The sequence below is a fragment of the Vannielia litorea genome (assembly GCF_018424695.1).
GTDB lineage: Bacteria > Pseudomonadota > Alphaproteobacteria > Rhodobacterales > Rhodobacteraceae > Vannielia > Vannielia litorea_A.
Map to the genome: position 1 here is coordinate 54,053 of NZ_QTNQ01000005.1, position 55,850 is coordinate 109,902.

55 protein-coding genes (1 of these 55 cut by a window edge) are annotated in these 55,850 nt (G+C 64.7%); 19 read left to right on the forward strand and 36 right to left on the reverse strand.

The annotated features are described in order from the left end of the window. From DYI42_RS03345 to DYI42_RS03370, 6 genes are all read left to right on the forward strand, one after another. Window positions 1-334: the 3' portion of a CHAP domain-containing protein gene (locus DYI42_RS03345; protein ID WP_213544504.1), read on the forward strand. Its footprint begins 239 nt before the window's first position; only the last 334 of its 573 coding nucleotides appear in the window; its start codon lies off the left edge, out of view; its stop codon occupies window positions 332-334. 157 nt (window positions 335-491) lie between these two features. Beyond that, window positions 492-1,868 carry a Trk system potassium transporter TrkA gene (gene trkA / locus DYI42_RS03350; protein ID WP_213544505.1) on the forward strand — a complete coding sequence of 459 codons (1,377 nt, stop codon included), beginning with the start codon at window positions 492-494 and terminating at the stop codon, window positions 1,866-1,868. Window positions 1,869-1,880: 12 nt separating this feature from the next. Beyond that, complete coding sequence (locus tag DYI42_RS03355) at window positions 1,881-3,413, forward strand: TrkH family potassium uptake protein (RefSeq protein ID WP_213544506.1); 1,533 nt, start codon at window positions 1,881-1,883, stop codon at window positions 3,411-3,413. A gap of 156 nt (window positions 3,414-3,569) precedes the next feature. Further along, the gene (hfq, locus tag DYI42_RS03360; RefSeq protein ID WP_140014201.1) at window positions 3,570-3,803 is read left to right on the forward strand and encodes an RNA chaperone Hfq; all 234 of its coding nucleotides are present in this window, start codon (window positions 3,570-3,572) and stop codon (window positions 3,801-3,803) included. A gap of 41 nt (window positions 3,804-3,844) precedes the next feature. Further along, a complete protein-coding gene (gene hflX / locus DYI42_RS03365) occupies window positions 3,845-5,083 on the forward strand; it encodes a GTPase HflX (protein WP_213544507.1) in 1,239 nt (412 codons plus the stop codon). A 13-nt stretch (window positions 5,084-5,096) separates the two neighbouring features. Continuing rightward, window positions 5,097-5,867: a hypothetical protein gene (locus DYI42_RS03370; RefSeq protein WP_213544508.1), complete on the forward strand. Its 771-nt coding sequence runs from the start codon at window positions 5,097-5,099 to the stop codon at window positions 5,865-5,867. Window positions 5,868-5,886: 19 nt separating this feature from the next. Here the strand turns inward: DYI42_RS03370 and DYI42_RS03375 are convergent, their stop codons facing one another. Beyond that, entirely contained in the window at window positions 5,887-8,349 is a 2,463-nt protein-coding gene (locus DYI42_RS03375; protein ID WP_213544509.1) for a penicillin acylase family protein, read from the reverse strand. Window positions 8,350-8,429: 80 nt separating this feature from the next. Here DYI42_RS03375 and DYI42_RS03380 point away from each other — a divergent pair, with 80 nt between their 5' ends. Next, window positions 8,430-9,302, forward strand: coding sequence for an NAD(P)-dependent oxidoreductase (locus tag DYI42_RS03380; protein WP_213544510.1), 873 nt, complete (start codon window positions 8,430-8,432; stop codon window positions 9,300-9,302). A gap of 6 nt (window positions 9,303-9,308) precedes the next feature. Here the strand turns inward: DYI42_RS03380 and DYI42_RS03385 are convergent, their stop codons facing one another. From DYI42_RS03385 to hemB, 4 genes are all read right to left on the reverse strand, one after another. After that, on the reverse strand, window positions 9,309-11,459 hold the full coding sequence (locus tag DYI42_RS03385; protein ID WP_213544511.1) for a DEAD/DEAH box helicase: 2,151 nt from the start codon (window positions 11,457-11,459) through the stop codon (window positions 9,309-9,311). Between the two features lie 112 nt (window positions 11,460-11,571). Continuing rightward, entirely contained in the window at window positions 11,572-13,191 is a 1,620-nt protein-coding gene (locus tag DYI42_RS03390) for a tannase/feruloyl esterase family alpha/beta hydrolase (protein ID WP_213544512.1), read from the reverse strand. Between the two features lie 104 nt (window positions 13,192-13,295). Then, window positions 13,296-13,856: a YSC84-related protein gene (locus tag DYI42_RS03395; RefSeq protein WP_213544555.1), complete on the reverse strand. Its 561-nt coding sequence runs from the start codon at window positions 13,854-13,856 to the stop codon at window positions 13,296-13,298. A gap of 190 nt (window positions 13,857-14,046) precedes the next feature. After that, the gene (gene hemB / locus DYI42_RS03400) at window positions 14,047-15,048 is read right to left on the reverse strand and encodes a porphobilinogen synthase (RefSeq protein ID WP_213544513.1); all 1,002 of its coding nucleotides are present in this window, start codon (window positions 15,046-15,048) and stop codon (window positions 14,047-14,049) included. A gap of 141 nt (window positions 15,049-15,189) precedes the next feature. On the opposite strand from hemB, the gene DYI42_RS03405 reads away from it, so the two are divergent. Further along, a complete protein-coding gene (locus DYI42_RS03405) occupies window positions 15,190-15,705 on the forward strand; it encodes a component of SufBCD complex (RefSeq protein WP_213544556.1) in 516 nt (171 codons plus the stop codon). 102 nt (window positions 15,706-15,807) lie between these two features. After that, window positions 15,808-19,251: a transcription-repair coupling factor gene (mfd, locus tag DYI42_RS03410; RefSeq protein ID WP_213544514.1), complete on the forward strand. Its 3,444-nt coding sequence runs from the start codon at window positions 15,808-15,810 to the stop codon at window positions 19,249-19,251. An 8-nt stretch (window positions 19,252-19,259) separates the two neighbouring features. Here the strand turns inward: mfd and DYI42_RS03415 are convergent, their stop codons facing one another. The 3 genes from DYI42_RS03415 to DYI42_RS03425 are packed head-to-tail and all read right to left on the reverse strand — an operon-like array spanning window position 19,260 to window position 22,648. Beyond that, window positions 19,260-20,489, reverse strand: coding sequence for a multidrug effflux MFS transporter (locus DYI42_RS03415; RefSeq protein ID WP_213544515.1), 1,230 nt, complete (start codon window positions 20,487-20,489; stop codon window positions 19,260-19,262). Then, a complete protein-coding gene (locus DYI42_RS03420) occupies window positions 20,486-21,130 on the reverse strand; it encodes a DsbA family oxidoreductase (protein WP_213544516.1) in 645 nt (214 codons plus the stop codon). Before DYI42_RS03420 ends, DYI42_RS03415 begins: the two co-directional genes overlap by 4 nt. Before the next feature lie 51 nt (window positions 21,131-21,181). Continuing rightward, window positions 21,182-22,648, reverse strand: coding sequence for a class I adenylate-forming enzyme family protein (locus DYI42_RS03425; protein ID WP_213544517.1), 1,467 nt, complete (start codon window positions 22,646-22,648; stop codon window positions 21,182-21,184). Window positions 22,649-22,709: 61 nt separating this feature from the next. Here DYI42_RS03425 and DYI42_RS03430 point away from each other — a divergent pair, with 61 nt between their 5' ends. Further along, window positions 22,710-23,330, forward strand: a complete 621-nt coding sequence (locus tag DYI42_RS03430; protein WP_213544518.1) for a helix-turn-helix domain-containing protein — start codon at window positions 22,710-22,712, stop codon at window positions 23,328-23,330. Between the two features lie 27 nt (window positions 23,331-23,357). Here DYI42_RS03430 and DYI42_RS03435 read toward each other — a convergent pair whose 3' ends face one another. From DYI42_RS03435 to DYI42_RS03445, 3 genes are all read right to left on the reverse strand, one after another. Next, window positions 23,358-23,588 (reverse strand): hypothetical protein, encoded by a 231-nt coding sequence (locus tag DYI42_RS03435; protein ID WP_213544519.1) that lies wholly within the window; start codon window positions 23,586-23,588, stop codon window positions 23,358-23,360. 104 nt (window positions 23,589-23,692) lie between these two features. Beyond that, a complete protein-coding gene (locus tag DYI42_RS03440; RefSeq protein WP_213544520.1) occupies window positions 23,693-24,649 on the reverse strand; it encodes an alpha/beta hydrolase in 957 nt (318 codons plus the stop codon). Then, entirely contained in the window at window positions 24,646-26,466 is a 1,821-nt protein-coding gene (locus DYI42_RS03445) for an extracellular solute-binding protein (protein ID WP_213544521.1), read from the reverse strand. Before DYI42_RS03445 ends, DYI42_RS03440 begins: the two co-directional genes overlap by 4 nt. A 598-nt stretch (window positions 26,467-27,064) precedes the next feature. Between DYI42_RS03445 and DYI42_RS03450 the strand changes: the two genes are divergently transcribed. Together DYI42_RS03450 and DYI42_RS03455 are read left to right on the forward strand one after the other, a co-directional pair. Beyond that, the gene (locus tag DYI42_RS03450; protein ID WP_213544522.1) at window positions 27,065-27,838 is read left to right on the forward strand and encodes a 3-hydroxybutyrate dehydrogenase; all 774 of its coding nucleotides are present in this window, start codon (window positions 27,065-27,067) and stop codon (window positions 27,836-27,838) included. After that, window positions 27,816-28,934 carry a patatin-like phospholipase family protein gene (locus DYI42_RS03455; protein ID WP_213544523.1) on the forward strand — a complete coding sequence of 373 codons (1,119 nt, stop codon included), beginning with the start codon at window positions 27,816-27,818 and terminating at the stop codon, window positions 28,932-28,934. Before DYI42_RS03450 ends, DYI42_RS03455 begins: the two co-directional genes overlap by 23 nt. Before the next feature lie 72 nt (window positions 28,935-29,006). Here DYI42_RS03455 and DYI42_RS03460 read toward each other — a convergent pair whose 3' ends face one another. The 5 genes from DYI42_RS03460 to DYI42_RS03480 form a co-directional block, all read right to left on the reverse strand. Further along, window positions 29,007-29,240, reverse strand: coding sequence for a hypothetical protein (locus DYI42_RS03460; RefSeq protein ID WP_213544524.1), 234 nt, complete (start codon window positions 29,238-29,240; stop codon window positions 29,007-29,009). A gap of 167 nt (window positions 29,241-29,407) precedes the next feature. Further along, window positions 29,408-30,187, reverse strand: a complete 780-nt coding sequence (locus DYI42_RS03465; protein WP_213544525.1) for a DUF502 domain-containing protein — start codon at window positions 30,185-30,187, stop codon at window positions 29,408-29,410. 75 nt (window positions 30,188-30,262) lie between these two features. Continuing rightward, window positions 30,263-31,186 (reverse strand): pseudouridine-5'-phosphate glycosidase, encoded by a 924-nt coding sequence (locus DYI42_RS03470; protein ID WP_213544526.1) that lies wholly within the window; start codon window positions 31,184-31,186, stop codon window positions 30,263-30,265. Then, window positions 31,183-32,070, reverse strand: coding sequence for a PfkB family carbohydrate kinase (locus DYI42_RS03475; protein ID WP_213544527.1), 888 nt, complete (start codon window positions 32,068-32,070; stop codon window positions 31,183-31,185). Before DYI42_RS03475 ends, DYI42_RS03470 begins: the two co-directional genes overlap by 4 nt. A gap of 18 nt (window positions 32,071-32,088) precedes the next feature. Further along, window positions 32,089-32,730, reverse strand: a complete 642-nt coding sequence (locus DYI42_RS03480; protein ID WP_213544528.1) for a DUF4760 domain-containing protein — start codon at window positions 32,728-32,730, stop codon at window positions 32,089-32,091. Between the two features lie 286 nt (window positions 32,731-33,016). Between DYI42_RS03480 and rpsB the strand changes: the two genes are divergently transcribed. Beyond that, window positions 33,017-33,829, forward strand: a complete 813-nt coding sequence (gene rpsB / locus DYI42_RS03485) for a 30S ribosomal protein S2 (protein ID WP_213544529.1) — start codon at window positions 33,017-33,019, stop codon at window positions 33,827-33,829. 127 nt (window positions 33,830-33,956) lie between these two features. Further along, a complete protein-coding gene (gene tsf / locus DYI42_RS03490) occupies window positions 33,957-34,838 on the forward strand; it encodes a translation elongation factor Ts (protein WP_213544530.1) in 882 nt (293 codons plus the stop codon). A gap of 405 nt (window positions 34,839-35,243) precedes the next feature. On the opposite strand, the gene DYI42_RS03495 is transcribed toward tsf, so the two are convergent. The 10 genes from DYI42_RS03495 to DYI42_RS03540 all read right to left on the reverse strand — a co-directional run bounded on the left by DYI42_RS03495 (window position 35,244) and on the right by DYI42_RS03540 (window position 43,086). Beyond that, window positions 35,244-35,999 carry a LuxR family transcriptional regulator gene (locus tag DYI42_RS03495; protein WP_213544531.1) on the reverse strand — a complete coding sequence of 252 codons (756 nt, stop codon included), beginning with the start codon at window positions 35,997-35,999 and terminating at the stop codon, window positions 35,244-35,246. A 281-nt stretch (window positions 36,000-36,280) separates the two neighbouring features. Continuing rightward, entirely contained in the window at window positions 36,281-37,075 is a 795-nt protein-coding gene (locus tag DYI42_RS03500; RefSeq protein WP_213544532.1) for an ABC transporter permease, read from the reverse strand. Further along, the gene (locus DYI42_RS03505; RefSeq protein ID WP_213544533.1) at window positions 37,072-37,797 is read right to left on the reverse strand and encodes an ABC transporter ATP-binding protein; all 726 of its coding nucleotides are present in this window, start codon (window positions 37,795-37,797) and stop codon (window positions 37,072-37,074) included. The genes DYI42_RS03500 and DYI42_RS03505 overlap by 4 nt, the downstream gene beginning before the upstream one ends. Window positions 37,798-37,816: 19 nt before the next feature. After that, entirely contained in the window at window positions 37,817-38,443 is a 627-nt protein-coding gene (locus DYI42_RS03510) for an ABC transporter ATP-binding protein (RefSeq protein ID WP_213544534.1), read from the reverse strand. Further along, entirely contained in the window at window positions 38,440-39,186 is a 747-nt protein-coding gene (locus tag DYI42_RS03515; protein WP_213544535.1) for an ABC transporter permease, read from the reverse strand. Before DYI42_RS03515 ends, DYI42_RS03510 begins: the two co-directional genes overlap by 4 nt. A 4-nt stretch (window positions 39,187-39,190) precedes the next feature. Continuing rightward, window positions 39,191-40,165 (reverse strand): ABC transporter substrate-binding protein, encoded by a 975-nt coding sequence (locus tag DYI42_RS03520; RefSeq protein ID WP_213544536.1) that lies wholly within the window; start codon window positions 40,163-40,165, stop codon window positions 39,191-39,193. A gap of 63 nt (window positions 40,166-40,228) precedes the next feature. After that, a complete protein-coding gene (locus DYI42_RS03525) occupies window positions 40,229-40,495 on the reverse strand; it encodes a PepSY domain-containing protein (RefSeq protein WP_213544537.1) in 267 nt (88 codons plus the stop codon). 13 nt (window positions 40,496-40,508) lie between these two features. Continuing rightward, a complete protein-coding gene (locus tag DYI42_RS03530; RefSeq protein WP_244867490.1) occupies window positions 40,509-40,949 on the reverse strand; it encodes a hypothetical protein in 441 nt (146 codons plus the stop codon). A gap of 11 nt (window positions 40,950-40,960) precedes the next feature. Next, window positions 40,961-41,929: a YVTN family beta-propeller repeat protein gene (locus DYI42_RS03535; RefSeq protein WP_213544539.1), complete on the reverse strand. Its 969-nt coding sequence runs from the start codon at window positions 41,927-41,929 to the stop codon at window positions 40,961-40,963. Window positions 41,930-41,931: 2 nt separating this feature from the next. Further along, on the reverse strand, window positions 41,932-43,086 hold the full coding sequence (locus tag DYI42_RS03540; protein WP_440870620.1) for an ABC transporter substrate-binding protein: 1,155 nt from the start codon (window positions 43,084-43,086) through the stop codon (window positions 41,932-41,934). A 326-nt stretch (window positions 43,087-43,412) separates the two neighbouring features. Between DYI42_RS03540 and DYI42_RS03545 the strand changes: the two genes are divergently transcribed. From DYI42_RS03545 to DYI42_RS03555, 3 genes are read left to right on the forward strand one after another with little or no spacing between them, the layout of a single operon-like run. Then, a complete protein-coding gene (locus DYI42_RS03545) occupies window positions 43,413-43,916 on the forward strand; it encodes an SRPBCC family protein (RefSeq protein WP_213544558.1) in 504 nt (167 codons plus the stop codon). Next, complete coding sequence (locus DYI42_RS03550; RefSeq protein ID WP_213544540.1) at window positions 43,882-44,838, forward strand: YVTN family beta-propeller repeat protein; 957 nt, start codon at window positions 43,882-43,884, stop codon at window positions 44,836-44,838. The genes DYI42_RS03545 and DYI42_RS03550 overlap by 35 nt, the downstream gene beginning before the upstream one ends. Then, complete coding sequence (locus tag DYI42_RS03555) at window positions 44,835-45,644, forward strand: quinoprotein dehydrogenase-associated SoxYZ-like carrier (protein WP_440870617.1); 810 nt, start codon at window positions 44,835-44,837, stop codon at window positions 45,642-45,644. Before DYI42_RS03550 ends, DYI42_RS03555 begins: the two co-directional genes overlap by 4 nt. A gap of 77 nt (window positions 45,645-45,721) precedes the next feature. Here the strand turns inward: DYI42_RS03555 and DYI42_RS03560 are convergent, their stop codons facing one another. The 7 genes from DYI42_RS03560 to DYI42_RS03590 all read right to left on the reverse strand — a co-directional run bounded on the left by DYI42_RS03560 (window position 45,722) and on the right by DYI42_RS03590 (window position 52,041). Then, a complete protein-coding gene (locus DYI42_RS03560) occupies window positions 45,722-46,255 on the reverse strand; it encodes a PQQ-dependent catabolism-associated CXXCW motif protein (protein ID WP_213544541.1) in 534 nt (177 codons plus the stop codon). Continuing rightward, a complete protein-coding gene (locus DYI42_RS03565; protein WP_213544542.1) occupies window positions 46,252-47,088 on the reverse strand; it encodes a substrate-binding domain-containing protein in 837 nt (278 codons plus the stop codon). The genes DYI42_RS03560 and DYI42_RS03565 overlap by 4 nt, the downstream gene beginning before the upstream one ends. Next, window positions 47,069-47,596 carry a c-type cytochrome, methanol metabolism-related gene (locus DYI42_RS03570; RefSeq protein WP_213544543.1) on the reverse strand — a complete coding sequence of 176 codons (528 nt, stop codon included), beginning with the start codon at window positions 47,594-47,596 and terminating at the stop codon, window positions 47,069-47,071. Before DYI42_RS03570 ends, DYI42_RS03565 begins: the two co-directional genes overlap by 20 nt. A 126-nt stretch (window positions 47,597-47,722) precedes the next feature. Beyond that, window positions 47,723-49,522: a methanol/ethanol family PQQ-dependent dehydrogenase gene (locus DYI42_RS03575; RefSeq protein ID WP_213544544.1), complete on the reverse strand. Its 1,800-nt coding sequence runs from the start codon at window positions 49,520-49,522 to the stop codon at window positions 47,723-47,725. Between the two features lie 104 nt (window positions 49,523-49,626). Next, complete coding sequence (locus tag DYI42_RS03580; protein WP_213544545.1) at window positions 49,627-50,046, reverse strand: c-type cytochrome; 420 nt, start codon at window positions 50,044-50,046, stop codon at window positions 49,627-49,629. Between the two features lie 34 nt (window positions 50,047-50,080). Continuing rightward, on the reverse strand, window positions 50,081-50,914 hold the full coding sequence (gene fghA, locus DYI42_RS03585; RefSeq protein WP_440870618.1) for an S-formylglutathione hydrolase: 834 nt from the start codon (window positions 50,912-50,914) through the stop codon (window positions 50,081-50,083). Then, window positions 50,914-52,041 (reverse strand): S-(hydroxymethyl)glutathione dehydrogenase/class III alcohol dehydrogenase, encoded by a 1,128-nt coding sequence (locus DYI42_RS03590; RefSeq protein ID WP_213544546.1) that lies wholly within the window; start codon window positions 52,039-52,041, stop codon window positions 50,914-50,916. Before DYI42_RS03590 ends, fghA begins: the two co-directional genes overlap by 1 nt. A gap of 145 nt (window positions 52,042-52,186) precedes the next feature. Here DYI42_RS03590 and DYI42_RS03595 point away from each other — a divergent pair, with 145 nt between their 5' ends. Beyond that, complete coding sequence (locus DYI42_RS03595) at window positions 52,187-52,792, forward strand: hypothetical protein (protein WP_213544547.1); 606 nt, start codon at window positions 52,187-52,189, stop codon at window positions 52,790-52,792. 33 nt (window positions 52,793-52,825) lie between these two features. On the opposite strand, the gene DYI42_RS03600 is transcribed toward DYI42_RS03595, so the two are convergent. Next, on the reverse strand, window positions 52,826-53,839 hold the full coding sequence (locus DYI42_RS03600; RefSeq protein ID WP_213544548.1) for a quinoprotein relay system zinc metallohydrolase 2: 1,014 nt from the start codon (window positions 53,837-53,839) through the stop codon (window positions 52,826-52,828). 114 nt (window positions 53,840-53,953) lie between these two features. Between DYI42_RS03600 and DYI42_RS03605 the strand changes: the two genes are divergently transcribed. Further along, window positions 53,954-54,763, forward strand: coding sequence for a quinoprotein dehydrogenase-associated SoxYZ-like carrier (locus DYI42_RS03605; RefSeq protein WP_213544549.1), 810 nt, complete (start codon window positions 53,954-53,956; stop codon window positions 54,761-54,763). Window positions 54,764-54,782: 19 nt separating this feature from the next. On the opposite strand, the gene DYI42_RS03610 is transcribed toward DYI42_RS03605, so the two are convergent. Together DYI42_RS03610 and DYI42_RS03615 are read right to left on the reverse strand one after the other, a co-directional pair. Then, entirely contained in the window at window positions 54,783-55,124 is a 342-nt protein-coding gene (locus tag DYI42_RS03610; protein WP_213544550.1) for a hypothetical protein, read from the reverse strand. Continuing rightward, window positions 55,121-55,747, reverse strand: coding sequence for a hypothetical protein (locus DYI42_RS03615; RefSeq protein ID WP_213544551.1), 627 nt, complete (start codon window positions 55,745-55,747; stop codon window positions 55,121-55,123). Before DYI42_RS03615 ends, DYI42_RS03610 begins: the two co-directional genes overlap by 4 nt. Window positions 55,748-55,850 lie beyond the last annotated feature (103 nt).

Sequence of the window (55,850 nt, forward strand, 5' to 3'; positions counted from 1 at the left end):
TCGCGGCAACGCCAACACCTGGTGGGGCAGCGCCCACGGCACCTATGCTCGGGGGCACACGCCGGTGGTCGGGTCTGTGATGGCGTTCTCCGGCACCTCCAAGCTGCCCATGGGGCATGTCGCCGTGGTGTCCAAGGTGATCTCCGACCGCGAAATCGAGATCGACCACGCCAACTGGAAGCGCAACCAGGTCAGCCTCGGAATGTCGGTGATCGACATTTCCGAGAAGAATGACTGGTCGGTGGTGAAAGTGAAGAGCCAGCCTGCGGCTTACGGGCGGCCCTATCCGATCGACGGGTTCATCTACCCGGTTCCGGCCACCACCGCGAGCTGACCGGTTCGCCTGTATCGGATCACAGCAGCCGTCCTCCGCGGCGGCTTCGTATTTTGAAGGCCGGGCAGCGGTGTGCGCCGCCCGTTGACCCCATCCCGGCCCCGTGCCAAGCAATGTTTCGGAACGAAACGAAAGGCCCCGGGAGGGCTTCAAGGCCATGAAGGTCATCATCTGTGGCGCGGGCCAGGTCGGCTGGCAGATCGCGCGGCACCTCTCGGGCGAGCGCAACGACGTGACTGTGGTGGACAACAACGCCGAGCTCGTGCGCCGGGCCACGGATTCGCTCGATGTGCAGGGCATTGCGGGCCATGCCAGCTACCCGGACATCCTCGACAGGGCAGGCGCCCGGGATGCCGACATGATCATCGCGGCTACGCATTCGGACGAGGTGAACATGGTCACCTGCCAGGTGGCGCATTCGGTGTTTTCGATCCCGCGCAAGGTCGCCCGCCTGCGCTCGCAGAGCTACCTGACGGCGATCTATTCCGATCTCTATCGCCGTGACCACATGCCGATCGACGTGGTGATCAGCCCCGAACGCGAGGTGGCCGAAGCCGCGCTTCAACGCCTCGCCGCGCCGGCCGCCTTTGACACCGAGCGTTTTCTGGGCGGGAGCGCCCAGCTTCTTGGTATTCAGCTCGATGATGATTGCCCGGTGCTCAACACCCCGCTGCGCCAGTTGACCGACCTGTTTTCAACCCTCCGGGCCATCGTTGTGGGCGTGCGTCGCCAGAACAAGCTCTTCGCCCCCGATCCGGGCGACCAGCTCTTCGCCGGTGACCAGATCTATGTCTGCGCCAACACCGATGACACGACCCGGACGATGGAGATTTTCGGCAAGGTCCTGCGTAAGCAGGAGCGCGTCGTGATCATCGGGGGCGGCAACGTCGGCCTCGCAGTCGCGCAAGCGCTGGAGAAGCAGACCGACCGGATCCGGGCCAAGGTTATCGAACGGTCGCGCTCGATTGCCGAAAAGGCCGCCGACGCGCTGGAGCGGACCATCGTGCTCAATGGAGACGGCCTCTCGCGGGAGCTGCTGATCGAGGCCAACATCAACAAGGCCGACGCCGTGCTCTGCGTCACCGATGACGACAAGGTCAACCTGCTGGCCGCCGTGCGGGCCAAATCCAACGGCTGCCCCATGGCCATTTGCCTTGTGAACGACCCGACGCTGGTTCCGCTGATGCGTCCGCTTGAGATTGATGCGTTTATCAACCCGCGCGCCACCACGGTGAGCTCGATCCTGCGCCATATCCGCCATGGTCGGGTGCGCGGCGTCTATTCCATCGGCGATGCCGAAGCCGAGGTGATCGAGGCGCAGGTGCTCTCCACCTCGCCGCTCTCCGGCCAGAAGATCCGCGACATCGACTTCCCCGAGGGCGTGACCGTGGGCGCCGTGATGCGGAGCGAGGAATACATCAAGCCGGTGGCCGAAACCCGCATCGAAGAGGGCGACGTGATCGTGATCTTTGCCATGGCCGATGATGTGCCCGAGGTGGAGCGGCTGTTGCAGGTCTCCATCGACTTTTTCTGAGGCCGCCGCGACATGCGCCGCATCCTGCTCGAACTCCCGCTGATCGTCATCCTGATGGGGATCTGCGCGGTGATGATGTATCTGCCGGTGTTCCATGCCGTCACAGTGCGAGACTGGTTGTCGGCCCGCAGTTTCTTCTATGCCGGCACGCTGTTTCTGGTCCTGGTCATCTTTCTCGGCATTGCCACCTTCCACATGAAGCCACGCAGCCTTGCGCGCAGCCACCTCACCGCGCTCGTGGCCGCCTATGCGCTGCTGCCCTTCATGCTCGCCTGGCCATTCTACGAGGCGGTGGGCAACACGACCTACTTCAATGCGTGGTTCGAGATGCTCTCTTCGTTGACCACCACCGGGGCAACGCTGTTCGAGCCGGAGCGGCTGCGCGAAACGGTGCATCTGTGGCGCGCCATCGTGGGCTGGATGGGGGGGCTCTTCATCTGGGTCACGGCGGCGGCCATCATGGCCCCGCTCAACCTCGGCGGCTTCGAGGTCACTTCGATGGCGCGCCCCGGATCGGGATCCCGGCGCGACAGGGTGCTGGATGCCGATGCCCAGACCGACCCGCGCGAGCGCCTCGTGCGGCTGGCGTTGCAGATGGGCCCGGTTTACATCGCACTCACGGGCGTTCTCTGGATCTCCCTGGTGGGCGCCGGCGAAGACCCGCTTATTGCCATCTGCCACGCGATGAGCGTGCTCTCCACCTCCGGAATCTCACCCGTCGACGGGCTTTCGGAGGCCCGCGCCGGGCTGGTGGGCGAGGCGATGATCCTGTTTTTCTTCGTCTTCGCCTTCAGCCGCAAAACCTTCTCGCCTGGCTACGGGTACGGGCCCGACCGGATCAGCGCCGTCTATCGCGACGTGGAAGCGCGCATTGCCTTCTACACCATCATCCTCGTCCCCTCGGCCCTGTTCCTGCGCCACTGGATCGGCGCCTTCGAGGTGGACGACGTGGCCGATCTCGGCGCCGCGCTGCGCGCGCTCTGGGGAGCCGTCTTCTCGGTGGCGAGCTTCCTGACGACCACGGGATTCACCAGTGCCGAATGGGGCGGCACGGAAACATGGTCGGGCCTGCAGACGCCTGGCATGGTGCTGATGGGGCTGGCGCTGGTGGGCGGCGGCGTGGCTACCACGGCGGGCGGGGTGAAGCTGCTGAGGGTTTATGCGCTCTACAAGCACGGCCACCGCGAGATGGAGCGGCTGGTGCACCCGCATTCCATCAGCGGCTCGGGCGGTGCTTTCGGGCGGCACATGCGGCGGCGGGGCGCCTATATCGCCTGGCTGTTTTTCATGCTCTACGCGATGTCGCTGGCCGGGATTTCGGCGATGCTGGCGGCCACCGGGCTGACCTTCGAGCAATCCATGGTGTTGTCGCTCTCGGCCCTCTCCACTGCAGGGCAACTCGCTGAAGTAGGTGGCGGCGGTGCGATCAGCTACATTCAGGTCACCGACACGGCCAAGACAATCCTCGCTGGGGCGATGGTGGTGGGCCGGGTCGAGGCGCTGGCCCTCATCGCCCTGCTCAATCCCGAATTCTGGCGCGCCTGAGGCCCCCTTGCCGCAGCGCGGCTAGCGCTCTGAATTTGGGGGTGGAATCTTGGCAATGCAGCCTCCATAGTGGCCCCGTGGACGGGGGCTCGCGGTCCGAGGCAGGGCGCCCGAATGCGTGCGTGACCGAAGCAACGACAAGAACAAGGCATTGAAATGGCCAACGACAAACAGAATTTGCAGGATGCATTTCTCAATCATGTGCGGAAGACGAAGGTCCCGGTGACCATCTTCCTGATCAACGGCGTGAAACTTCAGGGCGTTATCACATGGTTTGACAACTTCTGCGTCCTGCTGCGCCGCGACGGACAATCCCAGCTTGTCTACAAGCATGCGATTTCAACCGTCATGCCGGCACAGCCGATCAGCCTCTACGAGGGCGAAGAATAGCGGAATTTTACGATACCGCGGAGCGGCCGACCCGTGCGTTGGTGCTCCACCCCGACATCCAGACAGACCCCGAGCGCCGCGCCGCCGGGCCCGCGCTTGAAGAGGCGATGGCCCTCGCGTTGGCCCTTCCGGGGCTGGAGGTTGTCGCCGGAGAGGTTGTGTCTTTGCGCCAGCCGCAGCCCGGGACGCTTTTCGGCAGCGGCAAAATGGATGAACTCAAGGCGCTGATGCAGGCCCAGGACATCGGCCTTGTGCTGATCGACGGGCCGGTGACGCCGGTGCAGCAACGCAACCTGGAGCAGGCCTGGAAGGTCAAACTGCTGGACCGGACCGGGCTGATCCTCGAGATCTTCGCTGATCGCGCCGCCACCCGGGAGGGTGTGCTGCAGGTCGAGCTTGCGGCGCTCTCCTACCAGCGCACCCGGCTTGTGCGCGCCTGGACACACCTTGAGCGGCAGCGCGGCGGCCTCGGCTTTGTCGGCGGCCCCGGCGAAACCCAGATCGAGGCCGACCGCCGCGCCATTGACGAGGCCGTCACCCGCATCCGCCGCCAGCTGTCCAAGGTCACGAAAACCCGCGCGTTGCATCGCGCCGCTCGCGCCAAGGTGCCGTTTCCGGTGGTCGCGCTGGTAGGCTACACCAACGCGGGCAAGTCCACCTTGTTTAACCGTCTGACCGGGGCAGAGGTGATGGCAAAGGACATGCTCTTCGCCACGCTCGACCCGACGATGCGCGCCATCGAGCTGAACTCCGGCGACAAGGTGATCCTCTCCGACACCGTGGGCTTCATCTCCAACCTCCCGACCGAACTGGTCGCGGCTTTCCGGGCCACGCTGGAAGAGGTGCTGGAGGCCGATCTCATCCTCCACGTGCGCGACATCGCCTCGGACGAAACCGAGAACCAGGCGCGCGACGTGGACAGCATTCTGGACAGCCTCGGCGTGGCCGAAACCGTGCCGCGCCTCGAACTCTGGAACAAGATTGACCTGCTGGCGGACGAAGACGCGGATGCCGTTCGCAACCAGGCCGCGCGTCGTGAGGACGTGCTGGTGATATCGGCTGTCTCCGGAGCCGGGCTGGACGACCTTCAGACCGTAGTCACCGCCCACCTTGAAGGGGTGCGCAGCGAGGAAACCCTCACGCTGCCGTTCAGCGAGGGCCGCGCACGGGCCTGGCTCTTCGAGCGGGGCGTGGTGGAGCAGGAGGAGGAGACGGAAGAAGGCTGGACCCTGAGCCTGCGCTGGACGCCGCGCCAGAAGGCGGAGTTTTCCAAGCTGTGAGCGGGCAGGGGGCATGGGCGATGGGCCTGCTCCGCGTGGGCGCAGGCGCAGGTCTATCGTGGAGGCGCAGGTGCTGAAGAGCCAGAAACATTACTACTGGATCGGCGGCGGCATTTGGGCGGCGCTCATGCTGGGCGGCGGCGCGTTCCTGGTGGTTGCGGGCCTGCAAGGCGAGGGCTCCGGACTGGGCGGTGCCCTTGAAACCGAGGTCTTCTCTTCCGCCGAGGTTGTCACCGGAGACCCGGCGGCACAGGGCGCTGAGGTTATCGAGGCCGGAGAGGTCGATATCGGCCCCGCCGGACTGACCCTGACAGACCCGATCGCCTCGGCAGATCGCCCGGCCTTCGATCTGGATGTGCCGGAAGGGCGCTATCCGGCCCTCATCTATCGCCCGGTCGACGAGCCCCGTGTGATCGGGATGGTCGCCCTGCGCCTCTCCGAAGACCCGGTGGAAACCTGGGAGACGGTGGGCCGAAAGAACCGCCCCATCGACCTCGACTTCTCTTCGGATGACGTGGTGGCCCTGGGCGATGTGGAGGCCGTGGCGCGCCTTGACGAAGAGGCCGTCAGGGCGGCGCTGGCGGAGGCCGATGCAGCAATCCCGCTGGCCACGCTCTCGGCGGAAGGCCGTGACGTGTTGCTCTTTGACCCCAGCTTCGAGACCTTCTCCGCCGACATTTACGCAGGCTTCGACGCGGAAGGTGACCTTGTGCTTCTGGTCAAGGATTTCGGCTACTTCGCCACCCGGAAGGCGCTGGAAGAGCGGGCGCGGGACGAGCCCTGACGCCCGGGGCGCACGGCTGTCACTCCGCTGGCGTCAGCACCGTCACGCCCACGTTGGCCGCACGGGCCAGCTCCGGGTCTAGCGACATCGGGATGTACTCGCCGCGCCGCCACAGCGCGCCGAGATCGTCGTAGTGGCGTGACAGCGGGTGCCCTGACTGGCCGGTTGCCGTGATGAAGACCGAGCTGTCAGGATCGGAGAAGTCATACACCCCGCGATAGCCCGCACCGTGGACATTGGCATAGGGGGCCGGTCCGGTGCCCTTGGTGCGACCTCGGAGCAGGGTGAAATCCCCGCCGGAGGTGCTCTGGTGGATGTTCACGATCCACTTCAGCACCGGCACCTCGCCCAGCACCTGGTGATCGTGCTGGGCCTCGTGGGCATCGCCCCAGCGCAGGCTTTCAAGCTGGGTGCCGTAGTTTTCGCCGATCCAGAGCAGCGCCTCGTCCAGCGCGATGCGGGCAATGTCGGTGCAGCTCTCCTCGGCAGTCGATTGCACAACATCGCACCATATCGCAGCACCGTCGACATCGCGGAACACCCGTTCAAGAAACAGCGGCTCCGGGTGGTTGAACTCTGCGGCAAGCGGGCCAAGTTCGTCGCGGATCAGCCGGTTTTGCAGATGCCTGAGCCAGGCTGCAAAGATCAGCGGCTCGGGCAGGTGCTCGCTCATCTCGCCGTTCCAGTTGGCCAGAAGTTCCAGCGCGCGTTGGCGTTGCCGTTCGGTCGTGCCCTCGGGCGCGGCCTCTCCGGTGAACCAGAGGTCTTTCGCGATCAGCGGCAGCAGCGCCCGCGCGGTGAAGCTGACGGTATCGAGCTGGGTCTCGATGAAACTTTCGCGGGTGTGGACCTCGCGGTTCTGCATAAGCCGGGTCCACCGCTGGATGCGCTGCGTATCGCCCCAGCGAAAGGCCACATGCTCGGGGAAGGGCCTATTGACCGTCTTGTTGTTGGTATTGCCCAGAATGCCTCCTTCGGGGTCGATGAACTCGGGGTTCTTCGCGTAGGGGATGCGCCCCGACCAGCGGTTCTCGGCGCGCCATCCAAGCGCAGGCATCCGGCCCTGGCTGGAATGCGCCGGGTTGCGGCGGGGCATGGCGCCCACCATCTTCAGCGCCACCCGCTCGGGCTCGGCAAGCGTGAGGTTCTGGGCTGGCGCGATGAAGAGCTCCATCGCGTCGATGGCCTCTTCGATCGACTTCGCCTTCTGAAGCCCCATCGCCGCCTGCATCGAGGTGTCGCGGGGGGAAAGTGCTGTCCACCCCAGCGCGGCCACGTGGCCGGGTGGGGTGACCGACGAGAGGTTGTAATGGGAGCCGGGCAGCACCGGGCCGTTCTCGGTGCGCCGCAGCGTGATGGTGATCGGCTCAGCATCCTTGATCCGGATGATCGAACTCTTGGTCGAAAAGCGCTTCCAGCCCGTTGGCGTGCGGTATTCCTGGCTGTTGGCCGGGTTCAGCTCCTCCATGAACACGTCCTGATCGTCGAGGTAGGCCGAGGTGATGCCCCAGGCCAGCGCATCCGACCGGCCTGAAAGCACGAAGGGAATGCCTGGGATCGTCGCCCCGATCACGCCGCCCGTTTCCAGCTCGATACGGGCCAGATACCAGATCGTCGGCGCCGTCAGTTCAAGGTGCGGATCGTTCGCCAAAAGCGACTTGCCCGCCGCCGAGCGCTTGGGCGCCGCAGCCCAGGCGTTGGAGGCCCCGGCAAAGGCGGGGGGCTTGACCGGCGAAAGCGGATCTAGGGCGAATTGGGTCCAGCCATCCTGCGGGCCGTCGATGGGCACGAGGCTGGCATAATCGGGCAGGGCGGCGGTGCCGCTCGAGGGATCATCGGGCAGGATATCGGCCAGCCGCGCCTCGGGCAGTTGCAGCGAGACCCGCGCGCGCAGCACCTCCTGAGGAAGCTGCCCGGAAAGCTGGAGCGCCATCACCTTGCCCATCGCCACGGTATCGGCAGGCCGCCATGGCGCAATCTCACGCGAGAACAGGAAGAATTCCGGCGCGCCGCGCCCCAATGCCCCTTCGTTCACGGCGTTGATCCAGGCGTTGATGCCCGCCGAATAGGCCTCAAGCGCGCCCCGGGTCTCGGCATCGAGCGATGAGAGCGACGCCGAGGCGGCCTCGTAAAGCCCGAACCGCCGCAGCAGCTCATCGGTCTTGGCCGTGCGCACGCCAAAGAGCTCCGAAAGCCGGCCCTGCGCCGCGCGTCGCGCCATGGTGATCTGCCAGAGCCGGTCCTGCGCGTGGGCAAAGCCGAGGCCGAAGTAGACGTCTTCATCGGTGGAGCCGAAGATATGCGGCACATTCGCGTTGTCGCGCACGATCTCCACCGGCCCGGAAAGCCCCGCCACGGTGAGCCGTGCGTTGTAATCCGGGAGCGACCGCGAGGCGAGGTAATAGGTGATGCAGGCGGCGAGGAAAGCGAGCAGAAGCACGCCCGTCACGGTCCGCAGAAGCCAGCGAAAGATGCGTGCCATGAATGTCCCTCGGTTGACCTTCAGCCCCTGCGGGGTAGTTAGGAAGCCAACGTAATGGAACCATGCGGGAGGATAAAGACATGGCGAAGGTGGCATTTCTTGGACTGGGCGTCATGGGCTACCCGATGGCCGGGCACCTGGCGAAGGCCGGGCATGAGGTGACGGTGTACAACCGCACCTTTGCCAAGGCCGAAAAATGGGTGGAAGAGCACGGCGGAAAAGCTGCGAAAACACCTGCCGAGGCAGCCGATGGGCAAGATTTTGTCATGGCCTGTGTCGGCAACGATGATGACCTGCGCGCTGTCTGCGTGGGCGAGGGTGGGGCGCTTGCGGCGATGAGCGCGGGCAGCGTTTTCGTCGATCACACCACCGTCAGCGCCGCCGTCACCCGCGAGATGTATGCCGCGGCCAATGAAGGCCAGGTCAGTTTCGTGGATGCGCCCGTCTCCGGCGGGCAGGCGGGTGCCGAGAACGGGGCGCTGGCCGTGATGTGCGGCGGTGACGAGGGCGCCTATGCAAGGGCCGAAGCCATCATCGACGCCTATGCCAAGAATTGCCAGCTGATGGGGGAGAGCGGCGCTGGCCAGCTCACCAAATGCGTCAACCAGATCTGCATTGCGGGGCTGGTGCAGGGGCTCTCAGAGGGCATCAACTTCGCCCAGAAGGCCGGGCTCGACCCGAAAGCGGTGGTTCAGGTCATCAAGGACGGCGCGGCGGGCAGTTGGCAGATGGCCAACCGTTACGAGACCATGGTGGACGATCACTTCACCCACGGTTTTGCGGTGGACTGGATGCGCAAGGATCTCGATATCTGCCTGTCCACCGGTAACGAGATCGGCGCGGCCCTGCCGATAACGGCGGTGGTCGACCAGTTCTACAAGGACGTGCAGACCATGGGCGGCGGGCGCTGGGACACCTCATCGCTCATCAAGCGCCTCAAGGCCTTCGACTGACCGCGGTCAGGTTTTTCCGCGCTTCGGTCCGGCAAACTTGCCTGCGGGTTTTCCGCCGGGCTTACCACCGGGCCGCGCGCCCGGTTTCCCGCCGGATTTGCCCTTGAAGCCACCGGCGGGTTTGCCTCCCGGCTTTCCGCCGAACTTTCCTGCGGGCTTGCCGCCGGGTTTGCCGCCAAACTTGCCAGACGGCTTGCCCTCTTTGCGGACGGGCCGCGCGTCGCCGCCGCCCTCCGCCGCGCGCGCCCGGTTCTTCTTGCTGCTCGGCTTGCCCGGCGGGGGCGGCGGCCCCTTGCGGCGGGGTTTGCCCATCGGTGCGCTCGGATCGGCCGCGCCTGCCCGGTATGTTTCCGCCGCCGAGCCATGGCGCGGCTTGCGCAGGCCCTTCTGGGGGGCCGACGACGGCGCCTGCGTGGGTTGGGCCGGGGCCGCCGGGGCAGGGACCGACTCGGGCGTCGCCTTTCGCGGCTCTTCCATGGCCTGCTCCACACGCGGCTCGCGTTTGGGCCTCGCTGGCCCTTTCGCCTTGCCCGGTTTGTCGAACCTGCCTTTTCGTTCAGGCTTAGGCCCTCGGGCGGGGCGGTCCAGCCCCTCCGGCACGCCATCGACCTGCGCCAGCCGCGTGCGGCCTTCCACGGTCATATCCGCGCCCAGGTGATCGCGCAGGCGTTTGACCGCGCCTTCCCGCACCTCAACGTAGCTCTCATCCGCGCCAACCCGGATGGCGCCGATGTCATCGCGCGTCAGCCCGCCGCCCTTGCAGAGCATCGGCAACAGCCTGCGCGGCTCCGCACCCTGATTGCGGCCCTGGCTGACCGAGAACCAGACGGACGCTCCGAACTCTTCGCGCGGCTTCGGCTTCAGGTCACCCGAAAGCTCTTCGGGCGCCGAATGCTGGCTGGTATAGTTGCGCAGAAAGGCCGCCGCAAGCAGCTCGGGGCTGAACCGGTCGACCAGTCGGGCAATTGCATCGGCCTCCTCTTCGCGCGGGGCCTCCTCCCAAACCGGGTCTTCCAGCATTCTGTCGGCATCGCGGGCCTGCACCGCCTCGGCTGAGGGCGGCTCGGCCCATTTGGCGGTGATCTGCGCCATGCCTAACACCCGCAGCGCCTTCTTGCGGCTGCGGGGGGTGACGACCAGCACGCTCACCCCCTTGCGGCCCGCGCGCCCAGTGCGGCCCGAGCGGTGGAGCAGGGTTTCGTGGCTGCCGGGCAGCTCGGCATGCACCACCAGATCGAGGTTGGGCAGGTCGATCCCCCGGGCCGCCACATCGGTGGCCACGCAAACCCGTGCCCGGCCGTCGCGCATGGCCTGAAGCGCGTTGGTCCGCTCCTGCTGCGAAAGCTCGCCCGAAAGTGCCACAACCTTGAAGCCCCGGTTCGCCAGCCGCGTGGTAATCCGGCCCACGGTCGCACGGGTGTTGGCGAAGACGATTGCATTGGGCGCTTCGTAATAGCGCAGGGTGTTTATCACGCAATGCTCAAGGTCGGCCTCCGCCACGGCCATCGCCAGATACTCGATATCGGCGTGCTGGCTGGTGTCGGCCTTGCTCTCGATGCGCACCGCATCGCGCTGGTAGCTCTTGGCAAGTTCGGCGATGGCAGGGGGCACCGTGGCCGAGAAGAGCAGCGTCTGGCGCTCTTGCGGCGCTTCGCCGAGGATGAACTCCAGCTCCTCGCGAAAGCCGAGGTCAAGCATCTCGTCGGCCTCGTCGAGCACCACGGCGCGGATGCCCTGCATCTCCATCGATCCACGCAAGATATGGTCGCGCAGGCGGCCCGGCGTGGCCACCACGATATGCGCGCCGCGTGCCAAGGCGCGCCGCTCATCGCGCATATCCATGCCGCCGACACAGGAGGCCACGACAGCCCCCGCACCTGCGTAAAGCCACGAGAGCTCCCGCTTCACCTGCAATGCCAACTCCCGCGTGGGCGCGATCACCAGCGCCAGCGGCACCTCCGCGGGGCCGAAGGCCTCGGCCTCACCCAGCAGAGTGGGTGCAATGGCGATGCCGAAGCCCAGGGTCTTGCCCGAGCCGGTTTGTGCCGAAACCAGCAGATCGGCCCCTGCGTGGGCCGGGTCACCAACCGCCTCCTGCACGGGGGTCAGGCTGGTGTAGCCGCGGTCGGCGATGGCGGTGGCGAGGGCTTGTTTCACAGGTCAGTATCCGGGGAGAGGAGAGGGGCGTAAGGGCGCGTCTCTACAGCCCGCCGGGGGCGCTGTATAGCGGTATTCTGCGCGGGGCCATCAGGCAGCCCCGCGCTTTGGGTCATTCGGCGCAGGTAAAGCCGCTTCCATCGTGGCGCAGAACCTCGGGCCAGGGGCAGAGCACGCGCTTTGCACCGGCGTTGCCTCCGGCTTCGGGGTTTCCGGCGCGAAAGGCGGTATCCACCTCGTCGGGAGCCTGCCCGTCTTCGACCCAAGCGATCAACGCACCGAGAAGGTCTGCGCTGTCTGCGGAGTTACCGCCCTGACCATGGGGCATGCCCGGAATCGCATAGAACCGCACAAAATCCACCGCATCGGGGTTGTTGCCGTTCAGCGCCTCGAACCAGCGGGCGGTGTCATTGAAGGAGAACACCGGGTCTGCCGTACCGTGAAACACCACCAGCTTGCCACCGGCCTCCTGAAGGCCCTCCAGCGTGGGGTTGTCGGCATTGGGCGGGCTCATCACCTGCATCGGGCTTTCGGGGAAGGCCTCTGTCACCGCGTCCACCTTGGCGGGCTCGGTGTCGAAGTCGTAGCCCATCAGGAAGGCCTCCAACGCATCGGGCGTGCCCTCCACCACCGTGGGCGGGGTGGAGAAGACATGCGATAGGCTGCCTGCGCCCATCACCGCGATGATCGGCTTCATCCCCCAGGGCGGCACCGTGCTCTCGATCTTCCAGAACCGCCAGTTGCCGCTGGCAATCCCCGGATCCCAGGACCAGTCGCTGTAAAGCTGCTCACCAGCCCCGTTGGTGGGCCCGGCATGGATGGCCTCCAGCGCGGCCACCTGTGCGGCGGACAGGCAGTCACTGTTCTGACCCGCCTCGCACACAAGCACGGCCGGATCGAATGCCCGCTGGCAGGCAGTGGTATCCGACACCACGCCATCTTCAAGGCCATCCAGCCCGTCACAGGCCGCGTTGATCTTCTGGGCCACCAGGGACAGGTCGTCGCGGCTGAAACTCTCTGCAAGGCTCGGCGCGACCGACCGGAACTGCTGCACATCCCACGCATGCTGAATCGCGGCGCGGGGCAGGCGGAATCCGGGGTAACCGGCAAGCAGGCCATCGAAGGCCTCGGGCATACGCTCAGCGGCCACCATGGCATGCCGCCCGCCGTTGGATGTCCCAAAGCCATACACATGCTCGGGCGCGCTGCCATAATGTGCCTCGGTCAGCGCCAATGCGACCGGGTGCAGCTTGGCCACCGCGCCATAACCGTAGTCCCGCCGCGCCTCGAAATCGAGCCCGAAGAGGTTGCCCCCTGCAAGTCCGGCTTCGGGGTTCGCCTTGCCGTCGTGGCCGGCATCCGAGCTGACCACGGCGAAGCCGCGTTCCAACGCCGGGGCCCCAACACCTGTGCCGGCGCCGACGGCCGGCTTCACCTCGCCGTCGTTGCCGCCGTTGAACTGGTGCATGAACCGCCCGTCCCACGCCTCTGGCAGACGCAGCTCGAACCGGATCGCATAGCTCTTTCCGTCCATGCCGGTGCGCTCTGCCATCACGCCACGCAGCAGGCATTGCGCCACCATCGACACGTCGTCTCCCTCAGGGAGCGCCGTGGCCTCGGTGATCGTCACGCCTTCGGGCGCGGCAGAGCCCATGTCGGCGCAGCTCGTTGCCGCGCTGGCGGTGACAGGGGCAAGGGCGGCGATCAGGGCTGCCCGGGTCATGTGTTTCATATCTTTGTCCTCCCGCAATCAGCTTATGCGTGCACACTTGCTCTTGTCATGAACAAAAAGGGCACCCCGAAGGGTGCCCCAAGGTCGATCGTCTGGTCACCGCTTCACGGGATGATCCGATTGTATTTGGTGCCTTCGAGCGTCGCGCCGACGATCAGCCCGGCCTGGCCGAAGATCACGGCGATCACCGGTGCGAGCGCGGTGAGCGTTTCGGCCGAGAGGTTGCCGGCGTTGTCGTTGAGCGCGTATTCGGCATCCGCCCCCACCGACCAGCCGGTGGAGGTGCGGAAGTCGCGCAGCGCCGCCGGGGTCATGAAGAACAGCGCATGGGCGTATTGCTGGGCACCGATCTGGAAGCCGATGTTGGCCTGGATCGCGTTGTAGTAATCGACAGTCGCATTGTCGATCCTGAGCGCGCCGCGCCCGTAGCTGCCGCCCACGCCAAAGCCCGCCTTGGTGACCAGCGGCATGAAGAGCACGCCTGCGGCCTTCTGCTCCAGTTCGGCTGTGCCGGGGTAGCGCGAGAAAAGGTAGTTCCGCGTGCTGTCGACCCGCGCGTCGATCCGCGGGCCATTGTTGGAGCCCACGCCGTTGCCACAGGCCGAAAGCGCGGTGGTCGCGCCGAGCCCTGCGAGGAATACACGTCGATTGGGGAATTTGCTCATCATATCCGCCTGTCCTTATGCCTCACCCGGCTGTTTTCGCCGGTTTTGTCCATCTATAGGGGTGTCGGGCAGGCTTGTCACCACAAGTTGAGGTGAAATGGGCGGTTTTTGGCTCGCACAAGGTGCGCCATGAATGCGCACCCTACACCGCCGAACCCGCAGGGTGCGCATTCATGGTGCACCACGCGTCTCACCCCGCCTTCAGCCGCCGCGCCATCCGGGGCGCGAAATAGGTGAGCACCCCCATGCACCCGGCGCGTTTGAAGGCCATCAGGCTTTCTACCATCACCTTCTCGCCGTCGATCCAGCCGTTCGCCGCCGCCGCCTCGATCATCGCGTATTCGCCGCTCACCTGATAGGCGAAGGTCGGGGCGCCGAAGGTGTCGCGCACCCGGCGGATGATGTCGAGATAGGGCAGGCCGGGCTTGACCATCACCATGTCGGCCCCCTCCGCCAGGTCGCGCTGCACCAGCCGCAGCGCCTCGTCACTGTTGGCCGGGTCCATCTGGTAGGTATTCTTGTCGCCGGTGAGCGCGGCAGAGGCCCCGACTGCATCGCGGAATGGGCCGTAAAACGCAGAGGCATACTTGGCCGCATAGCTCAGGATCGACACCTTACTGTGCCCGGCCTCCTCCAGCGCGCTCCGGATCGCGCCGATCCGGCCATCCATCATGTCGGAGGGGCCGAGGATATCGGCGCCTGCCTCGGCCTGTGCCAGCGCCATCTTCACCAGCGCCTCCACCGTCTCGTCATTGACGATCTCTCCATCCACGACAAAGCCGTCATGGCCGTTGATGTTGTAGGGGTCGAGCGCGATGTCGGTCATCACCGCCACCTCGGGCGCCGCCGCCTTGATCGCGCGGATCGCCCGGTTGGTCAGGTTCTCGGGGTCCCAGGCCATGGCACAATCTTCGGTGCGTGCTTCGGGGCCGGTGTAGGGAAAGAGACAAATCGCCGGAATGCCCAGTTCGGCGGCCTCCTGCGCGGCCTCTGCCACAAGATCCACCGTCAGCCGCTCGACTCCGGGCATCGAGGGCACCGGAGTGCGCTCGCCCTCGCCATCGCGCAGGAAGACCGGCCAGATCAGGTCATCCGCCGTCACCGTGTTTTCGCGGACCAATCCGCGCAGCGCCGGGGTGGTTCGAGTGCGCCGCAAACGGGCGGCGGGGTAGGGGGCGACGGTGGGACGCATGGGCAAGCCTCGTTTTTCAGTCACATGAGGGCCGTGCCATGGAAATTGCGCCGCGACAAGGCTTCCATTCCGGGCTGAGGCGGCTAGATTGCGCCAACTTCGACAACCGGCCCGCAGCGGCCAAAGGGGCAGGCACAGGTGCTGGACTGGTACGAAACCGTATTCGAGCTGATCGACATGCGGTCCTTTTCCAACCTGTGGTACTGGATCGCCCTTGCTGTTCTGTGGTCGACCTCCTCGCACTTCGTGCTCGGCGTGCCATGGGATCTGGTGCAACGTGCCCGGCGCCATGGAGGCGAGGCTGAGGCAGACCTTCATGACATGGTGCGGGTCAATGTGAATCGCATCCTCTACATTGCCGATCAGGCCGGCCTCTGGCTCATCGGGATCACCTTCTTCACGCTCACGTCGCTCTGCCTCATCGGCTTCTGGTACGGGTCGGAGTTTTCGCAAGCCGTGTTCCTCCTCGCCGCGCCGATGAGCCTCGTGCTCGCACTCGGTGTGCGCTGCGCCCGCCAGATCCGCGCCGCCGACGGCGAGGGGCTGTATGAGCGGATGCATAAGCACCGTTTCATCACCCAGGTCATCGGGATGCTGTCAATCTTCGTGACCGCGCTCTGGGGCATGTTCCAGAACCTCTCCATCGGCGCGATCTGATGGCCTCGCAATGGAAGCGCCGCCCCGCACATCCGGAGTCCGTTCGGCAACAGGTGAGGGCAGGTTGACTTCACGCGACAGCGGGGTAGTTGGAGCCTCCTGATGAGTGACACGACGCGCATAACACTGGGCGGCGCCCCCGAGGGACTTGACGCGCTGCTGATCGCCCGCGAGCTGGAGCGCGGCGCGCCCGTTGTCCATTGCGCCCGGGATGACAAGCGTCTGACCGAAATGCGGGCCGCGCTGGCCTTCTTCGCGCCCAATGTGCCGGTGATCGAGTTTCCCGGCTGGGACTGCCTGCCCTACGACCGCGTTTCGCCCAACCCTGACATCTCCGCCCGCCGGATGGCGACGCTTTCGGCACTCGCAAGTGGCATCTCGGGCCGCTTCGTGCTGCTGACCACGCTCAACGCCGCCACCCAGCGCGTGCCTGCCCGCGATCTCGTGGCCGCATCGAGCTTCGTGGCTGTGGTGGGCGAGCGCGTGGACGAGCAGGCGCTGCGTGATTTCCTGGTACGCATGGGCTTCTCCCAGGCGCCCACGGTGATGGAGCCAGGCGATTTTGCCGTGCGCGGTGGCATCATAGATATCTTCCCGCCCGGCGACGGCGGCCCGGTGCGGCTGGACCTCTTTGGCGACATTCTCGACGGCGCACGGCGGTTTGATCCGGCCACCCAGCGCACCACCGAGAAACTGGACCGGATCGAGCTTTCACCAGCCTCCGAAGTGGTGCTCGACGAGGCCTCCATCACCCGGTTTCGCCAGAACTACCGGATCGAGTTTGGCGCGGCGGGCTCCGATGACCCGCTCTACGAGGCGGTGAGCGCGGGCCGCAAGCACGCGGGCTTCGAGCACTGGTTGCCGCTCTTCCACGAGCGCCTCGACACACTCTTCACCTACCTGCCAGATGCGGCGGTGATGCTGGATGACCAGTTCACGCCTGCCCGCCTGTCGCGCTGGGAAGGGATCGTGGACAGCTACGATAACCGGCGCGAGGCGGCCAGCTCGAAGGCGCGGATGGGCGGCAGCTACAAGGCGGCGGCACCCTCGGGCCTCTATCTCGACGATGCCGCCTGGGAGGCGGCAATGCAGGGGCGGCGCGTTATCCAGCTTTCGCCGCTGCCGCAGGGTACGGGCCCGGGCGTGCTGGACGCGGGCGGGCGGATCGGGCGCAATTTCAGCCCGGAGCGTCAGCAGGAATCCATCAGCCTTTTTGGGGCCTTGAGGGATCATGTTGAAGCGCAGCGCCGGCAGGGGCAGGTGGTGATCGCCTCCTATTCCGAGGGCGCGCGCGAGCGGCTTTCGGGCCTCATGGCCGACGAGGGGCTGGAGGGGGCGACGCCCATCACCGACTGGCGCGATGTGCCCGAAGGCAGGGGCGGCGTCTACCTCGCCATCTGGGCGCTGGAACATGGCTTCACCGAACCCGGCCTCACGGTGATTTCCGAGCAGGACGTGCTGGGCGACAGGCTGATCCGTGCGCCCAAGCGCAAGCGCCGGGCCGAAAACTTCCTGACCGAGGCGCAAAGCCTTAGCCCGGGCGACCTGATCGTGCACGTCGATCACGGGGTGGGCCGCTACATGGGGCTGGAGGTGGTCAACGCGCTCGGAGCGGATCACGAGATGATCCACCTCGAGTATGCCGAGAAGGCGCGGCTCTACCTGCCGGTCGAGAACATCGAGCTGCTCTCGCGCTACGGCCATGAGGAAGGCCTGCTCGACAAGCTCGGCGGTGGCGCCTGGCAGGCCAAGAAGGCGCGACTGAAAGAGCGCATCCGCATCGCCGCCGAGAAGCTGATGCGCACCGCCGCCGAACGGATGCTGCGCAAGGCGCCGGTGCTGGAGCCGGTGCCCCACGCCTGGGAGGAGTTTTCGGCCCGCTTCCCCTACACCGAGACCGACGACCAGCTGAAAGCCATCTCCGAAGTCATCGAAGACCTTGAAGCGGGCCGCCCGATGGACAGGCTGATTTGCGGCGATGTCGGCTTTGGCAAGACCGAGGTGGCGATGCGCGCCGCCTTCGTGGCGGCAATGCAGGGCAAGCAGGTGGCGGTGATCGCCCCGACCACGCTGCTCGCCCGCCAGCATGCGCAGGGCTTCAAGGAGCGGTTCAAGGGCTTTCCGCTGAAGGTGCGCCAGCTGTCGCGCTTCGTGCCCGCCAAAGAGGCCACCGACACCCGCAAGGGGCTGGCCGATGGCACGGTTGATATCGTGATTGGCACCCATGCGGTGCTGGCCAAGACCATTCGGTTCAAGGAGTTGGGCTTGCTGATCATCGACGAAGAGCAGCACTTCGGCGTTGGCCACAAGGAGCGGCTGAAAGAGATGCGCTCCGATATTCATGTGCTGACCCTGACGGCCACGCCGATCCCGCGCACACTTCAACTTTCGCTCACAGGTGTCCGGGATCTTTCGATTATCGGCACGCCGCCGGTCGACCGGCTGGCCATTCGCACCTATGTCAGCGAGTTCGATCCGGTGACGGTGCGCGAAGCGCTGCTGCGCGAGCATTACCGGGGCGGACAAAGCTTTTACGTGGTGCCGCGCATCAAGGATCTGCCCGAGATCGAGGAGTTCCTGAAAGAGCAGGTGCCCGAAGTCAGCTACGTGGTTGCCCACGGCCAGATGGCGGCGGGCGAGCTGGATGACAAGATGAACGCCTTTTATGACGGCAAGTTCGGCATCCTGCTGGCGACAACGATTGTTGAAAGCGGCCTCGATATCCCCACCGCCAACACCATGATCGTGCATCGCGCCGACATGTTTGGCCTCGCCCAGCTCTACCAGATCCGGGGACGGGTGGGCCGTGCCAAGACGCGGGCTTACGCCTATCTTACCACCCGCCCGCGCATTCCGCTGACCGACAGCGCAGAGAAGCGCCTGCGGGTTCTGGGCAGCCTCGACAGCCTCGGCGCGGGCTTCACCCTGGCCAGCCAGGATCTCGACATTCGCGGCGCGGGCAACCTTGTGGGTGAGGAGCAGTCGGGCCATGTGAAAGAGGTCGGCTACGAGCTTTACCAGTCGATGCTGGAAGACGCGATTTCAAAGATCAAATCCGGCGAGACCGAAGGCCTGCTGGATGATGACGGGCAATGGGCGCCCCAGATCAACCTTGGCGTTCCTGTCCTCATTCCAGAAGCTTACGTGCCCGATCTTGATGTGCGCCTCGGGCTCTACCGGCGGCTCTCTTCACTGACCACCAAGGTAGAGCTGGAGGGCTTCGCCGCCGAGCTGATCGACCGCTTCGGCCCGCTGCCCAAAGAGGTGAACACCCTCATGCTCATCGTCCGCATCAAGGCGATGTGCAAACGCGCGGGCATCGCCAAGCTCGATGGTGGCCCCAAGGGCGGAACCGTGCAGTTCCATAATGACAAGTTCGCCAACCCCGGTGGCCTTGTGGAGTACATTCAGGCCCAAAAGGGCCTTGCCAAGATCCGCGACAACAAGCTGGTGGTGCGCCGCGACTGGGCCAAGGCCTCAGACAAGATCAAAGGCGCTTTCGCGATTGCCCGCGATCTCGCAGAGAAGGTGAAGCAGGCCAAGTAGGCCCTTGGTCAGGCTTGCTCTTCCGGCCGTCCCATCCAGAGCATGAGGGCCAGGGCGATGGCCCCGCTGATAAAGCACCCAAGGATGATCGGGGTGGTGGTGCCGTCGAAGAACTGTCCGATGGGTGTGCCGACAACAACTGCAAGCGCCGTTGAGATCGCCCCGATCACCGATGTGGCCGTGCCCGCCAACCGCCCCATGGGCTCCAGGGCCAGCGCGTTCAGGTTCCCCATCGTCAGGCCCATCTGGTAGAATATGGTAATAACCCAGATTACATAGGTGATGAAATGCGCCGTGGAGGCGTGGGGCGTGAACTGCGTGATCACAAGCGCGGAGAGGCTGATGAGCGATACGCACACCAAGGCCCGGATCACCATGCCGCGCATCCCCACCGTCATGACAAACCGCGCGTTCAAGAAGCTGGAGGTGCTGGCGCAAAGCGCAATGACCGCAAACCAGAGCGCAAAACTGTCACCCTTGCCGAAGACCTCGTCAAACACCGGCTGAGTGGTTGAGATGATCGTCAGAAGTTGAGCAAAAATAAAGATTTGCACGGCGATGGTAAAGCGCACCGTCCAGTTGGACACTACAAGCCGCACATTCGCCCAGAGCGGCCCCAGCCGAAACGGCACGCGTGCTTCACGTGGCAGTGTTTCTGGCTGGCGGACCATCAGCCAGAGCGAGGACACCCCGATGAAAAGCACGAACAGAAGGAAGATCGAACGCCAGCCAAAGAGCGTGATCACACCTTCCCCGATCAGCGGGGCAACTGCGGGAAAGAGCGAGAAGACAAGGAATATGAAGCTCACCAACTTGGCCATCTCGCGGCCTGCATATTGATCGCGGACAATGGCGAGGCCGACGATCCGCGGCCCGGCGGCGCCAAGCCCCTGGATGACACGGGCGGCAAGCAAGAGCTCCAGCGAAGGGGCAACCCAGGCCAGCAGCGCGCCTCCGATGTAGAGCCCGGCGCAGGCCAAGACCGTGGGTTTGCGGCCGTAGGCGTCAGAGAGGGGGCCGGTGAGAAGCGTGCCAATGCCCATGCCAAGCATGAAGAAGGTAATGATGAGCTGGGCGCGGTTGGGCGCGTCCGGCGTCAGCTCCGCCACAATGGTCGGCATCGCCGGCAGCATCGCGTCGGTCGAGAAGGCGATGGTTGCGAAGAGCATCGCCATGAGGGCCGTAAACTCGGTGCGCCTGAGCCTGCGCTCAGGCCGCGCGCCCTCGGCCAAGCTCATTGGACGGGCCCGATCTGCCCGTTGATCTCGTCGATGAGCTTGCGCCACAGCTCAGGCTGTTGGCAGCCTGGCACCACATGCTGGCCCGCGATGATATGCGTCGGCACGCCCGTAACCCCGCGTTCGCGGGCGTGGGCATCGCGGGCGCGGATGTCGTCAGAATCGGAATCCGAAGCCAGAAGTCGCTGGATCACCGCAGCGTCACATCCGGCGCTGTCTGCGATATCTGCCAGAACTTCGTGATCCTCGATGTCACGCCCCTGCATGAAGTAAGCATCGAAAAGCATTGAAACCACGGGGAGTTGCCGCTGTTCAAGCCCCGCCCAATGGATGACTCGATGTGCATCCAACGTGTTGGGCGTGCGCTCGATGGCCTCAAGGTTCAGCAACAGCCCGGCCGCTTCCGCAGCCTCGGCGATACGTCCGTAAACCTCCAGAGCCTCTTTCTTGCCGCCGAACTTGGTTTCCAGATACGTACGCCGGTCCATGCCGCCCTTCGGCATATCGGGGTTCAGCTGGAACGGGTGGTACTCGATCGTAAAGGGGTTCGAGGGCGCCTCGTCGAGCGCCTTGTCGAGCAGCGTCTTGCCGATGAAGCACCAGGGGCAGATCGGGTCGGAGAAGATATCGAGCTTGATCATGCCTCCATGTGTCACGCCCGCGCGACGGGGGGAAGGGGCAATGCCGTGCGTCTACGCAGAGTCCGGCGGGCGATTGCGCAGGAGGGTGCGGTTGATCTTGCCGTTGGCATTCGCCGGCAATCTGTCGATGCGCGTGAAGATCCGGGGGCATTTGTAGCGCGCGAGGCGCGCCGCGGAGAAGGCGAAAAGAGATTCTTCATCAATATCTTCCGGGGCGACGTAGAAGCACTTTATGACAGTGGTGCCGGGCTTCACCTCATGCTCTACCGCCGCCGCTGCGCTGATGTCGGGGTGTGCCGCAAGCGCCGCTTCCACCTCCAGCGGAGACACCCGATAGCCGCCAGCGTTCATCATGTCGTCATTGCGCCCGAGATAGGTAATCGCCCCGTCCGGCCCCTCGGCCACCGTGTCGCCGGTCAGAAACCAGTCGCCCTCGTAGCGGGCTGCCGTCTCTTCCGGTGCGTCCAGGTAGCCCAGCATCAGGCCCGGATCGCTGCGATGGATCGCAAGCTCGCCTTGCGGCCCCACCCGAATACGCCGCCCGGGCTGTGGATAGCCGGTGGCCCCTTCCGGCGCGAGGCGGGCCGGGTTGGCGGAAACGTAGGTAGAGCACTCCGACATGCCGAGCGCCTCGTAAACCTCGGTGCCCGTCGCGGCGGCCCAGGCCTCACGCAGCGCGGCGGGCAGCTTCTCTCCGGCAGAGAGGCCGTGGCGCAGTTTGGGGGTGGCAAGCCGCTCGTGGTGCCTCAACATCTGCCGGTAAACCCCCGGTGCGGCGGCAAAAAGCGTGGCATCATGGCGGCCCATCAGCAGCGGAAGCTGGCGTGGCTCGGTGCCCGGCGCCGGGATCACGGCGGTGGCGCCCCGCGCCCAGGGGTCCATCAGGCCGGTGCCGAGCGTGTAAGTCCAGTTGAAGGCGCCCGCGTGCAGCAGCCGGTCGTTCTCGCGCAGGGCATACCAGCCGTCCCACATCATCCGCCGCGCCCAGACGGCACGGTGGGCGTGCATCACACCGCGCGGGCGGCCCGAGGTGCCAGACGTGTAGATGATGTAGGCAAGGCGGTCCGGGTCTCCCATGTCGGGCGGGGCCTCTCCCTGCATGTCGTGCAGCGCGGCCTCGGTCAGAACGGGGGCCGGATGTTCGGGAAGGGGCACGCCGTCACCTGCAATCACCAGTGCGGGGCGCAGCTCGGCGGCGATGGCCGTGATCTCGGGCACTGTGAGCGCAGCAGAGGTGGGCACTGGAACAAGGCCGGCCCAGATCGCGCCGAGGTAGGCCAGAGGAAACTCAACCGTATTGCCAAGCCGGAGAAGCACCCTGTCTCCGGGCTCCAACCCGCGCTTCAGCAAACCGGCGGCAATGGCCGAGACATGGGCCCGGATCTCTCCGAAGCGCCACCGTTTCGCCTTCGAGAGCCCGGCAATGACAAGCGCCGTTTTGGACGGGTTTTCTTGCGCCGGGTCAAGCACATAGGCGGCCATGTTGAAGGGGGAAGGGCAGGGTGCGCTCATGCCCATTTTGCTAGCGCCGGAACGCCGTGCTTGCAAGGGTTTGCGCCGCCCCGTAAACCGCCACCTCATGGGAGACGACCCCAAGAGCCTGATCCGCATCGCGCGGGAGAGCGGCCAGCAGGCCGAGGCGGCGCCGCTCGATCTGGGCGAGCGGGTGCGCAGCCTGCGCACGGCCCAAGGTTGGACGCTGGAGCAGGCGGCACGGCAGGCGGGCCTGGCTCGCTCGACGCTCTCCAAGATCGAAAATGGCCAGATGTCGCCCACCTACGACGCGGTGAAGAAGCTGGCGGACGGGCTGAAGATTTCGCTTCCCCAGCTCTTTACCCCGCCAAACGATGCGCGCGTGAATGGCCGGATGGCCGTGACCAAGGCCAGCGAGGGAGAACACCAGCTTACCCCGACATATGAGCACGATCTGCTCGCGGGCCAGCTCACCCAGAAAAAGATGCTGCCTTACCGCGCCCGCATTCGCGCGCGGCGGATGGAGGAGTTCGATGGCTGGGTGCGCCACGACGGCGAAGAGTTTCTCTATGTGCTGACCGGTGTGATCAAGCTCTACACGGAGTTCTATGCGCCGGTGGAGCTGCGGCGCGGCGACAGCGCCTACTACGATGCCACCATGGGGCATAACGTGGTGTCGATGAGCGATGAGGATGCCACCATCCTCTGGGTGACGTCGCTGGAGTGAGCGGCAATCAGAAAGGGCGGGCCCGCCTCAGGCCGCGCGCTTCTGGGCCTCGCGGCGGGTGCCGAACCGCCAGAGCATGTCATTCACGCCCTCATTGGCTTCGCGCAGGGTGAGGTCATGCGTGGCGGCAAGATAGGCCACGAAGAGCGTGCGATTGCCACGAAACCTTTGCAGCGCGACCGCATCCACATGCGGGTAGAGATCAACGATCTTCGGCAGGGCATCCGCCCAGTTCTCGAAGAGCTGTTTCCAGGCCATCGATTGTCCTCCCAAGTCTTCAGGACCATATCGCATTTGCTGATTCCCTTCAATTCGCCTCGCGGTTGTTCGGGAAAGCCTAGGAAGCTCTGCTTAATGCGCCGTTAACGGTCGAGGGGGCGTGTCTGCGAGATGAAGCGGGCGATGCTCCGGGCCAATCCTTCGGTCAGCGGCAGATCCGGGTCTTCATAGGTCGCGTAGGGGGCGCCTTCCACGTCATCCTTCAGCATGTGGGTCATGCGGGCGAAGAGGCGCAGCTTGGCACCCGGCGCGGCTTGAGCAAGCGCCTTGGCATCCACTTCGGTAATCTGCACATCCCGTCCGCCCTGGATCACCAGAACCGGGCCTGGGTAGGCTTGCGCAAGGGCCACGGGATCCTTGGAAAAGAGGTTGATCAGGAAGCCCTGGATGCTGTCGCGCCAGGGCTGTCGAAGCGCGGGGCTGAGGCTGTCAATGTCCACCCGCTCGCCGCGCTCGAGCGTGGAAAGGATGCGCTCCATCTCCTCGTGATAGGCCCGGGCCTGGGGCTGGCGCGCCAACTGCTCCCGCAGGATGACGGAGAGCCGTCGCCCCGGCGCAGCCAGAAGCACCAGGCCGCAGACGTGCGGCGCCCCCGCCGAGGCGGTCGCCAATGAAACCAGCCCGCCTTCCGAATGCCCCGCCAACCACACGCACTCCTGCCCAAGGCGTGAAGAGAGGGCTGCTGCCCAACCGGCCACATCCTCGCCATAGGCCTCGATCGTCACAGCTTCGGGGTCGGCAATAGCGGCCTTGCTGCCGAAGAGCCCGCGCTTGTCGATCCGCAGGCTCGCCACCCCTTCGCCCGCAAGCGCTTCGGCCAGCAACCGGTAGGTCAACGCACCGCGTCCGGTAGAAAACCGGCCGTCGCGGTCAATCGGGCCGGAGCCGGGCACGATCACAACGCCGGACTGCGCCGCCCCCTCGGGGAGCAGCAGCTCGCCCTGAAGCGGGCCTTCCGGGCCGGGGATTTCAACCGTTTCCGCCTGCGCCACCGTGGCCATGAGGCTCACCAGCGCCGCAAGTAGGGCAGGGCGGATCACTCCGCCTCCCACCACCAGACATCGGGCAGGAACCCGGCCCAATCGCCATAGGCGGGGAGGTGGTCGGCGTTGTATTTCATTTCTTTCTTGAAGGCGAGCCGGGCCTCCGGGCTATACCAGATCGGGATCACGTAGCGCCCCGCCGTCAGCACCCTGTCCAGCCCGCGAACGGCGGCCAGGAAGACCTCGCGGTCTTCCGTCTCCAGCATCGCGCGGATCATCGCTTCGGCGGCCGGGGAGTTCATACCCATCCAGTTGCGCGTGCCCGGCTCGGTCACGCCATCAGAGCCCCAGTAGAGCGTCTGCTCATTGCCGGGCGACATGGAAAGGGGGCGAGTGTACCACGTCATTTCGAAGTCGTAATTGTCGGTCCGCTCGCGGTACTGCGCCCTGTCGATGGCCTCGATCGTCACCTGCATGCCAAGCCGCTTCAGGCCCTCCACGTAGAGCTCAGCGATGTTTGCGGGCTGGGGCGCGCCGGTTTGCAGCAGGATCTCGAAGGCAAAGGCCTCGCCGCCCGCGTTGCGCAGAACGCCCGCGTCATCCACCGTCCAGCCCGCTTCGTTCAGCAGGTTCATCGCGGCGCGCAGATTGGCCCGGTTGCGCACGGAGCCGTCCCCCTCCGGCAAGCTGTAGCCTTCAATGGTGCCCGGTGGCAGCTCATCGGCGAATGGCGCAAGAAGCTCGGCCACCTTGCCCTGCGCGGGCCCGGGCGCCATCGCCAGCTCGGAGTTGCAGAAGTAGGAGCATATGCGCGGATCGCCCCCGTCGTTCAGCTTGTCGGAGATGAACTCGTAATTGAAGGCGAGGATCATCGCCTCGCGCACGCGCCAGTCTTCAAACAGCGGCTTGCGAGTGTTCATCACCAGCCCGGTGATGCCCGAGGGCCGCTCATGCGGGATCAGCGCCTTCACCACGTCGCCCGACTGCACCGCGGGGAAATCATAGGAGCTGTTCCACTTGGCGACGTTGTTCTCGCGGTTGTAGCTGAGCTCACCGGCACGGAAGGCCTCGAAAGCCACATCGCCATCGCCGAACCACTCGTAGCGCAGCGTGTCGAAGTTGTGCTGGCCGCGATAGAAGGGCAGGTCTTTCGCCCACCAGTCGGGGTTGCGCTTGAGGGTAATCGAGCGGCCCGGATCGATGTTGTCGATCACGTAGGGGCCGGAGCCGACCGGCACCCGCATCGAGGCCTCTTCGAAGTCGATGCCTTCCCAGTCCGCCTTCTTCAGAATCGGGCGCATGCCCATCAGGAGGGCCAGCTCGTTGTCTGGCTCGTTGAAGGTGAAGCGCACGCCACGCTCGCCGACCTGCTCCATCTTCGCCACCTTGTTCCAGGCCGTGTGGTAGCGCGGGTGGCCGAGGGTTCCGAGGGTTTCGTAAGACCACATCACATCTTCCACCGTCACCGGCGAGCCGTCGTTGAAGCGCGCCTCGGGCCGGAGGTGAAACTCCACCCACTCGCGGTTCGGCCCGGTTTCCACCGTCTCGGCAAGCACGCCATAGAGGGTGAAAGGCTCGTCCTGGCTGCGGCCCATCAGGCTCTCGAAGCCGAATGTCCGCCAGGCCCAGGGCGCGCGGCCCTTCAGGATGAAGGGGTGCATGGAGTCGAAGCTGCCGATCTCGCTCTGCACGTATTCGCCGCCCTTGGGCGCATCCGGATTGACGTAAGGCAAAGCGGTGTAATCGGGCGGAAGTGACGGCTCGCCATACATCGCAATGCCGTGTTTTGGCTCCGCACCGGCGAATCCCCCCAGGGAAACCGCGAAGACCGCGGCGCAAACCCGCGTAGCTGTTTGGAAAAAATTCGAGCCCATATTGGCAACAATCCCTGTCTGCCCTTGTTTCTTTGCCCCAAATCCTACCGGCGGAGTGCAGCCTTTTCAAACTTTTACCTTGGACTTGCGCGCCTTAACGCGTATAAAGGGGTCACTGCTCGATAGGTTTCTTGCCTGTATGAAACCTGCCTCAATAACTTGCGCCCGCCTTGTGCGGGCGCTTTTTTTTGCCCGAGTCAGAAGGGCCTGAACATCGCCCCTGACGACGGCATAGCCGCCTCTCGCGGCCAGATCGACGGCCTGAACACGCCTGGTTGGGCACATCTTGGTGAGCACGTGCTGGCTGCGGTCCGCCGCAAAAGCGCGCCCGCTCGGGCTGTCTGGATATCGAGAGATGCGCGAAGGCGGTTTCTGGCGTGTCTCAACCTGTGATTCCCCGTCGCTCAGTGCGGCGCGCTTGGTTAATCGCCCTCTGGCAACGTCTTGGGACGGCCGTTCAACACCGCCGCCGTCGGCGCTCGGCTCTGACCTTCGACAAACTGACGCATCTCCGGAACGACGCAGGACATTCGCCGTTCCCTTTGCAGGTGCAGCATCTATGCTCTGCACCGACAACATTTCACAAAGGAGAAGAGAGATGGCTCTCAAAGGCAAAACCGCCGTCATCACCGGGTCCAACTCGGGAATCGGGCTGGGCGTGGCGCGATCCCTCGCCGGGGCGGGCGCCAACGTGGTGCTCAACTCGTTCACCGACCGCAAGGAAGATCACGCGCTGGCCGAGGAGATCTCCAAGGCCCATGGTGTCGAGGCGCGCTACATCAAGGCCGATATGAGCAAGGGCGAAGAGTGCCGCAAGCTGATCGAAGAGGCCGGCGCCTGCGACATCCTGGTTAACAACGCCGGCATCCAGCATGTCGCCCCGATTGACGAGTTTCCGGTGGAGAAGTGGGATGCAATCATCGCCATCAACCTCACCTCGGCTTTCCACACCACCGCCGCCGCCCTGCCGATGATGCGCAAGGCGGGCTGGGGGCGGGTCATCAACATCGCCTCCGCCCACGGGTTGCGCGCCTCGCCCTACAAGAGCGCCTATATCTCGGCCAAGCACGGCATCGTTGGCATGACCAAGACGGTGGGGCTGGAGACGGCGAAAGAGCCGATCACCGCCAACGCCATCTGCCCGGGCTACGTGCTCACCCCGCTGGTCGAGGCGCAAATCCCGGATACGGCGAAGGAATACAAGATGAAGGAGGATGAGGTGGTCGAGAAGGTCATCCTCGAAAAACAGCCCTCCAAGGAGTTCGTCACCGTCGAACAGCTCGGCGGGCTCGCCGTCTTTCTCTGCTCCGACCATGCCGCACAGATCACCGGCACAACGATCAGCGCCGATGGCGGCTGGACGGCGAGCTGAAGGCGTGGCGAAGAAAAAGAAAATCGCCGTCAACCTCGCGCTTCAGGGGGGAGGGGCCCACGGCGCCTTCACCTGGGGCGTGCTCGACAGGCTGCTGGAAACCGGAGAGTTCGAGGTGGCGGCGATCTCCGGCACCTCCGCTGGGGCGGTGAACGGGGCTGCACTGAAGGCCGGGTTGGTGCGCAGCGCCGCCGATGACGACCCAGACGAGGGCAACCGCATGGCCCGTGCCAACCTCGACTGGCTCTGGGAACAGATGGGCGCGATCCCTGACACGGCAATGAGCCATTGGCTCGCCCCCTTCGCGCCGCCTGCCGAGCTGGTCAGCAAGCTCATCGAGTTTTCGCCGCTCTACTGGATGCAGGAAACCGCAGCGCGCGTGGCCTCGCCCTACAGCTTCGGCCCGCTCTACGACAACCCGCTGCGCAAGGTGGTCGAAACCTTCGATTACACCCACGTCTGCCACGCAACGGGCCCAGATTTCTTCGTTTCCGCGACCAACGTGCGCACCGGGCGCATCCGGGTGTTTCGCGGCGAAGAGATCACGCCGGAAGTCATCCTTGCCTCCGCCTGCCTGCCCACGCTGTTTCGCGCGGTCGAGGCAAAAGACCCGGTCACCCTGACTGATGAGTTCTGGTGGGATGGTGGCTACACCGGCAATCCGGCGCTGTTTCCGCTCTATGCGGCGCATCTGCCCGATGACGTGATCATCATCAACATCAACCCGCTGGAGCGCGAAGAACTGCCGCAAACCCCGCAAGACATCGCCAACCGTGTCAATGAGATCAGCTTCAATGCCTCGCTGATGAGTGAGTTGCGCGCGATCGCCTTTGTTCAGCGGCTGATCGACTCCGGCACCATCCCCGAAGGCGCGATGAAATACGTGCGGGTGCACATGATCTCGGACGACGACCTGATGAACGATCTCTCCGTTGCCACCAAGACCGTGCCCAACCCCTATGTTCTGAGCGAGTTGAAGGAAGCCGGACGCCGGGCCGCCGCACGTTTTCTCAACAAGGATGCGGGGAAGGTGGGCAAGGAAAGCTCGATCGACCTCGCTGCCATCTACGGCGAGGGGCTTGGGCGTACGGTCTGAGAAGAACCCAGCCAAAAAAGGGCCGCCCGGTCGATCCCGGGCAGCCTTCAACCTCTGTTCAAAGCTTGCGGCTTACTTCGCCACAGCGGCTCCGAAGAGGATCAGCGCGGTGATCGGCACGATGATGTCATGGCTGCCTGCCGCTGCGGTGTCGGCGGCAATGGCGTCGCGGCTCACAAGCGGCTCCTGAGGCGCAGTGGCGGCATCAGCGGTGACGGTCGGTTCCATGATGGGTTCGTTGAGACCGCCCGCAAAGGCGGCGCCAGAAAAGGCAACGGAAACGAGGCCTGCATAAAAGAGTTTCATAGGGTTTGTCCCATTATTTTGAGTTTTACCTGCTCAATGGGCAACTTAGGACGATTCTGCGCTGCTGCAATGCGAAGCCATAGGCTGCGCTACAAGATGTGGCGGTAATGTCGCATATTTGGCGCAGATCATGCGCCGCACGAAGGCAGGAGGGCAGCTGCAGGGCTTCAGGCCGCGCCCTTCTCCTTTTCGCGTTCTTGCACCTTACGGGCAGCGCCCGGCATGGCGGCCGGGATCTTGTCGGACGGGTAGACGAGCCCCGCCGAGATCACCAGCTTGGCGGCGTCCTCCACCGTCATGTCGAGCACGATCACATCGGCACGCGGGACGAAGAGCAGGAAGCCGGATGTCGGGTTGGGCGTGGTCGGAAGGAAGACAGAAACCATCTCGTCCTCCACAGGAGATTTTGCCGCGATCTCGCCCTTGGCCTTCGTCGAGATGAAGGCAATCGCCCAGATCCCCTCGCGCGGGTATTGAACGAGGCAAGCCTTGTCGAAGTTCGTCTCGGTCTGGGCGAACACGGTTTCGGCGATTTGCTTCAACCCGTTGTAGATCGAGCGGACAACCGGCATCCGGTCCACGAGGCTTTCGGCCCACCGCAGGAAACTGCGGCCAAGGAAGCCCTTCGCCATCCAGCCCACGAGCACCGTGAAGAGCAGGAAGACGACCACGCCGATACCCCGAATGTTCACCCGGATCGGCTCGCAGCCATCACAGTTGAAGAAGCGGTTCACCAGCGTTTCGGGGTGATAGGCCCCCGGAACGAAGGGCATCACCACCCCGTCGACCCAGCCGACTACTGTCCAGATCAGCCAGATGGTAACGGCAACAGGGCCGACCACGACAAGGCCGGTAAAGAACGATGATCGCAAACCGGAAAGCCAGCCGGGGCGCCGGTAGGGCTTCGGGTCGAGCGGATTTTCATGCGGCGGTGGCGTCTTTGCCATCGTGGGGTGGGCACTCCTTGGGCGGTTGCACCAGAAGTAGGCGCGCGCGGAGGGTTGAACAAGGGAAGCTAAAGGTTAACGCGCCATTTGCGAGCGGATTTTGGCAATTTCGCCTGCGAGTTCAGCAGCAAGCCGAGCATTGTTGCGCACGAGGGCGATATTTGCGGTCAGGGACCGGCCCTCGGTGGCCTTGAATATCCGGTCCAGCAAGAATGGCGTCACCGCCTTGGCGGCGATCCCTTCCGCCTCCGCTGCGGCCAGCGCCTCGGCGATCACCGGGGCAAGCTCTTCCGCGGCAATCTCGGCCTCGACGGGGATCGGGTTTGCCACAAGCTGCCCGCCCGCAAGCCCCATTTCGCCGCGCATGACGTGCGCCTGGGCCGCCTCTGAGGCACGTTCGGCCGAAAGGGGCGAGGGCAGGCCGGAGCTGCGCGACCAGAAGGCCGGAAAGTCCTTCTGGCCCATGGTGATGACCGGAACGCCCAGAGTTTCAAGCACTTCCAGCGTCTTGCTGATGTCCAGGATGGCCTTGGCCCCGGCGGCAACGACGCTGACCGGGGTCTTTGCCAGCTCCTGGAGGTCGGCCGAAATGTCAAAGCTCAGTTCCGCCCCGCGATGCACCCCGCCGATGCCGCCGGTGGCAAACACTTCGATGCCCGCCAGCCGCGCGCCGATCATTGTTGCGGCCACGGTCGTGGCGCCGGTGCCGCCGGTCGCCAAGCAATGGGCCATATCGGCGCGTGACAGCTTGGCCACGCCAGTGGCCTGCCCAAGCGCATCGAGCTGCGCCTCGGTCAGCCCGGCGCAGAGGTCGCCGTTCATCACAGCAATGGTCGCCGGTACGGCCCCTGCGGCGCGAATGTCGGCCTCAACCTGTCGCGCTGTCTCAACGTTCTGCGGATAGGGCATGCCATGGGTGATAATGGTGCTTTCCAGCGCCACAACCGGGCGGCTTTCTGCCAGCGCGTCAATAACTTCTTCGGTCTTCTTTATCTTCACAGTCGGGTCTCTCCAGAAACATAGGCCGCCGTCACGGACTGGGCATGCGCAAGGGCTGCCGCCCTTTCGTCGCCCTGGGCCTCGGCGGCAATATGGGCCGCCATAAAAGTGTCGCCCGCGCCGGTCACCCGCTCGACCATCACCGGCGGCGGAGTGGAGACGTGGGCTTCATTGGCACAGGCGTCGCAGGTGGCCCGGCCACCGTCCGTGACCAGAACGCGGCCCGCGCCGCGTGCGACGAGCGCCCGGGCGGCACTCTCCGCGTCATCGAACTGCCTTTGGGCCAGCAACCCGGCCTCTTCGCGGTTGAGGTAAAGCGTTGTGCCGGCGTGGCCCAACAGGGGCAGCAGCCGCTCGGCCTTGCCAGGGCTCGCAGGCGCAACCCGCAAGTCGGCCCGGGAAAACAGCGGGCTCTCCGCGATCTCGGCCAGAAGCGTTTCGGTCAGGTTGCCGTCCAGCGCGATGAGCCCGGGGTAGGGGGCCTCGGCGCTCCCCAGCCGCCCGTCACGCAGCGGCGCCAGGATCCGGCCACCCGCCGCCTCCAGCGAATGCGCATCGGCCAGCGCCGCCACCAGCCCGCCTGCGCCCTCGATGGCCATATAGGTATCGGTCGGCAGATCCTCGGAGCGGTGCAACATGCCGGTCTCCAGCCCCAGCAAATCGCACCGCGCTACCAGCTCGTCCCCCGGCCCGTCGCGCCCGACCGAACTGAGCAGGACCGGCGCCAGCCCCGCGCGCCTGAGCGCCATGGCAATATTCAGCGCCACGCCTCCGGGAATGCGGGTGATGCGGCCCGGAACATCCGCCCCCAGCCGCATGGAAGACGGGGTGCGGCCGATCACGTCCCAGAGCACGGAGCCGATGCAGAGAATAGCCGTGCTCATGCCCGCCGCCCCGAGGCGTCATTCATCTTCAGGCTCTGGCAGGGGCAGATCTCCGGGGCCCGAAGGGGCAGCGGGCGCCGGCCAGCTCGCGCGGTCGAGCGGCAGCGCTCCACGCCCGCCGATCCGCTTGGCGATCTTCTGAAAATTACGAAAGACACGCGCATTGTAGTCCCACTCGCCCTTGTCCGGATCAAACTTCCACCGTTCGCGTTGTATGAACTCGCGCGCCGCGTTCCAATCCCGAATGAACGCACCCGACATCCACTCGCGATAGACCTTCCGGTCAAGAAAGCCCATCACGATCCCGATGGAAACCAGCTCGTAGTGGTTCAGGAAGTTCAGCACAACCGCCCGGTCGGCCTCCTTATCGGCGCCGGGATCGGCCAGTTCCAGAAGGGCGCCGCGCGTGCGATACTGGCGGAAGAGCGCCGCAGCTGTCTGGTAATGGTCAGTCGATTCCGTTTTCTCGATGAGGTCAAGCGTCGCCCGCTCCCGCGCCGTCTTGCGCGCAAGCGCTATGCCCCAGAGGGCAACACAGGCCGAAAAGCCGATGATGGCGGGGGCCAGGAAGACAGACCAGTGAACTTCTGCCGCGCCCGGAAACAAAAACGCAGCCCAAGCGGCACGCAGGGCTGCGACAACTTCAAGAATGTCAGTCACTTAAGACTAGTCCCGAACGCCTTCTTTGCTCACGTTGCTCTCTCCTGTGCGATCCTTGTAGGGCCATATATGGCGTCGATGGCGCAAAATGTCAAGTTTTGCAGGGGTGCCGCGCGCTCCCGTCACCCTCCATTTGCCCCTTGCGCGCAGTGCGGCAATGGTCTAAGCGCTGCCTCACTTCACAGGCGGGGTTTGGGCCTTGCAGGGAGACATCCTGCACAGGTCCGCCGGTTGGGCAATAGCCCTCATGACCCCGCCGAGGCGCAAACCGGAAAAGGATATGGACATGGCGCTCCCTGATTTCTCCATGCGTCAGCTGCTTGAAGCTGGCGTTCACTTTGGTCACCAGACCCAGCGATGGAACCCCCGCATGGGCGAGTTCATCTACGGTGACCGCAATGGCATTCACATTCTCGACCTGACCCAGACCGTCCCGATGCTGGACGCCGCGCTGAACGTCGTGCGCGAGACCGTGGCCAAGAACGGCCGCATCCTCTTCGTCGGCACCAAGCGTCAGGCCGCCCGGCCGATCGCCGAAGCCGCCGAGAAATGCGCGCAGTACTACATGAACCACCGCTGGCTCGGTGGCACGCTGACCAACTGGAAGACCGTCTCCCAGTCGATCCAGCGCCTCAAAAACATCGACGAGCAGTCGGCGATGGGCTTCGAGGGCCTCACCAAGAAAGAACGTCTCGGCATGGAGCGCGAGCAGGCCAAACTGCAGGCCTCGCTCGGCGGGATCCGCGAGATGGGCGGCCTGCCTGATCTGCTCTTCGTCATCGATGTGAACAAGGAAGACCTGGCCATCAACGAGGCCAAGAAGCTCGGCATTCCGGTTGTGGCCGTGGTCGACACCAACTGCTCGCCCGATGGTGTCGATTACATCATCCCCGGCAACGATGACGCCGCCCGCGCCATCGCGCTCTATTGCGATCTCGTCGCCCGCGCCGCGCTTGACGGCATGACCGCCCAGATGGGCGCCGCCGGTGTGGACATCGGGGCCCTCGAGGAAGCCGCCGTGGAAGAGGCGCTCGCCGCCGAAAGCGGCGCCGAAGAGACCCCCGCCGAGGCCCCGGCCGAAGAAGCCGCCGAGAGCTGAAACAGGTAAGGGCAGGGGGCCGCATTCCCGCATGGGGCGGCCCCGGCCCGACTGTCATCACACCGATAAACGGGCGGTGCATAACCGCCCGGACCGATTGCAATAAGATCTCCCGAAGGAGCATGACATGGCTATTACCGCTGCACTGGTGAAAGAGCTGCGCGACAAGACCGGCGCCGGCATGATGGACGCAAAGAAGGCGCTGACCGAGAATGATGGCGACATGGAAGCCGCCATTGATTGGCTGCGCACCAAAGGCCTCGCCAAAGCCGCCAAGAAATCCGGCCGCACCGCCGCCGAGGGCCTCGTGGCCGTCAAGGTCGAGGGTGGCAAGGGCGTTGCCGTCGAGGTGAACGCCGAAACCGACTTCGTCGCCAAGAACGCCGAGTTCCAGGAGATGGTTGCGGGCATCGCCGATGCAGCCACCGGCGTCGATGACGTCGAGGCGCTGAAGGCCGCCGACATGGGCGGCAAGACGGTTGAAGCCGTCATCACCGACAAGATCGCCACCATCGGCGAGAACATGTCGATCCGCCGCATGGCGAAGATCGAAGGCGAAACCGTTGTGTCCTACGTCCACAACGCCGCTGCGCCCGGCATGGGCAAGATCGGCGTTCTCGTGGCGCTCAAGGGCGGCAGCGAGGAGTTCGGCAAGCAGGTGGCCATGCACGTTGCCGCCGCCGACCCGCGCCCGCAGGCCCTGAACGAAGACGAGCTCGATCAGGACGTCGTCGAGAAGGAGCGCGCGGTTCAGATGGACATCGCCCGCGAAAGCGGCAAGCCCGAGCAGGTGATCGAGAAGATGATCGTTGGCCGGATGAAGAAGTTTCTCGCCGAGATCACGCTTCTCAACCAGTCCTTCGTCATTAACCCCGACCTGACCGTGGCCGAGGCTGCCAAGGAAGCCGGGGCCGAGATCGTCGGCTTCGTTCGCCTTGAAGTGGGTGAAGGCATCGAGAAGAAGACCGAAGACTTCGCCGCCGAGGTCGCCAAGGCCGCGCAGGGCTAAGCCTGTATCCACACAATCGAAACGGGCCGCTGAACGCATGTTTGGCGGCCTTTTTCGTGCGCTGCTGAAAAAGTGCGTGGCGCGACCCCCTGGGAGGGATCGCGCCACAAAACCGAACGGAGGGCGCCGGGTCATTCGGGGATGAGGACAGGCTTTCCGCTTCGGGGTGCCGGCCTGGCAGGCGAAAATACACCCCCAGGCCAGCGGTCCGGTTTCCCGGTGTGGCCGGAACTCCCCAGTATAGTGAGGCCGCCCCGAACCACGAGTTCCTTGGCTAATGCCACCACTCACGGAACGGCTTCAAAGTGCCAACTACCGCAGGGGAAAGAAACCGGAGCGAGGCGGGAGCGTGAATTTTTTCACGCTAGTTTCACGCGCAGTCACGTCGCGGTGTCCCGGCGGAGCTCAACCTTCGGGCGCGACCTGGTAAATCTGGTTCAGAAGGCTCGCTTTCAATACCGCTTGAGCGGTCGTTTCCACCCCAAGGGCCTCCCGCGCGAGTCGCAAATGCTTCTCTACGGTGGCGGACGTCAGCCCCATGATCAGGGCAATGTCAGCGGTTGTCTTGCCATCCCCAACCCATTCGAGCACCTCGCGCTGGCGCACCGTCAGCGGGCGGCGTGCGTTGACGCGGGGCAGGGTGGTGATCTTCAGATGCGCAACATTGTTGATCGCCCAGATCTCCCGACCGTGGCGCGCCCAGATCACGTCGACCGCCTCCTGCGCCACGCCTGCCTCTGGCGCAAGCCCGATCCCCGCACGGGTCCGAAGGCTGGATTGCGGAAAGCTCAGCGTCACGCCCGCCAGAAGATCAAAGCTCGTGTTGAGCTCAAAGAGCCGCATCTCGTCCGGGCTCAGCAACCCGGCTTCCGCACGTTCCAGGATCCAGTCCCAGGACCGCGCACCAACGTTATCGATGCCCCAGCGCACCATCGGCGCATGGAAGTAGAGCCGCTCATCGAGGAAGCGCGACATGTAGGCAGGATCGAAGGTCGACAGGATGGTGATATCCTGGTGGTCGCCCAGGTTCTGGCCGGACCGATGACTGGTGAAGCCATAAAGAAGGCGGCGGAACCCGAAGTCAGCCATCGCACACCGCAGCGTCGCCCAGAGTTCTTCCACGTCGCGGCAGGCGACGATCTTCTCCACCGTATCCAACATCTTCACAAAATCAGATCGCAGGCGGGCAGCCCGCGATCGCCCCTCATTATCCCTCGCGTCACCTATGAGCTTTCACGCAGGTTGTCGATTGCTTCGGAGCGGTTCTGTTCGCGTTTTCAGGGGGTTGGTTAATTACTCTCAAAGTTGATGCAAATCTCGCGTAGGGTGAAAGTGGCGCTTTTTTAGTATGTTAACGGGTTTTCCCTATCATGGACACATTACATAATACCGATTATAAGCGCTTCGGGTGCGACGAAAGGAGCACTCTCACCACGCCCGGTTCACCCCCCTTTTCGCCGCATCAGTCCCCGTGCCGGGTCATAGCCCCAAAGCGATAGCCCGAAGAACACCACGAAGCACAGCACCACGACAGTCAGTGCCCAGAGGTTCGGCGTGACATAGAGCGAGAAGCGGATGAGCTCGACAGCGTGGGTAAACGGGTTCCAGGCGCAGATGTCGCGCAATAGCTCCGAGCTCTCTGCCATCTTCCATAGCGGGTACAGCGCCGAACTGAGGAAGAACATCGGGAAGATCACGAAGTTCATCACCCCCGCGAAGTTCTCCAGCTGTTTGACCGTCGAGCTGATGAGCAGCCCCAGTGCGCCCAGCATCAGGCCGGTGACGATGAGCGCCGGAAACACCAGCAGGTATCCCTCCCACGGCAACTGGATGCCGTAGAGCGCCGCGATCCCGAGGAAGGCGTAAACCTGAAGGATCGACACCGCCACACCGGCCATCAGCTTGCAGAAAAGCAGCCACCAGCGCGGCAGCGGTGACGTCAGTAGCAACCGCATCGAACCCATCTCCTGGTCGTAAACGAGGCTCAGTGAGCTTTGCATCCCGTTGAAAAGCTGGATCATTCCGCAGAGCCCCGGCAGGATGTAGACTTCGTAAGTGATGTAGGTCTGATACGGCGGGATGATCGACACACCGAGTGCGGCGCGAAAGCCTGCCGCGAAGATCACCAGCCAGACGAGCGGCCGGACCAGCGCGGCGAAGAAGCGGGACCGCTGGTTGACGAAGCGCGCAGCTTCGCGCCGCACGATGGCGACAAGGGCCGTGAGAAAGCCAATCATGCGCCCTGCCCCGCGCCCGTCATTTCCATGAAGGCGTCTTGCAGAGTGCCGCCACCGGCCAGCTCACTGGCCCGCTTTTGCGCCAGCACGCGGCCTTTGTGGAGCACCACCACGTCATCCTCAGGCGCGATTTCATCCACCAGATGGGTGCACCAGAGGACACTTAAACCTCCGCCCGCAAGGGCATGAACATGCTCGGTAATTGCTAGCCGCGAGGCGGTATCGAGGCCAACCGTCGGCTCGTCGAGCAACAGCAATTCCGGGCCATGCACCAATGCCCGCGCAATCTCCATTCGCCGCCGGTGCCCGCCATTGAGGTTGCGCACCTTTTCCCCGGCCCGCTCGCGCATCTCCAGCCGCTCAAGCGCGGCGTCGATCTGGGCCTGTGCCGCGCGGCCAGAGATGCCGTGGAGCGCCGCAAAGTAGGCCATGTTGCGCGCCACCGTCATATCCAGGTCGAGCGTTGGCTGCTGAAAGACCACGCCGATCTTGGCCAGTGCCGCGCGAGGCGCGCGGGCCATGTCATGCCCGGCAACGCGAATGTCGCCCTCCCGTGTAACGAGAAGTCGGGTGAGCAGCGAAAACAGCGTGCTCTTGCCCGCGCCATTCGGCCCCAGCAACGCACAAAACCGCCCACGCGGCACCGCGAAGCTGACCCCGTCCAGCGCCTGTTTCGCGCCGTAGCGAAACGACACATCGCGCAAGAGAAGCGCCTCGCTCATCGAGGAAAGGTCATCGTTGTCAGGGCTTTACACATCTGAGGTGATCCTTTCCCTCAGAGTGCAGCACCGCCGGGCTGCCTTCAAGGTGAAGGATGCGCCCGGCGAGCCTCTCGGCCTCTTCGCGGGCATGCGTCACCAGCAACACCGCGGGCCTGACCTCGGCAATCAGCGCCTCCGTCAGCCGCATCATGCCGTCGGCCATCTCCACATCGAGCGACACGAAGGGCTCGTCCATCACCAGAAACTCCGGCTTCCCCGCAAAGGCCCGTGCCAGCGAAAGCCGCCGTTGCTGGCCAAGCGAGAGCTGCCCGGGGAAGAGCCCTGCCTTGTCGGCAATCCCCACCCGCCCCAGCGCCTCGCTCGCCTCGGCGTCACTCAGCCCGCGATGTACCAGCGTCAGGTTTTGCAGCACAGAGCGCCACGGCAGCAGCGTGGGCTCCTGAAACACGATGGCCATGCGCCCGGGCCGCTCCACATGGCCCTCGAAGGCGCGGTCGATGCCCGCCACGATCCGCAGCATGGTGCTCTTGCCCACGCCCGAGGGGCCCAGAACGGCAAGCGTCTCCCCCTGCCCCAGCTCAAAGCGCACGCGGCCCAGCACCTGGCTGTCGCCGAAGTGCTTGGAATGGATGTCGACCGAAATCATGCCGTCCGCCACCGGCGGGTGCGCCGCTCCCAGGGTTGCAGCACGGCCCACTCCACCGACAGCATCACCGCGATGAAGGAGAAGGCGTAAACCAGCACCATCGCCACGTCGAAGAGTTGAAAGTAGAGGTGAATCTGGAAGCCCACTCCGCTGGAGCGCCCGAGGAACTCCACCACCAGCACGATCTTCCAGATCACCGCGATGCCCGAGCGGGCGGCGGCGGCCATGAAGGGGGCGAGCTGGGGCAGCACCACATGGCGCAACCGGTCCATGAACGACATCCGGTAAACTCCTGCCAATGCGTCCAAATCCGGCGAAAGCGCCCTGGCGCCCTCTCTTATGACCGTGGTCACATTCGGGATCTTGTTCAGCGTCACCGCCGCAATGGCCGCGGCCTCTGTGAGCCCGATCCAGAGGTAGCAGAGCACGATCAGCACCAGCGCGGGCAGGTTCAGGAAAACCACCAGCCACGGGTCCAGCCATTGGTTCACCCGTTCGCTGCGGCCCATCATCAGGCCGAGCACACAGCCAATCGACATCGCCAGCAAAAACGCCCAGGCCACGCGCAACAGCGTATGGCCCAGGTGGTAGGGCAGCTCTCCCGAGGTCAGCTCGCGCCAGAACGGCCCGATTAGCGCCCAGGGCTGCGGCAAGACGGTGGGATCGGCTGTCAGCGCCGCCGCGACGATCCAGAGGCCGGCAAGCCCCAGAAGCGACAGCGCTGGCGTGCCGACCCCTTTCACGCGCTTACTCTGAGGTCAGGAACAGGCCCTTGGGCAGCTCGGTCGCCTCGCCCACAAGCTCGGCCCCGCCCAAGTCCGCCATCACCTTCAGGAGCGCATCCGCCCCCTCTTCCGAAACCGCCCGATCTGACGGAATGCCGGCGCGAAAATCGGCCTTCAGCGTCTCGAACTGCGCATCGTTCTGGGCATTCATCATGGGTCGGATCGCTTCCCAGGCCGCGTCATCGGTGGCCAGAAGGTCTTTGGCATCCCGGCTGGCACGATACATGGCATGGCCCAGGTCGGGGTTTTCCGCAAGGAAGCTCTCTTTCATCACGTAGCCGAGCAACGGCGTTTCCGGGTCCAGCCCCAGCGCAGAGCTGGCCGTTTCCACCGAGATCACCTCGCGCATGCCCGCCGCCTTCATCTTGGCGAGGAAGTGCCAGAAGTTGATCGCCCCGTCGGTCTCACCCGAAAGCCCGCTTTTGAAGATCAGCGGCGGCGCGCCAAATACCTGCTCGGTCTCGGCCTTCAGGTCCATCCCGTATTCCTGCTCGGCATAGGCGCGCAGAATGAGCCAGCTTTTGTCGAGCGGCCCGCCGGCAATGCCAACCTTCTTGCCCTTCATGTCCTCAAGGCTCTGAATGTCGCTGTCAGCGCCCACAACGAGGCCGCCCACGGCCTTGGAATAGGGCACCACGACGTAATCCTTGCCCGCCGCACGCTGCCGGGCAACCCAGATCCAGTCTGCCACGGCCAGGTCAGCCTCGCCGCCCTCCAGCGCCACGCGGGTCGCGCCGTTGTCGGCGAAGGGTTGAACGACCAGCTCGAAGCCGTGCTTCTTGTCAAAGCCGTTGGCCTTGATCGTCTCAAGCTCCCAGTTCACCGTGCCAATCTTCAGCACAGCCGCCCGGATCTGGGGCAGATCCTGCGCAATCGCGCCTGCTGTGGTCACAAGGGCCGCAGCCCCGGCCAGGGCGAGTGTTCTCAGCGTTTTCATCTCAGTCCTCCCAATGTGGCGCCCCCTGCCCCGCTCCTTCGGAGGCAAGGGACGATGGGCGGCCTATTCGGCGCGCCGCCCGGTTTCATTCAGATCGGCGTCGAGCGTGATGTCGTATTGCTGACCGCCCTCGCAGATCACATCGTCCAAGTCGTAGCCACCGTCCTCTTCCATCTCGATGTCATCCGGCGCCATCTGGCACTTCATCTCGGTGAGCTTGGCCATGATCCTCTCGACGGTCTCGGCATCGGGCCCGTCGCCATGGGCTTCGCCAAAGGCGGCACCGCCCAGCATCAGGGTGGCAGCAAGGGTTGTCATCGCGTATTTCATCCGGGTTTCCCCCCTATTGGATGTTGAATGTCACCATCTGCGTTTCCCCGGTGCTTCCGGGGATGCGCAGCACGTGGCTGCCCGGCTTGATCGCCACGAAGGAGATTTCTGCCGTTCCTGCTGCGTCGAATTCGAGGCTCTCAACCGCCATGGGGCGGATCTCGATCTGGTTTATGACGATCTCGTTCATCCAGATCGCCCGGAAGAAATCCGGCCCGCTGATTGCCAGCTCGGCAGAGCCATCGGCGGTGATCATCAGCTTGTAATAGGCGCCCGATTGCAGCGTATAGGTGCCTTCCGCCGAAAGCGGCTGGCCCGAGGCCAAGGTGATCTCGATCGGCTCGCCCCGGTTGCAGCTGGCCAGCAGCCCTGCAAAACCGAGGTCGTCGCAGAGCGGAGCCGCCGCAGCGGGCGTTGCCATCAGCGCAGTCAGCGCCAGTGTCAGATACTTCATCTTTCCTCCCATCATTCCGGCGTCACCACGGCGCCCCAGGGCTGCTGCCCCACCTGCACCGACCGGATTGCCTCCTGCGCCTCCACGTCGATGATCGTCACATCGTTGGAGTTGCCGTTTGTCGTCACCAGAAACTTCTCGTCGGGCGTGAAGGCAAGCTGCCACACGCGCTGACCGACAAGAATATACTTCTCCACCTCCATGGTCTGGATATTGATTACCGCGACCCGGTTGGCCGGGCCTAGTGCGACGAATAGCCAATTGCCATCGCTGGTGGCCTTCGCGCCCACGGGTTGCAGCCACTCCGGCAGCACCCCCGAAACCTCGAAGCCGATCTTCTGTGTCAGGGTCGGCGCCTCGCCAGTCATATCGATCACGCTCACCGTCCCGCCGATCTCCGAGGTGACGAAAAGCCATTTTCCGTCGGCGGTAAACTCGGCGTAGCGCGGGCGCTGGTCGACCAGGATGTTGTGCTTGATCTCGTAGTCTTCGGTGTCGATGAAATGCGCCATGTTGGTGGTTTCAGATGTATTCACCACCCACCGGCTGTCGGCAGAAATGCCCATCCCCTCAGGCTCCACCCCCACCGGCACCTCGGCCAGCACCGTATGGCTCTCGGTGTCCACCACCGTCACAAGGTTGTCGTCCTCATTGGCGATGTAGAGCGGGTTGCCGCTCGGGTGCAGCACGAAAAGCTCCGGGTCGGGCCCGCTGGGCAGGGTGTAGAGTTCCTGGTAGGTCTCGGTGTCGAACACGCGCACCAGATCATCGTCGCTGGCGCAGACATAAAGCAGCTTGCCATCCGGGCTCAGGGTGATGCCGCGCGGGCGGTTGCCGGCGGCGAACTCATCCAGCACCTCCCAACTTGCGGCATCCAGCACCGTCACGGTGTTGCCCCGCTCGTTGGACACAAACACCTTTTCCGCCAGTGCGGGCAGCGCGGTTGTGGCCAGTAGAGCGGCCAGCGCGAGTCTCTTCATGGTCATCCTCCAAATGCCGTGCAGGCGCTTTCGGGCTCGTCCAGCCCGAGCGTGTCAAGCGGTGAGACCTGGTGCAAAAAGCCATCCTGCGGTGAAACGCTGGCTGTGATCCGCCCGTCGAAGAGCAGGATTGGCTGGCGCAATTGCCCGTTCCACGGGCGGAAGGTGACGGGCACCCCCTTGAAGGCGGCCACTTCGAATTCATCGCTCAGAAGGTACTCGCGCAGCGCGGCCACCTCGCCCGTGCTGGCTCGCGTCACCGCCTCGCCGATCACGCGTAGCGCGAGCCATGTGTTGTAATCCTCCTCGCGCACATACCGCCCGGCGAGTTCCTCGAACCGGGTCTGAAACTGTGTCGCCCCCCACGCCTCCTGGCTGGCATGAAAGGTGACAGGCCGGAGGCCAGACGAGCCCATCACCGGTGCGGGCGTCCACAGGTGAAATGGCAGGTAGGGCGCGAAATAGTCCGAGGCGTCGGCGGCAACCACAATGTCATGGTCCTCGGCGCCCTGCGTGGCGACGGGAATCTGGCGTTGTACCAACACATGGCCCGAGTCAGTGCGTCGCGCACCGCCGGTATCCTCGAACTCCCGCTCCTCCACGATCTGCGCGCCAAACTTCGCCGCGGCACGCCGGTAAGCCTCCGCCAGCGCAAGGTCGGCAGGGTTGGAGCCGTGGATCATCAGCCACTCGGGCCACTTCTTCCACACCGCGAATTGCGCCACCGCATCGGCCTTCATTGCGTCACTCGGCGCGATATGGAGGGTGTTGGCCCGGCACTCCGCATCACGCAGAGCCACGCCCTGGGCGGTCGCATTGAGGATCAGCACCCCCTCCCCTGCGATGTCGGAAAGCCGCAGCAGGTCTTCATCCCGCGCCAGCACCACGATCACCTCGTGACCGGCCTCCACAAGCGCCTTGAAGGCCGCGTCCGCGCCCTCGGGCGGCACAGAGACGGTCTCAATCTCGTAACTATGGCCGAGAAAGCTGCCGGTGGTCATGTTGTCTTCGGTCGCCAGAACCGCGCCTGCAAAGCCCAGATCTTCGGGAACCACGTCAAAACGGGAGATCGGGGCAAGGCGTGGGTAATCGATCCGAAACACGGCAGATCGCATCTCGACGGCAACTGCAGGCGCGCCGACAAGAAGCGCGCACATGCCGAGCGCCAGCATGATGGCAAAGTTTCGCAAATTGTCCTCCCTGCACCGTCACACGCGGCACTTGATCTCACCGTGCCACAGCCTTTGCCCCCGCCAAACCGATACCTTTGGCGCAATTGCGCACCATGGCATACCCCTTAGCATTCTTCCCAAGATTGTGCCGCAGTTGCGCGCCGGGGCCTTGTTTTTCCGGCATTTTTTGCCAAATCCTGCGGAGGAGCGGGGCGGCGAAAAAGCGCGCAGGCACAGCGTTCAAGGGAGGATCAGACCCCGTGCCAAACCGCACCCGCCGCGCGCTTCTTCTTGCTGCGCTCACCGCCCCCATGATCGCCGCGCTTCCCGCCGCCGCGCATGGGCCGACACGTCAGAAGATTACGCTCACAACCGAAGTGCCCGCCCCGCCCGCAGAGGTTTGGGCGGTGATCGGCAATTTCCAGGATATGTCGTGGCACCCGGCGGTGTTTTCGACCACCGGCGACGGCGGCAATGAGATTGACGCCACGCGCCTGCTGACGTTGGGCGAAGAAGGCGGGCCGACGATCGACGAGGTGCTCTACAAGTTCTCCGACGAGAAGATGAGCTATTCCTATCGCATCACCGAAGTCGCAGTCGAAACGCTGCCTGTCACTAACTACTCCTCGCACCTCACCGTGAAACCGGGCTCAAATGGCGGCTCGATTATCGAGTGGCGCGGCGCGTTCTACCGGGGCTACCCGAACAATGACCCGCCCCCCGAGCTCAACGACGAAGCCGCCATTGCCGCCGTCTCCGCTGTGTATCAGGCCGGGCTGGATGCGCTGGCCGAGCGTTTTGCGGGCTCCAACTAGCCTCCTCTGCCTCATCCTCCCCACCCTCGTCGCAGGCCAGCTTGCGGCGGGGGATCTTGCCTTCGTCACCAACCAGAGCTCCTCTGACCTTTCGGTGATCGACCTCGCAACTCAAACCGAACGCGCCCGCATCCCTGTTCCGGGCCAGCCCGCCGGGGTGGTGGCCCATCGTGGGCATGTCTGGGTCGTCGCGCCCGAAACCAAGACAGTGCGCCGCCTTTCCCCCGAAGGCAGCCTTGAGGCCGAAACAACGCTGGATGGTGGCCCAACCGGCGTCGCGCTCGACGCCGCCCGCAACCACCTCTTCGTCTCCGACTGGTTCAACGCTCGCATCTGGGTGTTGGACGCCATGAGCCTCGCGCCTCTGGCGGAATTGGCGACAGGCGCCGCTCCCGCAGGCCTCGAAATCTCGCCCGGTGGACGCTACCTCGCCGCCGCTGCCCGCGATGCTCATGAGGTCGCCCTGTTCGATGCCGAAACGCTCGCACCCCGTGCCACAGTGCCCACCGGCACCCGCCCCTATGGCCTTGGCTTCGACCCGCAGGGCCGCCTGTGGGTAGGTAACGTCGGCTCGGGCAATGTCACCGTGATCGACCCGGAGGCCCCTGCCGTGCTTGCCACCCTCCCCGTGGGCGAGCGCCCCTATGGCCTCGCCTTCGCACGTGGCCGCGCCTTCGTGACAAACCAATATGCCGACACGGTCTCCGTGATAGACTTGGCCAGCCTCGCCCCCGTCGCCACCCTCGACGTGGGCGAATATCCCGAGGGGATTGACGTGGCCAAGGGTGGCGCGCAGGTGGTGGTGGCGGGCTGGTTCTCCAACACGCTCACCGTAATCGACGCGCAAAGCCTTGAAACCCTGGCCGAAATCCCCACCGGCGATGGCCCCCGCGCCTTCGGCCGCTTCGTGATGGAGGAATGATGAAAGCCCTTCTGCCCCTCGCCTTCGCCGTGCTCGCCGCCCCGGCCCTCGCGCTCGAGCCTGCCTGGCCCGATCTGGAAGCCGCGCTTTACGAGGGCCGCACCCTCCTGCCGGGTGACGATGTGATCGCCATCGACGCGCCCTACCGCACCTTCGACGATGCCCGCACCCTCATTGCCGCGCAGGTCGCCGCGCCAGAGGGGCGGTTGCTTTCTTCAGTCACCGTCATCCTCGACGAAAACCCGATGCCGGTTTCGGCGGTGTTCAACTTCCGCCAGCCCCTGCCACGTTTCACCTTCGAGGCCACCTTCCGCATCAACGGCCCGACGCCTATGCACATGGTCGCCGAAACCACCGATGGCGCGCTCTGGATGGTCGAAACCTTCGTGAAAACCTCCGGCCAGGGCGCTTGCGCCGCGCCCCCGGGGACCGACCCGGAAGAGGCGCTCGCCACCCTCGGCAACATGGAAATCGCGCTGGCCCCCGACCCCACCGGCTCCGCGCTTGACCGGCTCGGCGCGCTGGCCCATGGCGAAAAGCAGGTGGACATCGACGTGATGCACCCCAGCCATTCCGGCATGCAGATGGACCAGATCTCCCTGCTCTTCATCCCCATGCGCTACGTCGAAAGCCTCGACGTGGAGCTTGACGGCGCAGGCTACGTCGACATCACCGGCTCGATCTCTCTGTCCGAAAATCCCAGCGTCTCGCTCTCCGTCCCCCGCGCCGCAGGCCATGTGGGCGTTACGATGACCGATACCGATGGCACCGTCACCCACGCTGAACGCGCGCTGGCCGACCATTGAGGGCTGAGCTGTTCATCGGCCCTTGCGGTTCTTTTCACAGCTGCGATGAGGGGGCGAAGCCGCCGAAGAGCTGCCCCCTACCCGCCCGCCTCGGCCTCCACCACCTCGGTCGGAAAATCGTAGAACACCCAGCCGTCCGTCCCTCCCGGCAGCCAGTAGACGTTGGAATATCCCCACTCCAAAGCCCGCTTCGCCGCGTTCCAGCTCATCCAGCACTCATCGAGGCAGAAAATCGTCACCGGATGCGCCTTATCGCCCGCCGTTGCCTTCTCCAGCCCGGCCCGAAAGTAGGCTGCCGTCTCCTCGGCAATCGCGCCATAGCCCACGTTGGGCAGCCAGATCGCGCCGGGAATGCTCTCGCGTGGTTTCTCCCGCCAGATCGTGCCTTCCGGCAGGTTTTCTGGTTTCGGGGCGCGTGGCAGTACGTCGATAAAAGCCATGCCGCCTGCTTCCCAAAGCGCATGGGCGTCTTCGGGGCCAAGCACAGTGCCGCCCTCGAGCGCTTCAGGAACCGGCCCGCGGTAGTGATCCATCCGGTAGCCTTCCGGCTCGCTCACCTGGGCGAGCGCGGGGGTGGCCAGCAGCACCAGCGCCAGCCACGCCGCCCTCATTTCTCCGCGTCCAGCATCCTGTCGCCCATATCCGCCACCAGCGGCACGCCGGCCTCGGTCAGGATCGCGTTGATCTCATCCTGATGCCTGCGGATCAGCGAGTTCAGCCTGCGCTGCCACACCTTGTCCCCCAGCCGAACGCCCATGGTGATACGGAAGAAGAGCCGCGGCGGCAGTTCCTCTCCGATCAGCGGCACAACTGTCATCCCCGGATGATCCTGCTTCACCAGCGGCCCTCCGATCGGCCCCCAAAGAATGGCGGCGTCGATCTCTCCGGCCTCCAGGTCGTTCAGCATGTCCTCGGTCGGGCTCTCCACCCGACGATCGACCATGAGGTTGTAGGCCTTCGCCTGGCCGATCAGCCCGTTGCGCGCCATATGCGTCGCGGGCGGGCTGCCCGCGATCACTCCGATCCGCTTGCCCTTCAGCGCCGGGTCGGACAGCGTGTCGACGCCGCCAAGCTCGGAGCCGTCCGGCAGGATCAGCACGTAAACCGAGGTCATGTAGTGGTTGGTGTTCAACACCAGCTCATGGCCCTGGGCGTAACCCATGACCACGTCGCAACGGTTAGCCCGGAGCGTCTGACGGATGAAGCCGGTCGCCATCGGAAACCAGGTGTATTCTACGGGAAGTTCCAGCTTCTCGGCGAAAAGCTCGGCCAGTCTGTTCTCATAGCCCGAGCCGTCCTGCATCGACATCGGCGCATTGGCCGGGTCAGCGCAAACCCTGAACGCCTTCTTGCTGACAAGGTCCGAAGTCTGAGCCGCTGCGGCGGTGGCCAGCATCACCAGCCCCGCCGCCCATGTCATTGCCCTAAAGGCCAAGGCAGGCATTCTCCGCCTCGCGTATCGCGTCGGTCTTGTCTTCCCGGCCACCCGGGCGGCCGCGGGGAACGGCCTCGGTGCCGCGTGCCTTGAGGTAGACATAGATGTCATCAAGGTAGCACATGACATTGGGGTTATCGCCGAAGGCGGGCATCACCGAGTTTTCGGCGGCGTTGATCTTCTGGCGTCCGTTCACCACCACGTCGACGAAATCGTAGTAATCCATGTCGATCGCCGAGTCCTTCAGCGCCGGCGCGTAGGTAGAGCCCATGCCCTCCGGCCCGTGGCACACGTGGCACTCGGAGTGGTAACGGCGGAAGCCCGAATACGTCAGCCAATCCACCTTCTGGCCATCCTCGGTGATGTTGTAGGTCGGGATGTCATCTTCGGTGTAGTAGCGTCCGTCTTCCTCATAGGCGACGGAGATGTTGTCGATCTCGTCCGCATCCTGCGCCATGGCAGGCAAGGCCAGCGCGGCCAGCAGGGTGGATGCGACGAATGTGCGCGTCAGTTGCATGTATGTCCTCGGAGTGGTCTGGGGCGGTTCGGCACGGGTCGGCGATTTTGGCCACCCGTGCCGATCGCTCTTATGGTGATATCGGCATCGCCACCGGGGAAGTGGCGGCGATGCCGGCGCCGGGTATCAATCCGGCAGGGAGAACACGGTCAGTTGGCCGCCGAGCGCGGTGTAGTCGCTCAGCGCGGCATAGCCGCCCACGGCGCCGAGGCCGTCGTTCGGGTTGGTCAGGCCAGCCGCAAGGCCGATCCCGGCCCAGCCACCGATGCCCGAGAGCACTGCGATGTGCTGCTTTCCGTCATGCTCGTAGGTCATCACGTTGCCGATGATGCCGGACGGAGTTTTGAACTTGTAAAGCTCCTCACCCGTGTTGGCGTCGACAGCTTTCAGGTAGCCTTCGAGCGTGCCGTAGAACACCACGTCTCCCGCGGTGGCCAGAGCACCGGACCAGACCGAGAACTGCTCGGGCAGCGACCACTTGATCTCACCCGTGGTGTTGTCCCAGGCGATGAAGTTGCCCATGCCGCCATGGCTGTCCGGCGCGGGATACATCGACAGGGTGGCGCCCACGTAGGGCTGGCCTGCGGTGTAGCTCACACGGAACGGCTCGTAGTCCATGCACACATGGTTGGTGGGCACATACATCAACTCGGTTTTCGGGCTGTAGGCCGCCGGCTGCTGGTCTTTGGTGCCAAGCGCCGCCGGGCAGATTCCGGTCGAGTTCACGTCCTCGCCGTTTTGCTCGGTGGAGTATTGCGCCACCACCGCCGGACGGCCGTAGTTCTCCGACTCCGGGTCCATGTCCACGCCGGTCGTCCAGTTCACCGCCGGATCGTACTTTTCGGCCACGAGCAGTTCGCCCGAAACACGGTCCATGGTGTAGGCAAGGCCGTTGCGGTCGAAGTGGGTGAGCAGCTTGCGCTCCTCGCCGTCGATCTCCTGCTCGGTGAGGATCATCTCGTTGACGCCGTCGTAATCCCATTCGTCATGGGGCGTCATCTGGTAGACCCACTTGGCCTCGCCAGTGTCGATGTCGCGGGCGAAAATGGTCATCGACCACTTGTTGTCGCCCGGGCGCTGGGCCGGGTTCCAGGTGCTGGGGTTGCCGGAGCCGTAGTAGAAGAGGTTCTCTTCCAGATCCGCCGCATACCAGCCCCAGGTGGTGCCGCCGCCGATCATCCACTGGTCACCTTCCCAGGAGTTGATCGAACTGTCAGCGCCAACCGGCTTGCCGAGTTCCGTGGTGGTTTCGGGGTTGAACAGGATCTGGTCATCCGGCCCCACCGAGTAGGCGCGCCAGAGCTGCTCGCCGCTATCGAGGTCATAGGCCGTCACATGGCCCTGCACGCCGAACTCGCCGCCCGAGATGCCCACGATCAGCTTGTCCTTCACCGGCAGCACCGTCGCGGTGTTGGTCTCACCCTTCGCGGGGTCGCCGTTGACAGCCGACCAGACTTCTTCGCCGGTCATCGCATCGAGCGCGACGATCTTGGTATCGGCCTGGTGCAGGTAGATCTTGCCGTTGGCATAGGCCACGCCCCGGTTGACCGTGTCACAGCACATCACCGGAATGACGTTAGGGTCCTGCTTGGGCTCATACTTCCAGATGATCTTGCCATCTTCGTTGAGGTCCAGCGCATAGACGATATTGGGAAACGGCGTGTGCACATACATGATGTCGCCGATCACCAGAGGGCTGCCCTCATGGCCGCGCAGAACGCCCGTGGAGAATGTCCAGTTGGCTTGCAGCGAGCCCACGTTGTCGGCGGTGATCTGATCCAGCTCCGAGTAGCGCTGGTTCTTGTAGTCGCCGGTCTGGATCGCCCATTGTTCGGGTTTGTCCATCTCCGCAACCAGCCCGTCGTTGGCCAGCGCGCCGGTGGCGCACATGGCTGCAACGGAGGTCAAAGCGAGTAGCTTTTTCATGTTTCTCTCTCCCATTTTAGTTGGTGCCGCCTGTGCCCATCTCACTGGCTGGCGGTTTGGCCCGGCGAAACGTGTCCTCCTCGCGCCGAGCGTGAAAACTTAGGTCAGGAACCCTCCCCTTCTGCTGGTTGGCCGTCTTCACCGAAGGTGGCGAGATAGGCGAGCACATCGGCCACGTCCTTTTCCTTGCGCAGCCCGGCGAAGGTCATCTTGGTGCCCTTCATGAAGTCCTTGGGCTTGGTCAGGAAGGAGGCGAGGTTTTCCTCGGTCCACTCCAGGCCGCCGGCTGCCGCTTCCTGCATCGCGTCGGAATACTTGAAGTCCTCGTAGCTGCCAGCGGCGCGGCCGATGATGCCGTTCAGCACCGGCCCGGTTTTTGCCTCGGCATCCGCGCCAACCATGTGGCAGGCTTGGCATTTCCGAAATACCCTCTCGCCCTTCTCGGGATCGCCGGCCATGTCCTGGGCTCCGGCCACGGAGGCGGCAAGCGTCAAGCTGGCGGCGGCGAGCAGTCTTGCGATCATTGTGTGTCTTTCTCCCTGTTGTGGTCGCGGCCCCTCAGCCGCACAATCTCTCCGCGTGCCATTCTACATGGTCTCTCGCGAAGGTTGTTACGAAAAAATACGAGTGGTCATAGCCGGGCTGCATGCGGATCGATCCGGGCTGTCGGCGCTTCACCATCGCTTCTGCCAGCGCCTCGGGCTTCAGCAGGTCGAGGAACTGGTCGCTTGCTCCCTGATCCACGAGAATATCGCCCTTCCAGCCCTTCTCCTCCAGAAGAATGGTGGCGTCATGATCGGCCCAGCTGCTTTCGTCGTCGCCAAGGTAGGCAGACAGCTGTTTGCGGCCCCAATCCGAACGGGTGGGGTTGGCGATGGGCGCAAAGGCCGAAAGGCTCTCGAACATATCGGCATTGCGCATGGCAATCGTCAGCGCGCCATGCCCGCCCATTGAGTGCCCGGTGATGCCGTGCCGGTCTTCCAGCGGGAAATTCTCCATCACCAGCCCGCGCAGCTCGCCGGTGATGTAGTCATACATGCTGAAATGCGGCGACCATGGCTCGCGGGTGGCGTTCACGTAAAACCCCGCGCCCTGGCCAAGGTCATAGGCCTCGTCGTCTGCCACCGCCTCGCCGCGCGGGCTGGTATCGGGAAAAATCACCGCCAGACCGTGCTCTGCGGCGTGCTCCTGAAAGCCGCCCTTGGTCATGGCGTTCTCATGGGTGCAGGTCAGCCCCGAGAGATACCACAGCACCGGCACCGGCCCGTGCTCCGCTTGCGGCGGCAGGTAGACGGCAAAGGTCATCTCGCAACCGCAGGCGTTGCTGGGGTGCTTGGCAACGATCTGCCGCCCGCCAAAACAGGCCGTCTCAGAGATCACCTCCATCGCCATCAGTACTCCACCACGGCGCGGATGGATTTGCCCTCGTGCATCAGCTCGAAGCCCTCGTTGATGTCATCGAGCTTCAGCTTGTGGGTGATCATCGGGTCGATCTCGATCTTCCCGTCCATGTACCAGTCGACGAACTTGGGCACGTCGGTGCGCCCCTTGGCGCCGCCGAAGGCCGTGCCTTTCCAGACCCGGCCCGTCACCAGTTGGAAGGGCCGCGTGGAAATTTCCGCCCCCGCGGGCGCCACGCCGATGATCACGCTCACGCCCCAGCCGCGGTGTGAGCATTCCAGCGCGTCGCGCATCACCTTCACGTTGCCGGTGGCGTCAAACGAGTAATCGACCCCGCCGATCTGGTCAAAATCGGTCTGCGTCAGCTTCACGATCTCGGCCACGGTATTCTCTACCTTCGAGGGGTTAACAAAGTGTGTCATGCCGAACTTCTTCGCCATCTCCGCCTTGTCGTCGTTCAGATCGACCCCGATGATCTTGTCGCAACCCGCCATCCGCAGGCCCTGGATCACGTTCAGACCGATGCCGCCGAGGCCAAAAACCGCCGCCGTTGACCCAATCTCAACACCTGCCGTGTTAATCACCGCGCCGATGCCGGTGGTCACGCCGCAGCCGATGTAGCAAATCTTGTCGAAGGGCGCGTCCTCGCGCACCTTGGCGAGCGCGATCTCGGGCATCACCGTGTGGTTCGCAAAGGTGGAACAGCCCATGTAGTGATAAATCGGCGTGCCATCGAGCATCTTGAAACGCGTGGTGCCGTCGGGCATCAGGCCCTGCCCCTGCGTGTTGCGGATCGCGGTGCAGAGATTTGTCTTGCCCGACAGGCAGGAGGCGCATTGCCGGCATTCCGGCGTGTAGAGCGGGATCACGTGATCACCGGGCTTCAGCGTCGTCACGCCCTCGCCCACCTCCATCACCACGCCCGCGCCCTCGTGGCCCAGGATCGACGGAAACAGCCCCTCCGGGTCCGCCCCCGAGCGGGTGAACTCGTCGGTGTGGCAGATCCCCGTCGCCTTGATCTCGACCAGAACCTCCCCGGCCTTCGGCCCCTCAAGCTCAACCTCCATGATCTCAAGCGGTTGGCCGGCTTCAAGAGCCACGGCAGCGCGTGTCCGCATCAACTTCCTCCCAGAACTTCTTGGCGCGTCTTGTTGCGATGAGGCTAGGAGCAGAGCCCTTTACTGCCAATGCAGACAAAAGGTGGTATTGGCCGATGTAGACAACGGTGCGCGGCAGAATACAGTGGGGTCAGGGAGGACAGCCATGAAGAAAAAGGCCATCATCGCGCTCTGTCTCGCAGTCGGAGCTACCGCCCCCGTACACGCGGCCGATTTCTCCGATCCGACCTGGCCCTGCATCCAGCGCAAGGTCGGCCAGCTCTCACCCGGGCTTATGTGGCCCGGCCCGCTTGAGGCCCCCGAGCTTTCCGGGGAGGTTGAGGCAGATGTCGATGAGCTCGTGGGCTATCTCACCCTCCGCCGTCTCCCCGTTGAAGAGACCCGCCCCCAGCTTGAGGCGTTCACCGCGGTCCACGGCACGGATCCCGCCCTTCTCGGCCATGTGTTCCAACAGGCCTTCATCAGCCTGAACACTCTGCGCGGCCGTCTCATCTCGGGCATCGAGGAATACTCCCTCAGCCAGATCGCCCTCGCCGAGCGGATCGACAGCGCCCGCCGCGAGATGGTCACCGCGATGGAGGCAGACAGCCCGGATTACGACCGCGTGGACGCGCTGGAAGAACAGATCGCCTGGGACGAGCGCATCTACACCGACCGCCGCCAATCCCTCACCTACGTCTGCGAAACCCCCGTGCTCCTCGAAAAACGTCTCTACGCCATCGCCCAGATGCTCCAGGCCGCTCAGGAATAAGCACGTCAGATTCTTCGTTGAAAAATCGCTCCCCTACTCCCACTCCAGCTCGGTAAAGGCCACGGTAGCGTTGCGCTTGTTGTAGGCCTCGAAAAGCGCCCAACGCCCGGCCTCGCCCTGCGCAATGTGCTCCACCGCCTCGCCCAGCCGCTCGCCTGCGGCCACCGCCGCCCGGGTGTCGTCCCTCAGCAGTTCCAGATACCGCCGCATCGGGGAAAGCGCGGCCCCCATCTCAAGCACCGGCCCGCCATGCCCCGGCACCACCTGCGTGCCATGCCCCTCCAGCGCGTCCAACGCCGTCAGCCAGCCCAGCACCGAGCCGTCGAGTGCTGGCGAGTGCCTGTCAAAGACCATATCCCCGGCGATCACCAGGTCACCAACCTGCACCGTCAGGTCCGTGCCGGTATGGGCGCGGGGCCACGGTGTGAGCCTCAGTAAAACCTGACCAAGGTCAATTTCGGTCGGCTCGCCCACCGCCACATCCACCTGCGGCGCGACCGTGCCGATGAAAGCCGGGCCGATCAGCCCCTCAAGACTTTCCGCGTAATTCACTGCCCGATCCGCCAGCGCCCGCGCCAGAGCCTTGTGCCCGACCACCTCCGCATTCTCAAACACGCTGGCTCCGAACACGTGATCGGGGTGCATATGCGTCAGCACCACATAGCGCACCGGCAGCTCCGTCACCTCGCGCACCGCACGCCAGGTTGCCTCTCCCATCCAGCGGGCCGAGCCGCTGTCGATCACGGCCACCACCTCTGTCCCCACAACGAATACAATATTCGCCACATCGCCGCGGTTCTCCCGGTCGGGCTCGGCAATAGCCCCCAAATGCACGAAGACCCCGGGCACCACCTCCTCGAAAGCCAGCACCGCACCGCGCGGGGCGCAGAACGGCGCGCCCGCGCGCCAATCCCCCTGCGGCACCGTCAGCCCCGGCAACTTCGCCTCGCAAGCGGCCAGGCTCGCGGCCTCCGCGCCGGGCAGCAGCGCGTCGCGGCATGTGTCAGGTGCGCCCAGCAGGCAGAGTGTCACCAAGGCCTCGAACATGGCGCCAGCCTCTGCCGCAAAAGCCGATCAGGCTACGCAGACCATCGGATCAGTGCCAGCCCCGGCAAAACCTGCTACATTCGCGCCACGCGCGACCCCGGGAGGAGACCCATCATGCGCCTTGCACCCGCTGTAATCGGCACCGCCTTCGCGGCCCTCATCGCCCTGCCCGCCCTTGCGGCAGAAGACAACCCGCTCACCGCGAGTGAAAGCTGGGACGCCCTGAAGTACGACGTGTTGGGAGATGCGGCGCCGACCGATGGCAGCGCCTTCTTCACCGTCGACGCGCCCTACCGCGCCAATGACGCGGCCACCGTGCCCGTGCACATCGTTCAAACCGACGAGGCCGCGCAGATCGACAGCGCCATCGTGGTGATCGACGAAAACCCGGCCCCCGTCGCCGGCACCTTCACCTTCGGCGCGGCCATGCACCCGCTCGACCTCGAAATCCGCGTGCGGGTCAACCAGTATTCCAACGTCCGCGTGATCGCCGAAACCCCCGAGGGCCTCGCCATGCAGGGCCGTTTCGTGAAGGCCTCCGGCGGATGCTCGGCCCCGGCCACCTCCGATCCTGAAGCCGCACTGGCCGGCATGGGCGAGATGCGGCTGCGCAGCTTCGGCGCCGCGCCGCAGATGAGCACCCCGCGCCGCGAAGCCCAGATCATGATCCGGCACCCCAATTACTCCGGCCTCCAGCGCGACCAGATCACCCAACTCTTCGTCCCCGCCCACTTCATCGACACGCTCGAAGTGCGGCAGGGCGACGAGCTGCTCTTCACCATGGAAGGTGGCATCTCGATTTCCGAGAACCCGGTGTTCCGCTTCAGCTACAATGACAACGGCGCGCCGGAGATCGTGGTGAAGGCCACCGACACCGAGGGCAACAGCTTCGAGCAGCGGCTCGCCAAGGACGAGGCCAGCTAGGCCGCGCGCGTCCAACGGCTCAGAAACACAAGATCTCCGCCTCGGCCTGCGCGCGCCGCAACTCGGCCACCTGGGCCTCCGCGCTGGCCGCGCTGCGGAATATCGCCATGCGCTCGCCGCCCACCTGCCGCATCGACAGTACGGTTTCCGCCTCGACGTATTTTTCGTAGGGCAGGATCGAGGCCACCACATCGATCGAACAGGCGCATTGGATCAGCACTTCGCGGCTCTGCCCGTTGGTCTGCATGCAGGCAAAAACGTAGTCCGCCCGCGCCGCCGTGGGGTAGTCATTGAGACGGTCTGCCACGCTTTGGGCCTCAACCGGGACGGCGAGCAGAAGGAGAGCCGCGATCCACCTCATTCCGCCACGCCCTCGAACTTCAGTGTAGAGCTGTAGACATCACCCGCCTCCGCCGTGAGGCTTTCATACCAGCCCGGCACCTCCTCCGACATCACAACCGTCAAGGCCAGGTCTCCAAAGCCCTGCATCCGCTCCGCGTTCGGGTCGCCCTCGAAGGGGCGGATCACCACCGAGACGATGCCACCATCCTCGGAGACATCAGCGGGCGACACCAGCGACTCCTTCACCCGATTGCGAATGTAAAACGGGCTGCCGCCGGCTGTTTCGGCCATGTCGCGGACGACCGTTTCCACGAAATACATGATCACGGGGTTGCCCACGCTGGCGGGAAAGCTGCCCACCGAGCGGTATTTTTCATCCTGACGGAACAACAGTTCGGCCACCGGCGGGGTGCCGCCCGCGAGCGTCAGATCCAGCGCGCCGGTGTCCCGCTTGGCGGCGTCGGGCACCCGCGTGTTTTTCACGTCGCGGCTGTATTCCAACACATCGCCCACCTCGAAGCCCTCCAGCGTGCCCTGCTTGAACAGCAGGTCATAGGCCGCCGTATCTGCTGGGTCCGCCGCCTGAGCCGCGCTGCCGAAGCTCATCAGAAGCCCGGCAACTGCCGAGATAACCTTGTTCATAACCAAATCCTCCCGGCCCGAGCCTACCTCAAGGCACAACAGGGTCACCGGATACTTTTGTCGGTGCCCCCGCCCCTGGCCCCCCCCGCCATGCCGGCCTTCC

Bases quoted from the DNA above. Each gene is read 5' to 3' on its own strand.
- DYI42_RS03420 (WP_213544516.1), bottom strand. From the start codon at position 21,130: ATGATCAAGCTCGATATCTTCTCCGACCCGATCTGCCCCTGGTGCTTC.
- DYI42_RS03570 (WP_213544543.1), bottom strand. From the start codon at position 47,596: ATGCAACTGACGCGCACATTCGTCGCATCCACCCTGCTGGCCGCGCTG.
- DYI42_RS03545 (WP_213544558.1), top strand. From the start codon at position 43,413: ATGATCGCCGCGCTTCCCGCCGCCGCGCATGGGCCGACACGTCAGAAG.
- DYI42_RS03455 (WP_213544523.1), top strand. From the start codon at position 27,816: ATGGCGGCTGGACGGCGAGCTGAAGGCGTGGCGAAGAAAAAGAAAATC.
- DYI42_RS03390 (WP_213544512.1), bottom strand. From the start codon at position 13,191: ATGAAACACATGACCCGGGCAGCCCTGATCGCCGCCCTTGCCCCTGTC.
- DYI42_RS03565 (WP_213544542.1), bottom strand. From the start codon at position 47,088: ATGCCTGCCTTGGCCTTTAGGGCAATGACATGGGCGGCGGGGCTGGTG.
- DYI42_RS03560 (WP_213544541.1), bottom strand. From the start codon at position 46,255: ATGAGGGCGGCGTGGCTGGCGCTGGTGCTGCTGGCCACCCCCGCGCTC.
- fghA (WP_440870618.1), bottom strand. From the start codon at position 50,914: ATGGCGATGGAGGTGATCTCTGAGACGGCCTGTTTTGGCGGGCGGCAG.
- DYI42_RS03475 (WP_213544527.1), bottom strand. From the start codon at position 32,070: ATGAGCACGGCTATTCTCTGCATCGGCTCCGTGCTCTGGGACGTGATC.
- DYI42_RS03550 (WP_213544540.1), top strand. From the start codon at position 43,882: ATGCGCTGGCCGAGCGTTTTGCGGGCTCCAACTAGCCTCCTCTGCCTC.
- trkA (WP_213544505.1), top strand. From the start codon at position 492: ATGAAGGTCATCATCTGTGGCGCGGGCCAGGTCGGCTGGCAGATCGCG.
- DYI42_RS03460 (WP_213544524.1), bottom strand. From the start codon at position 29,240: ATGAAACTCTTTTATGCAGGCCTCGTTTCCGTTGCCTTTTCTGGCGCC.
- DYI42_RS03605 (WP_213544549.1), top strand. From the start codon at position 53,954: ATGCGCCTTGCACCCGCTGTAATCGGCACCGCCTTCGCGGCCCTCATC.
- DYI42_RS03525 (WP_213544537.1), bottom strand. From the start codon at position 40,495: ATGAAATACGCGATGACAACCCTTGCTGCCACCCTGATGCTGGGCGGT.
- DYI42_RS03530 (WP_244867490.1), bottom strand. From the start codon at position 40,949: ATGAAGTATCTGACACTGGCGCTGACTGCGCTGATGGCAACGCCCGCT.
- DYI42_RS03395 (WP_213544555.1), bottom strand. From the start codon at position 13,856: ATGAGCAAATTCCCCAATCGACGTGTATTCCTCGCAGGGCTCGGCGCG.
- DYI42_RS03580 (WP_213544545.1), bottom strand. From the start codon at position 50,046: ATGATCGCAAGACTGCTCGCCGCCGCCAGCTTGACGCTTGCCGCCTCC.
- DYI42_RS03615 (WP_213544551.1), bottom strand. From the start codon at position 55,747: ATGAACAAGGTTATCTCGGCAGTTGCCGGGCTTCTGATGAGCTTCGGC.
- DYI42_RS03430 (WP_213544518.1), top strand. From the start codon at position 22,710: ATGGGAGACGACCCCAAGAGCCTGATCCGCATCGCGCGGGAGAGCGGC.
- DYI42_RS03510 (WP_213544534.1), bottom strand. From the start codon at position 38,443: ATGATTTCGGTCGACATCCATTCCAAGCACTTCGGCGACAGCCAGGTG.
- DYI42_RS03355 (WP_213544506.1), top strand. From the start codon at position 1,881: ATGCGCCGCATCCTGCTCGAACTCCCGCTGATCGTCATCCTGATGGGG.
- DYI42_RS03600 (WP_213544548.1), bottom strand. From the start codon at position 53,839: ATGTTCGAGGCCTTGGTGACACTCTGCCTGCTGGGCGCACCTGACACA.
- hfq (WP_140014201.1), top strand. From the start codon at position 3,570: ATGGCCAACGACAAACAGAATTTGCAGGATGCATTTCTCAATCATGTG.
- DYI42_RS03540 (WP_440870620.1), bottom strand. From the start codon at position 43,086: ATGTGCGCGCTTCTTGTCGGCGCGCCTGCAGTTGCCGTCGAGATGCGA.
- DYI42_RS03380 (WP_213544510.1), top strand. From the start codon at position 8,430: ATGGCGAAGGTGGCATTTCTTGGACTGGGCGTCATGGGCTACCCGATG.
- mfd (WP_213544514.1), top strand. From the start codon at position 15,808: ATGAGTGACACGACGCGCATAACACTGGGCGGCGCCCCCGAGGGACTT.
- DYI42_RS03495 (WP_213544531.1), bottom strand. From the start codon at position 35,999: ATGTTGGATACGGTGGAGAAGATCGTCGCCTGCCGCGACGTGGAAGAA.
- DYI42_RS03610 (WP_213544550.1), bottom strand. From the start codon at position 55,124: ATGAGGTGGATCGCGGCTCTCCTTCTGCTCGCCGTCCCGGTTGAGGCC.
- DYI42_RS03575 (WP_213544544.1), bottom strand. From the start codon at position 49,522: ATGAAAAAGCTACTCGCTTTGACCTCCGTTGCAGCCATGTGCGCCACC.
- rpsB (WP_213544529.1), top strand. From the start codon at position 33,017: ATGGCGCTCCCTGATTTCTCCATGCGTCAGCTGCTTGAAGCTGGCGTT.
- DYI42_RS03595 (WP_213544547.1), top strand. From the start codon at position 52,187: ATGAAGAAAAAGGCCATCATCGCGCTCTGTCTCGCAGTCGGAGCTACC.
- DYI42_RS03535 (WP_213544539.1), bottom strand. From the start codon at position 41,929: ATGAAGAGACTCGCGCTGGCCGCTCTACTGGCCACAACCGCGCTGCCC.
- DYI42_RS03590 (WP_213544546.1), bottom strand. From the start codon at position 52,041: ATGCGGACACGCGCTGCCGTGGCTCTTGAAGCCGGCCAACCGCTTGAG.
- DYI42_RS03425 (WP_213544517.1), bottom strand. From the start codon at position 22,648: ATGGGCATGAGCGCACCCTGCCCTTCCCCCTTCAACATGGCCGCCTAT.
- DYI42_RS03370 (WP_213544508.1), top strand. From the start codon at position 5,097: ATGGGCGATGGGCCTGCTCCGCGTGGGCGCAGGCGCAGGTCTATCGTG.
- DYI42_RS03555 (WP_440870617.1), top strand. From the start codon at position 44,835: ATGATGAAAGCCCTTCTGCCCCTCGCCTTCGCCGTGCTCGCCGCCCCG.
- DYI42_RS03450 (WP_213544522.1), top strand. From the start codon at position 27,065: ATGGCTCTCAAAGGCAAAACCGCCGTCATCACCGGGTCCAACTCGGGA.
- tsf (WP_213544530.1), top strand. From the start codon at position 33,957: ATGGCTATTACCGCTGCACTGGTGAAAGAGCTGCGCGACAAGACCGGC.
- hemB (WP_213544513.1), bottom strand. From the start codon at position 15,048: ATGCGTCCCACCGTCGCCCCCTACCCCGCCGCCCGTTTGCGGCGCACT.
- DYI42_RS03415 (WP_213544515.1), bottom strand. From the start codon at position 20,489: ATGAGCTTGGCCGAGGGCGCGCGGCCTGAGCGCAGGCTCAGGCGCACC.
- DYI42_RS03505 (WP_213544533.1), bottom strand. From the start codon at position 37,797: ATGAGCGAGGCGCTTCTCTTGCGCGATGTGTCGTTTCGCTACGGCGCG.
- DYI42_RS03445 (WP_213544521.1), bottom strand. From the start codon at position 26,466: ATGGGCTCGAATTTTTTCCAAACAGCTACGCGGGTTTGCGCCGCGGTC.
- DYI42_RS03465 (WP_213544525.1), bottom strand. From the start codon at position 30,187: ATGGCAAAGACGCCACCGCCGCATGAAAATCCGCTCGACCCGAAGCCC.
- DYI42_RS03500 (WP_213544532.1), bottom strand. From the start codon at position 37,075: ATGATTGGCTTTCTCACGGCCCTTGTCGCCATCGTGCGGCGCGAAGCT.
- DYI42_RS03520 (WP_213544536.1), bottom strand. From the start codon at position 40,165: ATGAAAACGCTGAGAACACTCGCCCTGGCCGGGGCTGCGGCCCTTGTG.
- DYI42_RS03375 (WP_213544509.1), bottom strand. From the start codon at position 8,349: ATGGCACGCATCTTTCGCTGGCTTCTGCGGACCGTGACGGGCGTGCTT.
- DYI42_RS03435 (WP_213544519.1), bottom strand. From the start codon at position 23,588: ATGGCCTGGAAACAGCTCTTCGAGAACTGGGCGGATGCCCTGCCGAAG.